Source organism: Streptomyces sp. MBT53, assembly GCF_016654115.1.
Classification (GTDB): Bacteria; Actinomycetota; Actinomycetes; order Streptomycetales; family Streptomycetaceae; genus Streptomyces.
In genome coordinates, this window is record NZ_JAEQAZ010000008.1 from 57672 (window position 1) to 115342 (window position 57671).

Sequence of the window (57671 nt, forward strand, 5' to 3'; positions counted from 1 at the left end):
TCATCCCGCTCGCCGAACGGCTCGGCGTCCAGGCGCTCAAGACCGAACTGGAAGACCTGGTCTTCGCGATCCTCCACCCCGAGGAGTACGACCACACACGCGAGTTGATCGTCGACAACGCCTCCCGCGCGGACGACCCGCTCGCCGAGGTCACCGACGAGGTGCGCACCGTCCTGCGGGACGCCGACATCCAGGCCGAAGTCCTCATCCGGCCACGGCACTTCGTCTCCGTGCACCGCGTCGCCCGCAAGCGCGGCAGGCTGCGCGGCGCCGACTTCGGCCGCCTCCTGGTGCTCGTCAACGAGGACGCGGACTGTTACGGCGTCCTCGGCGAACTGCACACCTGCCTGAAGCCCGTGGTCTCTGAGTTCAAGGACTTCATCGCCGTACCGAAGTTCAACCTCTACCAGTCGCTGCACACCGCCGTCGCCCACACGGACGGCCAGGTCGTCGAAGTCCTCATCCGCACCCACCAGATGCACAAGGTCGCCGAGGCCGGCGTCATCGCGCTCGGCAATCCCTACGCTCCTCCTTCGGAGGAGCAACAGGCCACCAGCGACGGGGAGCGCGCCGACCCCACCCGGCCCGGCTGGCTCTCCCGACTCCTCGACTGGCAGGAGGGCGCGCCCGACCCCGACACCTTCTGGTCGACCCTCCGCGAGGACCTCGCCCAGGACCGCGAGATCACCGTGTTCCGGCCCGACGGCGGCACGCTGGGCCTGCCCGACGGCGCGACCTGTGTGGACGCCGCGTACGCGCAGTACGGCGAGGACGCCCACGCCTGCATCGGCGCCCGCGTCAACGGCCGCCTGGCGACCCTCAGCACGGTTCTGCGGGACGGCGACACCGTCCAGCCCCTCATGGGTCAGGACCCCGCCTCCGAGCCCTCCAGGGAGTGGCTGGAGCACGCGCACACCCCCGCCGCCCGGATCGCCATCCAACGCTGGCTCGCGGCGCACCCGGGCAGCGGCGACGCGGAGGGAACCGAGCCGGACAGGGCGGCCCAGGACGCGCAGACCGTGCGATCCGCGCCCCCAGCGGCCGAGGACGCCCCCACCAGCAGCCCCGCCACCCCTGTCGTAGACCAGCCCGGCGCGACCGTACGGCTCGCCGGCTGCTGCACACCCGTACCGCCCGACGAGGTCACCGGATTCTCGGTGCGCGGCGGGGTCGTGACCGTCCACCGCGTGGAGTGCAGCGCGGTGGCGCACATGAAGAGCGTGGGGCGCGCGGAGGTCGGTGTGCGCTGGGGCGACACCACCGAATGCCGGGTCACGCTGGTAGCCGAATCGTTCGGCCGCCCCCATCTGCTGGCCGACCTCACCGAGGCCATGGCCCTGGAGGGCGCCGAGATCGTCTCGGCGACTGTCGAACCCCCGAGCCAGCAGCGCGTCCGCCACACCTACACCCTCCAACTCCCGGACGCCGCGCACCTCCCGGCCCTCATGCGGGCGATGCGCAATGTGCCGGGCGTCTACGACGTCAGCCGCGCACAGCACCACACAACGGCCTCCTGACACCGGCTCAGGACCACGCCCCGCGTCTCCTCGGGGCGCGCGCCTCCGGCGTGCCCGGCGCCCCGTAGGCCCCCGGAAGACCTCGTTCGAGTGGGCCGGGCGCGAGTCGTCGACGTGCGGTACGCGCGCGCTGGTAGCGGTGGTCCATGCTGCTCACCCCCCGCACCGCCACCCCTGGGGCCGGTACCAGGGCTCCCCGACGGCTGAAGGCGGCCCTGCTCGCCTCCGCCGTGTCCGTCTGCCTCGTCGCCGCGAGCGCTCCGCCCACGCCCCTGGGCGTCGGGGACCGCCTCTTCCCCGACCTCGGCAACCCGGGCTACGACGTGGCGTCGTACGACCTCTCCTTCACCTATCCCGGCACCAACACCCAGCCCCTCCGGGCCGTCACCACCATCGACGCGTGGACCACGGAGTCCCTGGACCGGATCAACCTCGACTTCGCGCACGGCACCGTGGACTCGGTCGAGGTCGACGGGCGGCCGGCCACCTTCGAGAGCGTCGGCGAGGATCTGGTCGTGACCCCGAAGGAGCCGCTCTCCGAAGGCAGTTGGACGCGGATCACCGTGCGGCACACCAGCGACCCCGTCTCCGCCAAGGGCCAGGACGGCGGCTGGGTGGGCACCAAGGACGGGCTCGCGATGGCCAACCAGGCCGATGCCGCGCACCTGGTGTTCCCGTGCAACGACCATCCCTCCGACAAGGCGATGTTCACCATCCGGGTCACCGCGCCCAACGCCTACACCGCCGTCGCCAACGGACTGCCGGCCGGCGTCGACAAGGACGGCGCGAACACCACCTGGACGTACCGCACCCAGCACCCCATGGCCACCGAACTCGCCCAGGTGTCCATCGGCCGCTCCGCCGTACTGCACCGCACCGGACCGCACGACCTCCCGATGCGCGACGTCGTACCCGCGGCGGACGCCAAGCAGCTCGAACCGTGGCTCAAGAAGACCCCCGACCAGATCGCCTGGATGGAGAGCAAGGTCGGCCGGTACCCCTTCGAGACGTACGGCCTCCTCATGGCGCAGGCGTCCACCGGCTTCGAGCTGGAGACCCAGACGATCTCTCTCTTCGAGAGAGATCTCTTCACCGAGCCCGCCTACCCCAAGTGGTACGTCGAGTCGATCATGGTGCACGAGCTGTCCCACCAGTGGTTCGGCGACAGCGTCAGCCCCCGCACCTGGTCCGACCTGTGGCTCAACGAGGGACACGCCACCTGGTACGAGGAGCTGTACGCGGAGGAGAAGGCGAACAGGCCCATGGAGACGCGGATGAAGGCCGCCTACGGCGCCTCGGACGGCTGGCGCGCCGCCGGCGGACCGCCCGCGCTCCCCAAGGCGCCCGCGCCCGGCCAGAAGATCAGCATCTTCCGCCCCAACGTCTACGACGGCGCCGCCCTCGTCCTCTACGCGCTGCGCCAGGAGATCGGCCGCCCCGCCTTCGAGCGCCTGGAGCGCACCTGGGTGAGCGTCCACCGGGACGCCACGGCCACCACCGCCGACTTCGAGGACCTCGCCTCCGCGATCTCCGGCCGCGACCTGAGCGACTTCTTCAAGGCCTGGCTCTACGGCGAGAAGACCCCGCCGATGCCGGGTCACCCGGACTGGGTGTCGCAGGCACCCGTGAAATAAGGCCGTGACGGGGCGATCCGTGCCGTGCGACCATCGTCGGGTCGGCGGCGCGGATCGCCCGGAATCTCCGGTCACCGGGAATCTCCGGGGACGCTCGCACGTTATGAACTTCGCAGGACTCCCATCGACGTAAGGACCCAATGACCTCCTCTTCTTCCCCTTCCCAGGACACTGAGCGCTCCGCGCACACCTACCCCGAAGGTCTTCGGGCCGATGCCCTGATGGAAGAGGACGTCGCCTGGAGCCACGAGATCGACGGAGACCGGGACGGCGACCAGTTCGACCGCTCCGAGCGCGCGGCCCTGCGCCGTGTCGCGGGCCTCTCCACCGAGCTCGAGGACGTCACCGAGGTCGAGTACCGACAGCTCCGCCTGGAGCGCGTCGTACTCGTCGGCGTCTGGACCACGGGAACGGCTCAGGACGCGGAGAACTCGCTCGCCGAGCTGGCCGCCCTCGCGGAGACCGCGGGCGCGCTCGTGCTCGACGGTGTCGTCCAGCGCCGCGACAAGCCCGACGCGGCCACGTACATCGGTTCCGGCAAGGCCAACGAACTGCGGGACATCGTCCTGGAGACCGGCGCCGACACCGTCATCTGCGACGGTGAGCTGAGCCCGGGCCAGCTGATCCACCTCGAAGACGTCGTCAAGGTCAAGGTCATCGACCGTACGGCCCTGATCCTCGACATCTTCGCCCAGCACGCCAAGTCCCGAGAGGGCAAGGCGCAGGTCGCGCTCGCGCAGATGCAGTACATGCTGCCGAGGCTCCGCGGCTGGGGTCAGTCGCTGTCCCGTCAGATGGGCGGCGGCTCGGGCGGCGGCCTCGCCACCCGTGGTCCCGGTGAGACCAAGATCGAGACGGACCGGCGTCGTATCCGCGAGAAGATGGCGAAGATGCGCCGGGAGATCGCGGACATGAAGACCGGCCGTGACATCAAGCGCCAGGAGCGCCGTCGCCACAAGGTGCCGTCGGTCGCGATCGCCGGCTACACCAACGCCGGCAAGTCGTCCCTGCTCAACCGCCTCACGGGCGCGGGCGTCCTGGTCGAGAACGCGCTGTTCGCGACCCTCGACCCGACCGTGCGCCGGGCCGAGACCCCGGGCGGACGGCTTTACACCCTGGTCGACACCGTCGGTTTCGTCCGGCACCTGCCGCACCACCTGGTCGAGGCCTTCCGCTCCACGATGGAGGAGGTCGGCGACGCCGATCTGATCCTGCACGTGGTCGACGGTTCGCACCCGGTCCCGGAGGAGCAGCTGGCCGCCGTACGCGAGGTGATCCGGGATGTCGGCGCCACCAAGGTGCCCGAGATCGTGATCATCAACAAGGCGGACGCGGCGGACCCGTTGACGCTCCAGCGGCTGATGCGGAACGAGAAGCGGTCCATCGCCGTCTCGGCCCGCACCGGCCAGGGCATCGACGAGCTGCTCGCGCTCATCGACGCCGAACTGCCGCGCCCCTCGGTCGAGATCGAGGCGCTCGTGCCGTACACCCACGGCAAGCTGGTCGCCCGTGCCCACTCCGAGGGCGAGGTGATCTCCGAGGAGCACACCCCGGAGGGCACCCTGCTCAAGGTGCGGGTGCACGAGGAACTCGCGGCGGAGTTCGCGCCGTACGTCCCGGCACCGCTGGCCTGACGGTCGTAGCGCAGCACGTCCTGAGGCTCGCCCCGGATCACCCGGGGCGAGCCTCGGTCGTGTCTACTGCCCTGCGAACTTCTTGCTGACCGAGTCGTACACGCCCTTGGCCACATCGCCCAGCCGAGGGCCCGCCAGCCAGCCCGAAGTCACCGGGCCGATCGAGGTGTTGGACACCAGCGCGGGCTTGCCGTCCGTGCCCGTCTCCACCCAGCCGCCGCCGGACGAACCGCCGGTCATGCTGCAGCCGATGCGGTACATCGTCGGGTCCGAGGCGCTGATCGACAGCCTCCCCGGCTTGTCCGCGCACTGGTACAGCGTCGAACCGTCATACGGCTTCGCCGCGGGGTAGCCGGTCGCCGTGATGCTCGACACCTTCGGCACGGCCGGCGCGTCGAAGTTCACCGGCAGCGCCGAACCGACCGTCTCCTCAAGGGACTTGCCCCCACTGCCCTTCTCGGGCGTCACATGGATCACGGCGTAGTCGTACGACGAACCCTGCCCGCCCGTCTCGCCGCCCTGGTCGATCCACTGCTGCGAGGTCTGCGCCCAGTCGGCCCACCAGACCCCGTACGGAGCGACCTGGGCCCGGGACGCCGTCTCCAACTGGGCTGTCGTCATACCGGAGTTGTTGTACGACGGCACGAACGCGAGGTTGCGGTACCAGCCGCCGTTCTTGCCCGCGTGCACACAGTGGCCCGCCGTCCACACCAGGTTGGACTTGCCCGGGTGCGCCGGGTCCTCCACGACCGTCGCCGAGCAGACCATCGTGCCCTCGGGGGCATCGAAGAACACCTTGCCCGCCGTCGCCGCGTTGGCGTGGTACGTAGGCGACACGGCCTTCGCGTCCACCACCGCGGGCGTCGGGTCGGTCACACCCTGGTCACCGGAGATGTCGTTGGTGTCGACACCCTTGTCCGGGTCGTTGGCGTCCCGCATCCGGCCGGAACTCCACAGCCCGTCGATGATCGGGTTGATGTAGTCGTTGGCCTCGCGCAGCCAGTCGTCCTTGTCCCAGTTCTTCCAGGCGCCGTGCTTCCACTTGTCGATGTCGATCCCGTGCTCTTTGAGCTTGTTCTTGATGTCGTCCGGGATCTTGATCTTGCCGTCGCCGGTGTCGCCGCTGGTCGCCGACGCCGTGGACTGGCCGTCCGCCTTGGTGTCACCGGAACCGCAGGCCGTCGCGGTGAGCGCGAGCGCCGAGGCGAGAGCGACGGCGGCCAGCACGGGGGTGGTTCCGCGACGCGCACCCCTGCCACGCCGGGCGGTGAAGGACGGCCGTATCGATCGCATGGTCTTGACTCCCCCTGGAGTGAACGGTTGGTGCGCCACGGCTGTGATCTCAGCCGGAACTCATGGTGAGTTCACGCTGAACTCACGACCTACGGGAACGGCATCACACACTATGCGCTCGCTGTGGGGGACTTCCGACGGAACGGCAACGGTTTCGCTACGGCAAGGATCTTGAAGCAACCCGTAACCCGTTGGTCGGTACGGGAGTTGGCTTCGGCAGGGGCGGAGGGGGCTGCTGTTCGGCGCGTGGTCCGCTGTGCCCGGGGCGACGCGAGATCTCACATCCCGAGGAACAGTCTTGAACCCCACATCCACCTCTGACAGCCACTCCCACCCGCTCACCCTGGCGGTGGCGTCGGCCGAGTCGGTTCCCCAACAGCAGCCGCGCAGCCCGGAGGCGAGCCGTCCCCGGGGCGCGGGCGGCGACCTCCTGGAGCATCCGGACCCCCGAACCGCCGCCCAGGCCGCGGCTGTCGAGAACCTGCTTCGCTGCTGGGCGCGCGAGACGAACCTCCCCGCCCCCGACGGCGACACCCTTCGCATCCCCCTCCCCGCCAGCGGCACGGCCCTGCACGCCCAGGTCCGCTACTGGTCCCCGACCGGCTGGCACCGCTTCGGCCTTCCCTACCTGTCCGACGCTCCCCATGGCGCACCACCGGCCGACGCGGTGACAGTCGCGGCGCTGTTCGCCAGGGAAACGGCCGCGCGCGACACCGATTCCGCACAGGAAGCGGCGGTGGCAGCCGAGGCGACGTCCGACACCGGTACCGATCTGGTGGCCCGCGTCGCCGACTCCCTCCGACGTACCGTCACCTTCATCACCGACCGCCGCGCACACCCGGCCGACGGCCCCGATCTCTTCCTCTCCGCCGAACAGGCGCTCCTCCTCGGACACCCGCTCCACCCGACCCCCAAGAGTCGCGAGGGTCTCTCCGAGGCCGAAGTCCGCCTGTACTCACCGGAGTTGCACGGCTCCTTCCCGTTGCACTGGCTGGCCGTCGCCCCCTCCGTACTCGCCACCGACTCGGCCTGGACGGAACGCGGCCGACCTGTCTCCGCCGCCCACCTCACGGCCCGACTCGCCGGAACCGGGCTGCCGTTGCCCGACGGACACGCGGCACTGCCCGTGCATCCCTGGCAGTGGCGCGAGATCCGACACCGTGCCGACGTCGCAGCCCTGATCGACGCCGGATTGATCCAGGATCTCGGCCCCCACGGCACCCCGTGGCACCCCACGTCCTCCGTACGAACCGTCCACCGGTCCGGCGCCCCCGCCATGCTCAAGCTGTCCCTGGGCCTCCGCATCACCAACTCCCGACGTGAGAACCTCCGCAAAGAACTCCATCGCGGCGTAGAAGTGCACCGCCTGTTGCGCAGCGGTCTGTCCCAGCAGTGGCAGGCCGTCCACCCGGGCTTCGACATCGTCCGCGACCCGGCCTGGCTGGCCGTCGACGCGCCGGCGGACGGACGCGGTGCCGACTGTGGCCAAGAGGGCACAGGGAGCGCAGGGGGTGCAGTCGGTACCCGTGCGCCCCTCGCCGGAATCGACGTGGTCATCCGGCACAACCCGTTCAGCCCGTCCGACGACGTCTCCTGCGTCGCCGGGCTCGTCTCACCTCGCCCGAACACCGCGCGAAGGGCCAACGTCGGCGGACCGCAGGCGACTTCACGAACCGGCTTCTCCGGTCACTCCGGCCGCGCAGCGTCCAGTGCGCCTCCGCTGCGGTCCCGGCTGGCCGAGGTCGTCACCGGCCTTGCCGAGCGGACCGGCCGGTCCCGTGAAGCAGTCACCGCGGAGTGGTTCCTGCGGTACCTGGAGCAGGTCGTCCGTCCCGTGCTGTGGCTGGACGGCGAGGCAGGCATCGCCCTGGAGGCACACCAGCAGAACACGCTGCTCCTGCTGGACAGTGCGGGCTGGCCTGCGGGCGGCCGCTACCGAGACAACCAGGGCTACTACTTCCGCGCGTCCCGGCGCGCGGAACTCGATGCCCGTCTGCCCGGCATCGGCGAACACAGCGACACCTTCGTCTCCGACGAGGTCACCGACGAACGCTTCGCGTACTACCTCGCGATCAACAACGTGCTCGGTCTCATCGGAGCGTTCGGCTCCCAAGGCCTCGCCGACGAACGGCTGTTGCTGTCCGCCTTCCGCCGCTTCCTCCGCGACGTCGCCTCCGGTCCCGCCCGGCTGCGCACCTCCCTGCCGGCCCGCCTGCTCGACTCACCCGTCCTGCGCTGCAAGGCCAACCTCCTCACCCGACTGCACGGCCTCGACGAACTCATCGGCCCGGTCGACACCCAGTCCGTCTACGTCACCATCGCCAACCCCCTTCACTGCTGATCGCCAGTACTTCCGCTTCATTTCTGACCGCCGCCAACTCCCTTCACCCCTGAGGAACATGACCCACCCCGTCTTCTGAGAGGAGCGTCCGCGTGCGTCCCACCGATGCGAACGTCGGCACCGCGACAGTCCCCGGTTCCACCCCAGGCACCGGTACCGGCCAGGGTTCCGGCACGGACGCCGAGGACACCCTCGACCTCCGCCTCCCCGCGGAGTTCCTCGCGCTCTGCACCGAGGCGGACGCGGCCGACCGCGACGAACTCCTCGACCGTGTCGGCGACTGGGGGCGGATCCGTACCCCCGTGGGTGTCTTCCACCTCGCCCCTGTCCTTTGCGAGCGAGACCTCCCCCTCATCAGCGGCTGGATGAACGACCCCGCGATCGCGGAATTCTGGGAACTGGCCGGCCCCCGGACGGTCACCGAGAACCACCTGCGCGCCCAACTCTCCGGCGACGGACGCAGCGTCCCTTGTCTCGGCGTGCTGGACGGCACCCCGATGAGCTACTGGGAGATCTACCGGGCGGACCTCGACCTTCTGGCCCGCCACTACCCCGCCCGACCGCACGACACCGGGATCCACCTGCTCATCGGTGACCTCGTCGACCGAGGACGAGGGGTGGGGAGCACCCTCATCCGGGCCGTCGCCGACCTCGTACTCGACAAGCGCCCCGCCTGCGCCCGCGTCGTCGCCGAACCGGACGTTCGCAACACCCCCTCCGTATCTGCTTTCCTGAGCGCCGGCTTCCGGTACTCCGCCGAGGTCGACCTGCCCGCCAAGCGGGCCGCCCTCATGCTCCGAGACCGTTCTGTGCGCGATCTGTTGTAGCGCCACGTGGCAGCGCCATCACTTTTGGTACACCGCTCGGCCCGATCCGGTTCCACCTCGGCCGAACCAATCCCCGTCGGATCCGAACCAATCCCCGTCCGATCCGGACCGGTCTCCGTCCGATCCGACCAGGTCTCCATCCGATCGCCACCCGGACGAAATCCGCCCCCGTCCGAAAGCCCCGGCGTCTTGATCCACTCCCTCCCGCAACCGTGATCGCCCGGTTGTCAGTCCAGCCCCGTAGGGTTGGTCGCGCTATGACGAAGCCCTCACTCCCCGAACTCCTGCATGCTGCCGTCACTGCCGTCGGCGGTTCGGAGCGCCCCGGCCAGGTGACCATGGCCGAAGCCGTCGCGGAGGCGATCGACGACGGCTCCCATCTGCTGGTCCAGGCCGGCACCGGTACCGGAAAGTCGCTCGGCTACCTGGTGCCCGCGCTCGCGCACGGGGAGCGTGTGGTCGTCGCGACCGCCACCCTCGCGCTCCAGCGCCAGCTGGCGGAGCGCGACCTGCCGCGCACGGTAGACGCACTGCATCCCCTGCTGCGCCGCCGTCCCCAGTTCGCGATGCTCAAGGGCAGGTCGAACTACCTGTGTCTGCACCGACTCCACGAGGGCGTGCCGCAGGACGAGGAGGAGGGCCTGTTCGACCAGTTCGAGGCGGCTGCGCCCACCAGCAAGCTGGGCCAGGATCTGCTGCGGCTGCGCGACTGGAGGGACGAGACCGAGAACGGCGACCGCGACGACCTCACGCCCGGAGTCTCCGACCGCGCCTGGGCGCAGGTCTCGGTGTCCTCGCGCGAGTGCCTGGGCGCCCAGAAGTGCGCCTACGGAGCGGAGTGTTTCGCCGAGGCGGCCCGTGAGCGCGCCAAGCTCGCCGACGTCGTCGTCACCAACCACGCGCTGCTCGCCATCGACGCGATCGAAGGCGCCCCCGTCCTCCCGCAGCACGAGGTGCTGATCGTCGACGAGGCCCATGAACTGGTCTCGCGGGTCACCGGAGTTGCCAGCGGCGAGCTCACCCCGGGCCAGGTCAACCGCGCGGTGCGCCGCGCCGCGAAGCTGGTCAACGAGAAGGCCGCCGACCAGCTCCAGACCGCCGCCGAGGGCTTCGAGCGGCTCATGGAGCTCGCCCCGCCGGGCCGCCTGGAGGAGATCCCGGAGGATCTCGGTTACGCGCTCATGGCGCTGCGGGACGCCTGCCGTACGGTGATCTCCGGAATCGGCGCCACCCGCGACAAGTCCGTGCAGGACGAGGACGCGGTCCGCAAGCAGGCCTTGGCTTCCGTGGAGTCCGTGCACGACGTGGCGGAGCGGATCAGCAACGGCTCCGAGTGGGACGTCGTCTGGTACGAACGCCACGACCGCTTCGGTGCCTCCCTGCGCGTCGCCCCCATGTCCGTGTCGGGCCTGCTGCGGGAGAAGCTCTTCGCGGACCGCTCGGTCACCCTGACGTCCGCGACACTGAAGCTCGGCGGCGACTTCAACGGCGTTGGGGCCTCCCTGGGCCTCGCTCCCGAAGGCACGGCGGGCGACGACCTCCCGCAGTGGAAGGGCGTGGACGTCGGCTCACCCTTCGACTACCCGAAGCAGGGCATCCTGTACGTCGCCAAGCACCTCTCGCGCCCCGCGCGGGACGGCGATCGCGCCGACATGCTGGACGAGTTGACCGAGTTGATCCAGGCGGCGGGCGGTCGCACCCTGGGCCTCTTCTCCTCGATGCGGGGTGCCCAACTCGCCGCGGAGGAACTGCGTTCGCGCATCCCCGAGTACCCGATCCTGCTCCAGGGCGAGGAGACGCTCGGTGAGCTGATCAAGAACTTCGCGGCCGACCCGAAGACCTGTCTCTTCGGCACGCTGTCGCTCTGGCAGGGCGTCGATGTCCCCGGCCCCAGCTGCCAGTTGGTCGTCATGGACAAGATTCCGTTCCCGCGTCCGGACGACCCGTTGATGAGCGCCCGTCAGAAGGCGGTCGAGGACGCGGGGGGCAACGGCTTCATGGCGGTGGCCGCGACACACGCGGCGCTGCTCATGGCCCAGGGCGCCGGCCGTCTCGTCCGGGCGTCGGGCGACCGTGGCGTGGTCGCCGTACTGGATCAGCGGCTGGCCACCGCCCGCTACGGCAGCTATCTCAAGGCGTCACTGCCCGACTTCTGGTACACCACGGACCGTAATCAGGCCCGGAGGTCGCTGGCGGCGATCGACGCGAAGGCGAAGCAGGCGGAGGCGGAAGCGGAGACGGAGTGACCGGCGGTTGCCCTGGTGTCTCAGGGCAACCGCCGATCGACAGCGGCTCCCGTGATCGACAGCGGCCCCCGCCGGACCCGGGACAGCACAGGACCCCGGAACCGGCGCAGGGGTCCCGGGGTCCGGTCAGGGGGTCGGGCCGATGTGGCCCGCCCGCCGCGGCCGTCACACGCGCCGCAGCACCGCCACCACCTTGCCGAGGATCGTCGCGTCGTCGCCGGGGATCGGCTCGTACGCGGAGTTGTGCGGGAGGAGCCAGACATGGCCGTCCTCGCGCTTGAAGCGCTTGACGGTGGCCTCGCCCTCAAGCATGGCGGCCACGATGTCGCCGTTCTCCGCGACCGGCTGGCGGCGCACGGTGACCCAGTCGCCGTCACAGATCGCGGCCTCGATCATCGAGTCACCGACGACCTTGAGGACGAACAGCTCACCGTCACCGACCAGTTGGCGGGGGAGGGGGAACACGTCCTCGACCGACTCCTCGGCGAGGATCGGGCCACCGGCGGCGATCCGGCCCACCAGGGGGACGTACGACGCGGCGGGCTTGCCCGCGGTGTCCGTGGGCTGCACCGACGAGGACTGGTCGGAGCCGCGGACCTCGTACGCGCGCGGGCGGTGCGGGTCGCGGCGCAGGAAGCCCTTGCGCTCCAGTGCCATCAGCTGGTGTGCGACCGAGGACGTGCTGGACAGGCCCACGGCCTGGCCGATCTCGCGCATCGACGGCGGGTAGCCCCGCCGCTGCACGGAGTCCCTGATGACCTCGATCACCCGGCGCTGCCGGTCCGTGAGCCCCGAGCTGTCCGCCCGGATGCCGGGAGGTCGGCCCGGCAGGGAGCGCTTGTGTCCCTCGGGATTCGCGGCTTCGTTCATTGCATGCACCGGCTCGAGTCGGCCCTGGGAGCGATCCTGGGCAGTGATGGTGGCACTGTCTGCGGTGGTGGTCACGTCGGCCCCTCTCGATGTTCTCCCTGCTGGACAACGGTAGTTGCTTTCGAAAGGTTGCGCCAAACACACGTTCGAGTGAAAAAACGCGGATAGCCTGCCGTGATCATGTGTCTGGGTGTATGGCCGACGTGGCACCTGGCGGACAAAGGGGCCCATTGTCGGGCTCTTCGCCGCCGGGTGGTGACCTTGCGGGTTGTCGCCCCAGTCTGCCACCCGGTGTCCCGGCAACCGGGGGCCGGTCCCGTTCTGTGCGGGAGCCCCACGTCTTCTCCGTGCCGCGCTCACGGTATCCCCGTAAGTGCCCTGGCGGTACGGGTGTGGGCCCGCGTGTTCCGGGCGACGGTATGGCCGTATGGCACATGCCAATACGGGTGCGACACGCGCGTACGGCGTGTTTGTGTGGGCCAATCACCACATCTAGTGGTTGGATTGCGGCAGCAGCCCAGAAGTTGTGGTCCCCCGGGTCTTCATCGTCTCGGCCATCGCCTATGCTTGGGGCTGCTTCGAGAGGCCCAAGGGGTCTTACGAGGCTATTGAGTCTGCTGTGAGGGAGGGTTGGAGATCATGCACTGCCCCTTCTGCAGGCACCCCGACAGCCGTGTCGTCGACAGCCGTACGACGGACGACGGCACGTCGATCCGCCGACGCCGCCAGTGCCCTGACTGCTCCCGTCGTTTCACGACCGTGGAGACGTGCTCGCTCATGGTGGTCAAGCGGTCCGGAGTCACCGAGCCTTTCAGTCGTACCAAGGTCATCAACGGTGTGCGCAAGGCATGCCAGGGACGGCCTGTCACCGAGGACGCACTCGCCCAGCTCGGCCAGCGGGTCGAAGAGGCGGTGCGGGCCACCGGAAGCGCCGAACTGACCACCCATGACGTCGGGCTGGCCATACTCGGCCCTTTGCAGGAACTCGACCTCGTCGCCTATCTGCGATTCGCCTCCGTCTACCGGGCTTTCGACTCGTTGGACGATTTCGAGGCCGCGATCGTGGAACTCAGGGAAGCGACGCCAGGCCCCGCCGCGGACGACGAAGACGCGGGATCGGGGAGCCAGGAAGACGACGGCGGGCCCGGAGGGACTGTTCAGGTCCCGGTGCCCGCCCACTCCGCCGACTGACCGACGGACCGGAACCGGGCGGAGACCCCGGATCCGGTCGGACGGCGGCGGACCAGGACTTGTCGCGGAGCCATGAGCGTGTGGGCTGCCGTGACACCAGACAAACACTCTGCCACGGGAACATCGTGGCATTTCAGGGCGTTTTTGCCTGTACAGGGAGGCGGCATGACAGAGACGGCGAGCGGTCCGGCACGAGGTTCCCGCGCGAAGGGCACCAAGGTCACCAAGGGACTGCGCATCGAGCGTATTCACACCACCCCCGGCGTGCATCCGTACGACGAGGTGGAGTGGGAGCGTCGTGACGTCGTCATGACCAACTGGCGCGACGGCTCGGTCAATTTCGAGCAGCGTGGCGTCGAGTTCCCCGCCGAATGGGCGGTGAACGCGGTCAACATCGTCACCAGCAAGTACTTCCGCGGCGCTGTGGGCACCCCGCAGCGCGAGGTGAGCCTCAAGCAGCTCATCGACCGCATCGTGAAGACGTATCGGAAGGCAGGCGAGGACCACAAGTACTTCGCCTCGCCCGCCGACGCCGAGATCTTCGAGCACGAGCTGGCGTACGCCCTCCTGCACCAGGTCTTCAGCTTCAACAGCCCCGTGTGGTTCAACGTCGGGACCCCGCAGCCCCAGCAGGTCTCGGCCTGCTTCATCCTGGCCGTCGACGACTCCATGGAGTCGATCCTCGACTGGTACAAGGAAGAGGGCATGATCTTCAAGGGCGGTTCCGGCGCCGGCCTGAACCTGTCCCGCATCCGCTCCTCCAAGGAACTGCTCTCCTCCGGCGGCAACGCCTCGGGACCGGTCTCCTTCATGCGCGGTGCCGACGCCTCCGCGGGCACCATCAAGTCCGGCGGCGCCACCCGCCGCGCGGCCAAGATGGTCATCCTGGACGTCGACCACCCCGACATCGAGGACTTCATCCAGACCAAGGTCAAGGAAGAAGAGAAGATCCGCGCCCTGCGCGACGCGGGCTTCGACATGGACCTGGGCGGCGACGACATCACGTCGGTGCAGTACCAGAACGCCAACAACTCGGTCCGCGTGAACGACACGTTCATGAAGGCCGTGGAGAACGGCGACAAGTTCGGCCTGACGTCCCGTATGACCGGCGAGGTCATCGAGGAGGTCGACGCCAAGCAGCTGTTCCGCAAGATGGCCGAGGCCGCCTGGGCCTGCGCCGACCCGGGCATCCAGTACGACGACACCATCAACCAGTGGCACACGTGCCCGGAGTCCGGCCGTATCAACGGCTCGAACCCGTGCAGCGAGTACATGCACCTGGACAACACGTCCTGCAACCTCGCCTCGCTGAACCTGATGAAGTTCCTCAAGGACGACGGCAAGGGCAACCAGTCCTTCGAGGTCGAGCGCTTCGCCAAGGTCGTCGAGCTCGTCATCACCGCGATGGACATCTCCATCTGCTTCGCGGACTTCCCGACCCAGAAGATCGGCGAGAACACGCGCGCGTTCCGCCAGCTCGGCATCGGCTACGCCAACCTCGGCGCCCTGCTGATGGCGACCGGCCACGCGTACGACTCCGACGGCGGCCGTGCCCTCGCCGGTGCCATCACCTCGCTGATGACCGGCACGTCGTACAAGCGTTCCGCCGAACTCGCCGCGGTCGTCGGCCCGTACGACGGCTACGCACGCAACGAGCAGCCGCACCTGCGCGTCATGAAGCAGCACGCCGATGCCAACGCCGTGGCCCCGTGCGCGGACGACCTGGACACGCCCATCTGGGCCGCTGCCACGGAGTCCTGGCAGGACACCCTGCGCCTCGGCGAGAAGAACGGCTTCCGTAACTCGCAGGCGTCCGTCATCGCCCCGACCGGCACCATCGGTCTCGCGATGTCCTGCGACACCACCGGACTCGAGCCCGACCTCGCCCTGGTCAAGTTCAAGAAGCTGGTCGGCGGCGGCTCGATGCAGATCGTCAACGGCACCGTCCCGCAGGCCCTGCGCCGCCTGGGCTACCAGGAGGAGCAGATCGAGGCGGTCGTCGCCCACATCGCCGAGAACGGCAACGTGATCGACGCCCCGGGCCTCAAGCCCGAGCACTACGAGGTCTTCGACTGCGCCATGGGCGAGCGTTCCATCTCCGCGATGGGCCACGTCCGCATGATGGCCGCCATCCAGCCCTGGATCTCCGGCGCGCTCTCCAAGACGGTCAACCTGCCGGAGACGGCGACCGTCGAGGACGTCGAAGAGGTCTACTTCGAGGCCTGGAAGATGGGCGTCAAGGCGCTCGCGATCTACCGCGACAACTGCAAGGTCGGCCAGCCCCTGTCCGCCAAGACCAAGGACAAGGCCGAGGTCACCGCCAAGGCCGAGGAGACCATCCGGACCGCGGTCGAGAAGGTCGTCGAGTACCGCCCCGTCCGCAAGCGTCTCCCCAAGGGCCGCCCGGGCATCACGACCTCCTTCACGGTCGGCGGCGCCGAGGGCTACATGACCGCCAACTCCTACCCGGACGACGGTCTCGGCGAGGTCTTCCTGAAGATGTCCAAGCAGGGCTCCACCCTCGCGGGCATGATGGACGCCTTCTCGATCGCCGTCTCCGTAGGCCTGCAGTACGGCGTCCCCCTGGAGACGTACGTCTCGAAGTTCACCAACATGCGCTTCGAGCCGGCCGGCATGACGGACGACCCGGACGTGCGGATGGCGCAGTCGATCGTCGACTACATCTTCCGCCGCCTGGCGCTCGACTTCCTCCCCTTCGAGACGCGTTCCGCACTCGGCATCCACTCCGCCGAGGAGCGCCAGCGTCACCTGGAGACCGGTTCGTACGAGCCGACGGAGGACGAGGTCGACGTAGAGGGCCTGGCCCAGTCGGCGCCGCGCGCCCAGGAGTTGAAGGCGGTGGCCACGCCCAAGGCGGTCGTCGAGGCAGCCAAGCCCGCCCCGCAGCAGGCCCACACCAGCGCCGAACTGGTGGAGATGCAGCTGGGCATCCAGGCGGACGCCCCACTGTGCTTCTCCTGCGGTACGAAGATGCAGCGGGCCGGTTCCTGCTACATCTGCGAGGGGTGCGGTTCGACCAGCGGTTGCAGCTGACCAAGGCAACTGCCTGAAGTGAGTCAACCGTTCAGGGCGGTGGAGCCGGATTCTCGGCTCCACCGCCTTCGGCATGGGTGACGCCTTACGCCTGACGCATCGACTTGGCGCGTTGACGGCTTGTTGGGGCCTCGGCTGCCGTGGCATGCTCCCGGCCATGATCAAGAGAATCGAGTTCGCCGTCTCCCGGTGAGCGAGACGACCGGGACAACACTGCCCGGATCACCGACGACCCTCTACGAGCACGCGCTCCGGCTTCATCGACTGGCCCCGGACAAGCCGCTTCCACGCGACGGGGAGCCCTATCCGGACGACGGGACGCACCGTGGGCGACAAGGCCCCGAGTGGCCTGAAGACCAGTACGCGGTCGGCAAGGACGCGGCGCTCGTCCTGGACGCGCATTTCGCCCGCTCCTCCGCCCGGCCCGCCGAATTGGCCGATGCCTTCCACCACGTCCACATCCCGATTCACCAGAACGAGCACATCGCCGCCGCGGCCGAACGGGTGGACAGGAAACGCGTTCGGCGAACGGGCCGTTGGCTGGTCCGCCATGGGACCGACCGATGCTCGGTCACCGTCGGGCTCGCCCTGCTCGCCGCCGTGGGAACAGCCGACGACTTCCCGCTGATTCAGACGATCGGGCTGCTCTCCAACCACTTCGGACCGCTGGCGGCACACGCCTTCGAGACTCGGCCAGGAGGCGTCGAGGCCCTTCTCTGGCTCGCCGAGCGAGTTACCGGCTGGGGGCGCGTCTACGTGGTCGAGGCGCTCTGCCGACTCGACGACCCAACTGCCCGCCCCTGGCTGCTCCGCCGGGCCTGCGACGGCGACTTCCTCAACGGATACTTCGCCTGCCGGGTCGCCACAGTCACGAGACTCCATGAAGCGCTGGCCGACCTCGGCACCGATACCGAGATGGTCGATCACATCGGTCGGCTGCTCCATCAAATGAGCTGCTGCGACGGGATGGGACTCACCCTCGCTCACTACCCTCACTCCGCAGCGGTTCTGGGAGCTCATGCCCGCCATGCCGGTTCGCCTGCCCCAACCGCTGGGCGCTACTTCACCATCGCGTTGCTCGCCCAGCACCTGACGACGGAGCCTCCCGAGGCCTCGGGGTGCACCGCTGCGCAGCGGGAGGCACTTCGGGCGGCCTACCTGGAGGTGCTCGACCGCGAAGACTGGACCCGGATCGCACGCGCAGGATTCGCCGCGGACGACCGCCGGATGCGATGGCTCGCCGACCACAGGGCGCCCGAGTTGAGGCTGCGCGCGTTCCCGGATCGAGGGCCTGGCGCCGAGGGATGAGAGGCGTCAGGAATCCGGTTTCCCAGCGGAACGATCAGCAGTTAATCTCCCTCAGCGCGCATAGCGTGCGCACAGGGGAGGGTGGGGGACATGGCCGACGATTTCGTCGAGCCCGAAAAGGGTATGCGGGCGGGGGCCCAGGCAGTCGCGGCGGTAGTGGTGGTCGGCGGCGTCGTGGGTGGTATGTGGGGACTTGGGGGAGTCCTGCCGAAGACGACACAGGACACCAAGCCGGCGATCTGCTCGGCGAGTACGGACAACAGCCTGCCGGCGAAGTACGTCTCGCCGACGGCGCTCTGCACCGCGTTGAACCGCGCGGACCTGCCGGTGCTGCTGGGGACTCCGGACGAACACGCGGAGTCCGCCTCGGGCAGCGCGGGCTGGATGACGCTGGCCGGCGGCACCAAGATCGCCAGCCCTGAGGCGGACGTCGACCTGAGGACCTATTCCGTACGGCTGTCGGCGTCCTACGACGACATTCCGGTCGCCCAGGCGGCCCGCTACGTGGACTCGACCTCGCAGGTGAAGAAGGTCCTGGGGCATCCGGCCGTCCTCTACTCGGACCGGACGGTCTCCATCAGCTTCAACCTCGGCGGCGGCGACGCCAGTACGGGCCCCGGAGGCATCGCCCGCAGCCTGCTGGTCTCCACGAGCGCCAAGGACGGCGGCGACTCCTTCGAGATATCCATCTGGCGCCAGGACGACGTGCCGCCCGACGACGAGGCGCTGTTCCGCATCGCCGAGGAGGTGCTGCCGACGGTCCCGGGCTGGACCGCCGGCTGACGAGCTGCCGAAGGGCAGGGCTCAGGACTGCTGTGCTCTGCCCATCGTCCTGGTGAAGGTCGCCGGGTCGTCGTCGAAGCCCTGGATGCCGGGATGGAAGTCCCAGCTTCCGGACTCGTCCCGGGTGAACTCCCCGACCGTCGCCGCCGTGGCACCGAGGACGTCACCGAAGTCCTCCTCGGTGAGGACGGTGTACCCCTCGCGGATCCGCAACTTCGGGTTGAGGACGTTGACGAACGTACGGTGGGCGACCCGCTGTTGGATGACGACACCGACCACCACGCGCGCGTACCGGTCGGCGAGCCGGTCGAGCTCCAGCGTCATGACCTCGTCCCAGCCGAAGCCCTTGCCGTCCTTGCTGTCCCGGTTGAGATAGATGGTGCCGTCGGGGGACCGGCTGTCGAAGTACACCGCGTACGCGGGAGTGCCGTAGAGATCACTCGCCACATACGTGGTGGCAACGATGTCCAGATCGACAGGCGGTTGCCCGGTGGGACTCGGATCCCACTGGAGCCCGACTTCCGCCTTGCGGATCCCCTTGTTGAGGCCGTTGACCACAGTTCCCCTTCCCCGTGCGCCTCGATCGCGCGCCCCAACTGCCGGGCGATCAGCGTTCGTTGTCCATCGTGCCACGCGCGCGGGGGCGTATGCGCGGACGATCTCCGCCGGAGCGTGACCGGCGCCACGCTCCAGGGCCTTACGATGGCGCGGTGCTGGTCAAGTGGATTCGCTGCACCGTGATGGACCGCCGCGGCTTCGAGCGCGGGCAGCGAAAGTGGGCGGGGCTTCTGGGGGAGCCGGGATTTCGGGGACAGGGGGGAGGCTGGAGCAGAGCGCGGCCAGGAGTGGCACACATTTTCGCGTTCTGGGAAAGCCGTGCCTTCTACGACTCCTTCATGGCCCGATCCCACGACCGGCTGGCGTCGGCCCAGGTGGGCACCTTCAAGGACGCGCAGGTCAAGCTGTTCGATCATCGCTTCGATGTGAAGACCGGCTTCGAGCCGCGCTTCACCGACGCCGACCTGGTGCGGGTGGCCCTGTGCCGGGTCCACGAGGAGCGCGCCGAGCACTTCACGCTGATGCAGGAGAAGGTGTGGAACCCGGCGATGGCCGGTTCGCCAGGCATGCTCCGCGGGATGTTCGGCGAGGCCCCGGGACACGAGTTCATGGTGCTCTCGATGTGGCACTCGCCCGCCGAACACGGCAAATACCGCACCGAGCGAGTGGAACGGCTCGCACTGAGGGCCCAGATCGAGGCGGACGTCGCGTCCCTCACGGGGGACATCGTGCAACTGGAACCGAGCTGGACAGTTTGAATTCCGGACTGACGGGACCGCCGTCACCGACGTCCCGGTGTGTGAATCGTGCGCCCCTATGTGGCCGATCGGGCAGAATTCGTGTGACCTACGCCGTATGGAGCCCGTACGAGTGCTCGATATGCCACCACTGGATCTAGGGTTTTGGCATGGCACGACCACGGCGCATCGTCCTTGTCCGGCACGGCGAGTCAACGGGCAATGTTGATGACACCGTGTACGAGCGTGAACCCGACCATGCCCTGGCGCTGACCGACCAGGGATGGCGTCAGGCCGAGGAGACCGGCAAGCGGCTGCGGGAGGTGTTCGGCCGCGAGCGCATCAGCGTGTACGTCTCCCCGTACCGCCGCACCCACGAGACCTTCCGGGCCTTCCACCTCGACCCCGACCTCGTACGCGTACGTGAGGAGCCGCGGCTCCGCGAACAGGACTGGGGGAACTGGCAGGACCGGGACGACGTACGCCTCCAGAAGGCGTACCGGGACGCCTACGGGCACTTCTTCTACCGCTTCGCCCAGGGCGAGTCCGGCGCCGACGTCTACGACCGGGTCGGCGGCTTCCTGGAGAGCCTGTACCGCAGCTTCGAGGCCCCGGACCACCCGCCCAACGTGCTGCTCGTGACGCACGGCCTGGCGATGCGACTCTTCTGCATGCGCTGGTTCCACTGGACGGTCGCCGAGTTCGAGTCGCTGTCCAATCCGGGGAACGCCGAGATGCGGATGCTCGTTCTGGGGGACGACGGCCGGTATGCGTTGGACCGGCCGTTCGACAGCTGGCGAGATCCGGAGCCGTACGGGATCAGTGGGTAGGGTGACGGACCGATGACTGCCGACTCCTCTACCCGATCTTCCGACCCTTCTAACTCTCCTGACGGACGCTTCGGCCGAGCCCTGGCCAGCCTGCGCGGACTCGCCGTGGGGGACGCACTGGGCTCCCAGTTCTTCGTGCCCGTGAACTACCCGCTCCTCAAGCGCCGCGAGCTGCCCCCGGCGCCCTGGCAGTGGACGGACGACACGGAGATGGCCTGCTCCGTGGTCGCGGTTCTCGCCGCCCACCACCGCGTCGACCAGGACGCCCTGGCCCACTCCTTCGCCGAGCACCACGACTTCGACCGCGGCTACGGCCCCGCCGTCAACCGATTGCTGCGCCTGGTCCGCGAAGGCGGCGACTGGCGTGAACTGTCCGCCGCGCTCTTCGACGGACAGGGCTCATGGGGCAACGGCGCGGCGATGCGGATCGCACCCCTGGGCGCCTGGTACGCGGACGATCCCGAGCAGGCGACCCACCAGGCCGAGATCTCGGCCTACCCGACGCACCAGCACCGTGAGGGCGTCGTCGGCGCCATGGCCGTCGCCGCGGCAGCCGCACTGGCCGCCGCCCCGGGCGGCCCGCCCAGCGCCGAGGCGCTCCTCGACGGCGTCATCGCCCTCGTCCCCAAGAGCGCGGTCGGTACGGGGCTGAGGCGCGCCCGCGACATGCTCGACTACGCCGATGCCGGCACCGTCGCCGCGGTACTGGGCTGCGGACGTCGTACGACAGCGCACGACACGGTCCCCTTCGCGCTCTGGTCGGCCGCTCGCGGCCTCGGCGACTACGCGCAGGCGTTCTGGACCACCGCGCAGGTCGGCGGGGACGTGGACACCACCTGCGCCATCGTGGGCGGCGTGATCGCCGGCGGGAAGGCCGGGACGCCACCCGCCGAGTGGGTGGAGCGGACGGAGGCGCTGCCGGGCTGGGTGCCGACGGCCGTCTGACGCCTCCGACCTCCTGCCGGGCAGCGCTACCCGCACGCGACGGAAACTCTCTGTGCCCGGCGGGAACTCTGCGTGACCGCCCGGCCGTTGTCCTGGCAGCTGCTGTGTGACACATGGGTCCACACAGGACGGACAGGACACGGGAGTTGTGGGGGTGGTCATGAGGTTTTCGCCGATGTCGATGTCGAAGATGGTGCTGTTTTCGGTGCTGTTGCCGGTCGGTCGGGCCCTGGCCGGGCCCGACCGGTCAGCCGATTCCCGGACCCGCCGTGCCCGCGAGGGCGTCGAGGTCGCTCTTGCGGACCCTGATGACCAACCAGGCGGTGATCAGGGCGAGTACGGCCATCGCGGCGGCCGGAATGAAGGCCGTCGAGATACCGTGCGCGAGCACCTCGTGCCCCCAAGGCGCGGGCAGCTGGTGCGACTTGGCGAACTCCTGCTTCTGCTCCGCCGATCCGTTGGCCAGGAACTTCGGCAGCTGCTTCTTCGCCTCGTCCCTGCTGGCCGAGCCGAACACCGTGGTCAGGATGGACAGACCGAGCGAACCGCCCACCTGCTGCATGGCGTTGAGCAACGCGGACGCGGCGCCCGCCTCGTGCGGGGCGACGCCGGACACGGCGGTGATCGTCAGCGTCACGAAGTTCAGGCCCATGCCGAAGCCGAACACCAGCATGGGGCCGAGCACTCCGTCGACGTACGAGCTGTCCGAGCTGATGAGGGTCTGCCAGGCCAGCCCGATCACCGCGAGGGCCGAGCCGACGAGCATGAACGGCCGTGGTCCGAACCGCGGCAGGAACTGCTGGGACAGCCCCGCTCCGGCCGCGATCACGACCGTCACCGGCAGGAAGGCGAGCCCGGCCTGGATCGGGCTGTACCCCAGCACGTTCTGCACGAAGAGCACGATGTAGAAGAACATTCCGAACATCGCGGCGGCCAGGCTCAGCATGATCACGTAGGTGCCCGAGCGGTTGCGGTCGGCGAACATCCTGAGCGGGGTGATCGGTTCCTTGGCCCTGGATTCGATGACCACGAAGGCCAGCAGCAGCACGGCCGCCGCGCCGAAGGACCCGATGGTCAGGCTGTCGCGCCACCCCTTGTCCGCCGCGCGGATGAAGCCGTAGACGAGGGACGCCATGCCCGCCGTCGAGGTCAGCGCGCCCGCGATGTCGAACCGGCCGGTGTGCCGTTCGGACTCGCTGATGTACAGCGGTGTGAGTACGGCGATCAGCAGGCCGATCGGCACGTTGACGAAGAGCACCCAGCGCCAGTCGAGCCACTCGGTGAGCATGCCGCCCGCGAGCAGGCCGATCGCGCCGCCGCCCGCCGAGACCGCGGCGAAGACTCCGAACGCCCTGTTGCGTTCCGGGCCCTCGGGGAACGTGGTGGTGATGAGTGCCAGCGAAGTGGGCGACGCGATCGCGCCACCCACGCCCTGGAGGACGCGTGCGGCCAGCAACTGCCAGGGTTCCTGGGCGAGTCCGCCGAGCAGCGAGGCGAAGGTGAAGAGCAGGATGCCGGTGATGAACACCCGGCGCCTGCCGAGGATGTCGCCGGCCCGGCCGCCGAGAAGCAGCAGGCCGCCGAAGGTGAGCGTGTAGGCGCTGACGACCCATGTGAGGTCGGTGGTGCTGAAGCTGAGTGCGGCTTGAATGTGCGGGAGAGCGATGTTCACAATCGTCGCGTCGAGTACCACCATGAGTTGGCAGGCCGCGATGACCGCGAGCGCGATACCGGGATGCCCCTCCCGGCGGGCCGCTCCTGGTTTTGGCTTCTGGGTCAACTGAGAGGTTGTCACTATGGGTCCCCCACAAGTGTGTTAGTGAACGCCCGCGTTCACTGCCGCGTCAACGGTAGTGAGTCCCCGACAGTGAACGCAAGCGTTCACTTAACTCGCCCCGATATGACGCGTCCCCCGTCGCTGCCGCGCGACGTGTCCCCGATCCCCGGAATTCCCCATTCCACTGCTCGCTGGAGAGACTCAGATGGTTACTTCGGGCTGGACGGCCGCCCCCGCTCAGGCGGCCTCCCTCCGCCGTCGCGGCGCCGTGCTCGAACGCGCGATCCTGGAGGCCGCACTGGAACAACTCAGTACGGTCGGATGGAACGCCCTCACGATGGAAGGCGTCGCCGCCGGCGCCCAGACGGGCAAGGCCGCGGTCTACCGCCGCTGGTCCTCGAAGGAAGACCTCGTCGCGGACGCGTTGCAGGCCGGACTGCCGCGTCTGGAAGAGCTGCCCGACCTCGGCGATGTGCGTGCGGATCTGCTGGCGCTGTGCACACGGGCGCGCGACGCGATGTTCTCGCGCCCCGGATCCGCCCTGCGCGCGGTGATTCACGAATGCGACATGGCGCAGGCGGAGCGCTTCCACGGCGTGATCGTCGAAGGCGTCGTGGAACCTACGCTCCGACTGATCCGCGACGCTGTCGACCGGGGAATCGAGCGAGGCCAGGTTCGCTCCGACGCGTCCAACAGCTATGTCTTCGACGCGATCCCGGCGATGATGATGTACAGATCGAAGGTGTGCGGCAGTGAATGGAGCGACCAGGAGATCGAGGAAATGCTCGACCAGTTGGTGCTTCCGCTGCTCCGGCCGAGCGGTGCGTGAAGCCGGACCGGGACGAGCTTGAGCGGGCGAGGGGAAGCCTGGGTGTCGCAGGGGGTCCCGGGCGGCGTACCCTGAGGTCGCCATGCCGTACGAAGCACCCACTCACACCGTCGAGCGCTCACTCCGCGCCACGACCGGAGCCAAGGTCATTGCAGGCGTCGACGAGGTGGGGCGCGGCGCGTGGGCCGGCCCCGTCACCGTCTGCGCGGCGGTCACCGGACTGCGCCGACCCCCCGAAGGCCTCACCGACTCCAAGCTCATCGCGGTCAAGCGGCGTACCCAACTCGCCGAAGAACTCCGCAAGTGGGTCACGGCGTACGCCCTGGGGCACGCCTCCCCGGAGGAGATCGACGACCTAGGCATGACGGCCGCGCTGCGGCTCGCCGCGGTGCGTGCCCTTGAGGCCTTGCCGGTTCGCCCGGACGCGGTCATTCTCGACGGGAAGCACGATTACCTCGGGGCCCCTTGGCGGGTTCGTACGGTGATCAAGGGCGACCAGTCGTGCGTGGCGGTGGCCGCCGCTTCGGTGATCGCCAAGGTTCAGCGCGACAAAATGATGGCCGAACTGGGCATCGACCATGCAGACTTCGCTTTTGCGGCCAACGCCGGGTATCCGTCACCCGTGCACAAAGCCGCACTGGAGGAGCGGGGCCCCACCCCGTACCACCGGTTGTCGTGGGCGTATCTTGATGCGCTGCCCCAGTGGCGGCACCTCAAGAAGGCCCGCAGTTGGGCGGAGGGAAACGTTCCGGAGATCGAGGGGCAGCTCGGCTTCGACTTCTGACCGTTCCGCTCGCACTGATGTGCCACCCGCCGACGCGAGCCGCGCCAACGTTTGATAAAAATCAGCTCATGCCTCTCATTCCCGAGGAGCCTCAGATTCACGAGAGTGCCCAGGGTCCCCGCGCCACTCCGGCCAGTGGCCGCGTCGCGCCGACCCCCCGTCCCGTACCAGGTCCCCGCCCCGCGGCGCCGTCGCGTCCCGGTCGCCCCGGCCCCTTGCGGCCCACGGCGCCGGTGCAACGCACGCCGCGTGACGTGGCCGCTGTGAAGCCCGGACCCTCGGGTCCGGCTGCCCCCGCCGCCTCCGACACCGCTGTGGCGACCCCGCAGATCCAGCTCGTCCCGGCCTCGGCCGAGGGTGCGCTGGACGCCGCCGAGGAAGCCGTCGACCTGCTTCTGGAGTCGGGCCGTACCCCGGGTGACGTGCTGGTGATCACCACCGGCGAACCGCACCCGTGGGCCGCCCATGAACTGTCCTTCGGTGAAGCGTCCTACTGGGCGCAGCACGACGCGCGCGACGACGTCTTCTACGCGGACGCCGCCGTCGCGGGCCGGGCGACGTCCCGACCCGTCGTCGTGGTCGCCGTCAACGGAGGCGCCGACGCCGTCGCCGCCACCGCGCTGCCCATGGCCCTCAGCCGGGCCGGCGCCCTGCTGATCGTCTGCGGCGACCCGCAGCAGATCAACTCGGTGCTGGGCGCGGGCGTCTGAGAGCCGTCTCCGGAACGTTCGGAGGGCTCTCAGAGGCCGACGGCGGCCCACTCGGACGCCGTTGCATAGGTCTGTGCACGGTGAGCGCTCTGCCGTGCCCGGAAGCCCGGGCGCGGTCGATGAAGGGTGCCTTCCGCAGGGTTCCGTCCCGTGCGTGATGAACCGGCCGGGAGTCCCTGTCCGGGGGCGGCCCGGCACCGTACGGACCCCTCAAGTCCGGGGGCGGCCCGGCGGGGTCGTACGGACTCTCCAGCGCGGGTTCCGTGCCGCCGTACGGACCCTCCAGTGCCGGCTTTGTGTCGCCGTACGGACCCTCCCTTGGCGGTCTCGTACCGCCGTACGGTCCGGGCGCGGAGGCCCGGACCGGTGTTTCAGCGGGCCGCGGCGCGGCGCAGTACCTCCGAGGCGGCGCCGCCGGTGCGAGGCAGCAGGGGCGGTACCTCGGACATGGCGAAAGGTTCCGGCGCCGAGTCCGCGCTCGGGCGTCGGCCGCCACGCCCCTCACCGAGCACCTGCCAGCCGTCACGCGTCAGCGTGATGTACGCCCCGCAGCGCAGCCCGTGCAGCGTGCAGGCGTCACGCAGCCCCCACATCCACGCCCCGTCCTCTTCCGTCCAACGCGCGTCGCCCTCACGGCAGTAGAGCAGCACGGCGGTGCGCACCGGGGTGCGGCGGCGCAGGTCGTGCGGGATGACCCGACGCAGTTGCGCGAGCAGCGCGTTGCGGAACATCCAGCCGTCGGCCGGGGCCGACCGGCGGACGAACGAGGCGCTCGCGAGCAGCCGTTCGTCCGGGTCGAGGACGGCCACGATCGCGGTCGCCGGTCTCGGGCGGTGCCGGGAGTGCAGCCCGCTGACGACCTCGCGGGGATTGCGCAGCAGGGGGATTCCGGCGGCGGCCCACTCGGAGGGTTCGAGCATACGGGCCAGAGGGTTGGCGGAAGCGGCGGACAGGTCGGCTGACGTCGACGTGGATGCCGCGGAGGACGGAGCGAATCCGAAGGTCACGGTTCTCCCTTCGGCTACGCGCCCACACTGCGGGCGAGGTCGGATTCGGGGGAGCGCACACCGCAGCAGGGCCCTACCGGATCACGGACGAACCGTGCGGGGAGCGGACTCCAATTCTTGCTGTCGAACTGGGATGCGGCAACGAGCAAATGGGGCCACAGCCCCTTATCTGATGGTCTGTGGCTTATATCCCTACCCAATGCGTCGTTCGACGACGCCTGGGACGATCGAGTACGACACTTTCGTACGCCACTGAGGTGCGGAAGGTCTAGAGGGAGCAGGTCGGCCCCGGTGCGCGGGGCGTCCGGGACAGGCGGTCAGGACGGCCGGAAGCGCCCCTTCACCGCGGCGGGGGATTGGGCCGTTGTCAGTGGCGTGAGGTTGCATGGGGGCATGAGCAACCAGGAGCTGCGTGCCGAAGCCGACGCCATCCTCGCCGAGCTGGTCGGTGATCCGAGCGGCACCGCGCGGCTGCGCGAGGACCAGTGGCAGGCGGTGGCCGCCCTCGTGGAGGAGCGCCGGCGCGCGCTGGTCGTGCAGCGCACCGGCTGGGGCAAGTCGGCGGTGTACTTCGTCGCCACCGCCCTGCTGCGCCGGCGCGGCTCCGGGCCCACAGTGATCATCTCGCCGCTGCTGGCCCTGATGCGCAACCAGGTCGAGTCGGCGGCACGGGCCGGCATCCGGGCGCACACCATCAACTCGGCCAACCCGGAGGAGTGGGACAGCATCTACGGGGAGGTCGAAAAGGGCGAGACCGACGTCCTCCTCGTGAGCCCGGAGCGACTCAACTCCGTGGATTTCCGCGACCAGGTGTTGCCCAGACTCGCGGCCACGACCGGCCTGTTGGTGGTCGACGAGGCGCACTGCATCTCCGACTGGGGACACGACTTCCGCCCGGACTACCGCCGGTTGCGGGCGATGCTGGGCGAACTGCCCACCGGCGTACCGGTGCTGGCCACCACGGCGACCGCCAACGCGCGCGTGACCGCCGATGTGGCCGAGCAGTTGGGCACCGGCGCCGGTGAGGCCCTGGTGCTGCGCGGCCCGCTGGAGCGGGAGAGCCTGCGCCTCGGGGTGGTCCAACTCCCGGACGCGGCACACCGCCTGGCCTGGCTCGCCGAGCACCTGGACGAGCTTCCGGGGTCGGGAATCATCTACACGCTCACCGTGGCCGCCGCCGAGGAGGCCACCGCCTTCCTGCGTCAACGCGGCTTCAAGGTGGCCTCGTACACCGGGAAGACGGAGAACGCCGACCGGTTGCAGGCCGAGATCGACCTCCAGGAGAACCGGGTCAAGGCACTGGTCGCCACATCGGCCCTGGGCATGGGCTACGACAAGCCGGACCTGGGCTTCGTGGTCCACCTAGGCTCGCCCTCCTCGCCGATCGCCTACTACCAGCAGGTGGGCCGTGCGGGGCGCGGTGTGGCGCACGCCGATGTGCTCCTCCTGCCGGGCAGGGAGGACGAGGCCATCTGGCGCTACTTCGCCGATACGGCCTTCCCGCCCGAGACACAGGTCCGCCAGACCCTCTCGGCCCTCGCCGACGCGGGGCGGCCGCTGTCCGTACCGGCCCTGGAGACGGCGGTGGATCTCCGGCGCAGCCGCCTGGAGACGATGCTGAAGGTTCTGGACGTCGACGGAGCGGTCAAGCGCGTGAAGGGCGGCTGGACGGCCACGGGGACCGAGTGGGTCTACGACGCCGAGCGGTACGCCTGGGTGGCCAAGCAGCGAGCGGCCGAACAGCAGGCCATGCGCGACTACGTGAGCACGTCCCAGTGCCGGATGGAGTTCCTGCGCCAACAGCTGGACGACGAAGGGGCGGTGCCCTGCGGCCGGTGCGACAACTGCGCGGGCGCCTGGATCGCCTCCTCCGTCTCGGCGGAGACGCTGACAGGGGCGACGAAGGAACTGGACCGCCCGGGCACGGAGATCGAGCCGCGCCGGATGTGGCCGACCGGGATGGCCGCGCTGGGCGTCGACCTCAAGGGACGTATCCCGGCCAAGGACCAGTGCTCCACGGGGCGTGCTCTGGGACGCCTCTCGGACATCGGCTGGGGCAACCGACTGCGCCCACTGCTGGCCGAGAACGCACCGGACGGCCCGGTCCCCGACGACGTCCTGAAGGCCGCGGTGGCGGTCCTCGCCGACTGGGCGCGTTCTCCCGGGGGTTGGGCGCCGAACGTCACCGACGCCTCCGCCCGTCCCGTGGGAGTCGTGGCCGTACCGTCCCTGGCTCGTCCGCAACTCGTGGGGTCCCTCGCCCAGGGCATCGCGACCATCGGCCGCCTCCCTCTCCTGGGCACCCTGACGCACACCGGCCCGGACGGCGCCCACGCGGCCCGCCGCAGCAACTCCGCCCAACGCCTCAGGGCCCTGTCCGACGCCTTCGGCGTCTCCGAGGAACTGGCCGGCGCCCTGGCCGCCCATCCCGGCCCCGTCCTGCTCGTGGACGACTACACCGACTCGGGCTGGACCCTGGCGGTCGCCGCCCGCCTGCTCCGCCGCGCAGGGAGCGACCAGGTCCTTCCGCTGGTCCTCGCTGCGGCGGGCTGAGATTCCGTACCGGAAACCGTGCTACCGGGCGGCTGAGCGTGCGACGGCGGTTCGCATGTCCCGGCCGCCCGGGCCGAGTTGACCGCACTGAACCCCATGTGACGTGCCCCTGACCGGACTTATCCACAGGCTCAAGCGGAATGGCGAGATTCGCGAGATCGTCAACGCATGACGAATCACAGCGAAACGACCGGATCCGCCGAAAACGGCGACATCGAGCCCACCGCGTACGACCGCCACGGCGCCGACCACCAGGTCACCCTGCGCACCCCGGCCGAACTCGCCGACGCCCTGCCCTATCTCCTCGGGTACCGCCCCGAGGACAGCATCGTCCTCGTCGCCCTGCACGATCGCGGCGGCCGGGGCCGCTTCGGCGGCCGAGCCAGGCTCGGCATTCCCGCCGGCGCGGACGACTGGGCGTCTGTGGCACGGCAGTTGGCCCACGGCCTGGTGACCGGCAGCGAGCGCAGGGGCACCCGGCCCGAGCAGATGATCGCCTACGTCTGCCAGGAACCGGCGCCCGGCGAGACGGGGCGCCAGGTCATGGAGCGGCTACGTCCGCTGGTGCAGAACCTGCGCACCGAGTGCGGTCGGCTCGACGTGACGGTCATCGAGGCGCTCTGCATCTCGGACGGCCGCTTCTGGTCCTACTGCTGCCCGATCGAGGGGTGTTGCCCGGTCGACGGTTCCCCGATGGGTCTGCCCGGCACCTCCGTACTGGCCGCCGCGGCGACCTACGCGGGACTCCAAGTGCGCGGCACACTGCGCGAGTTGCGCAGCAGGCTGCTGCCGTGGGAGACGGCCGCCGCGCTGGAGCAGGAAGCCGCCCTGGACGCCGCCGGTTCGGCCCTGGTACCCCGCATCCTCGACGACGCCTACCGCGCGGACGTCGCGCACGAGACGCTGGACCTCGCCCGGTTGATCCTCGACCGGTTCGCCGCGGCACCGCCCGCGTCCGGCGCACTCCACTCGGACCTGCGTGACGACGAACTGCTCGCCCACGACGAAGCGGCCACACTGATCCTCGGCCTTCAGGACCGTGCGACCCGCGACCGCGCGGCCGAATGGATGGAAGGCGACGAGGCGGTTCCGGCCCTGCGCCTCTGGCGCGCACTGGCCCGCCGCTGCGTCGGACCCTACGGCGAACACGCCGCGGCTCCACTCACACTCGCGGGCTGGGTCGCCTGGTCGACCGGCGACGACCTGGAGGCCCGGGAGGCCCTGGCCATGGCCCTGGGCGCCGACTCCGACTACCTGTTCGCCCGGCTCCTGCACCAGGCCTGCAACGAGGGTCTGGACCCGGAGTCCATCCGCCGCTGCCTGCGCGCGGAACGGAAGGACCGTGCGGGGGTGGAGGCCGGTGGGTCCGGCGACGCGGAGGTCGCCGACGGTTCCGTACCGCAGGGTGTGAACGATTCCGACGATGCCCCGGCGCCGGTGGCAGCGCCCGCGGCTTCCCGTCGTCGGCGCCGTACGCGTACCGCCGACGGAGTCGAGGGCCGTGCGCGTTCCGCGGAACCGGACGGCTCCCGTCCTCGCACACCGGCGCAGGGCACCGCACGTCCTGGCGGCACACGTCCCCGCACCTCCGGGAGGAGCGGTTCGCGGCGCCATGACACCTGCTCGGAGCGACCCCTGCCGGGGAGCAGTGGCATTGAGGGGGACGGATGATCAAGGGCTGGGGGAGTGGCGGTCGGTCACGCCGGACAGGTGGTCGGTGCGGTGTCTTCGGTCTGTTCGGGGTCGTGGTCCGGCGGGTCGTCGAGTTCGGGGCGATGACCCCACACGCGGCGAGTGTCGGCGGCGGCCGAGGCCGTGAAATCGGCGCCGCGCGGCTGTCTCCTGCGCTCCGCCGCCATTCGGTCGGCTTCCCGGGCCGCGGGCGTGACCAGGAGGAGCCCGGCTCCGTTCACCTGAGTGGCGGAACGCCTGATCGGGTCGTGTCGCCGAACAGCCCTTGTCCTCTCGGGACTCTCCATCCGGCGCCGAACACGTCCGAGGCGCACAGAGCGCAGAAGAAGCCGCCCATGCATCAGCCGACGCCGCCCTCCGACGCCGACGACAGCCCTGACTCCGGTGCTCCCGGACCACTTGCGGACCAGGACCGGCGCCTCGCTTCCCGCACCGGCCAAGGCGGACGCTTGTCGCAGCCGTCGCAGCCGTCGCAGCCGTCGCAGCCGTCGCAGCCGTCGCAGCCGTCGCAGCCGTCGCAGCCGTCGCAGCGGCTGGTGGAGGGCTCGGAGGCCGGCCACATCCGACGTCCACCACCACCCCCCTCCCGGTCACCGTCCCCGCTCCGGTCTTCGTCCCTCTCCCCGCCGCAGAGCCCCGTGCCGCGCACGCCTTGCCCGACGCCCCGGCGTTCCGTCGAACTGCCGCCCACCCACGACACGCTGATCTGCGTCGCCCTCCCGGGGCTCGCCGTCTCCACCGAGCAGGGTCAGCTGAACGGCCGGGGACTGGAGGGGTTCTACCGCGCGGGCCGGCGGGTGCTCTCCCGCTGTCAGGTGCGGGTGGCCGGACGTGAACCGCTGGCGGTGCAGGCCAGGATGACGGCGGCCGACCGCGCGCGCTTCGTGGGGACCGTGCGGGTGGCCCCCGACTGCGGCCCGGACCCCGACCTCGTGGTCGAGCGGACTCGGCATGCCGACGGTACGGAGCGCATCACCCTGCGCAGCGTGTCCTGGCGCCCGCTGCGCCTGCCGGTCGAGGTGGCGCTCGGCACCGACCTGGCGGACCTGGGCGCGATCGCCGCGGGCAGCACGGGACCCGAACTGCCCGCCAGCGTGCACGACTCCGGGCTGCGCTGGTCCGGTGCGACCGGGAACTCGACGGTCACCGCCGACCCGCCACCCGCCGACGCGCTGGCCTCCGCGGGACTACTGCGCTGGGAGTTCGAACTGCCACCGGGCGGTACGGCGAGCGTGGAACTGCGAGTACGCCCGGACGGCGCGGGGCCGGTCCGGGCCGTGGGCCACGGGGCGACCAGCCCACTGGCCTTCGCACGGGCGGCCGGTGACGACCCCCGAGCCCAGGCCCTTCTGCGAACCAGCGTCGAGGATCTCCAGGCACTGCTGCTGCGCGACCCCGCACATCCCGCCGACACGCACCTCGCGGCCGGGGCGCCCTGGCGATGCGGTCTGGCCCCGGCGGAGTCGCTCACGGCGGCCCGTATGACGCTGCCCCTCGGTACACGGCTCGCCGCGGGCACGCTACGGACCCTGGCCCGGACCCAACTCCCGCGCCCCGGAGCACAGTTCGGAATGATCCCGGGACCGCGCCGCGATGCCGGCGCCCATCTGCCGCCGGGCTGCACGGGGACGGAGGCGACCCTTCTCTTCCCTGTGCTGCTCGCGGAGGCCCGCCGCTGGGGGCTCCCGGAGCAGGAGACACAGGAGCTACTGCCGGCCGCCGAGCGCTGTCTGACCTGGCTGCGGACCACCGTGGGCGACGGGACCTATCTGCGTGACCCGCACCCCGGCGGCCCCGTCCGCTGCGAGACACAGGCCCACGCCCACCGGGCAGCACTGCTCGGAGCCGATCTGCTGGACGCGTTCGGAAGACCCGGCGGCGCCGAACTCCGGCAATGGGCGCAGGAGTTGCGCACCGCCTTCCGCGCGGACTTCTGGATCGGGGACCTGGGCGGCGGGCGCCCGGCGGCGGCCCGGCTTCCGGACGGACGCCTCGTGCCGCACCTCGGCGCGACCGCGGCCCATCTCCTCGACACCGGACTGCTGGGCGGCGGCGAGTACGCACCCGGCCTGCTCGACAAGGCACGGGCCGAACAACTCGCCCGGCTGCTCGGAAGCCCGGTGATGGACTCGGGCTGGGGACTGCGCGGCCTGGGCGCGAAGGAACCGGGATTCAGCCCGTTCGGCCACCGGAGCGGCGCAGTGCGGGTGCAGGAGACGGCGATCGCCGTCGCGGGCCTGGCCGCCGGCGGCTACGAGAAGGAAGCCACCTCCCTGTTGCGGGGAGTGCTCGCGGCGGCCGAGGCGTTCGGACACCGGCTCCCCGAGATGTACGCGGGGGAGCAGCGGGCGGAGGGGAGCGCTCCCGTTCCTCACCCGGCGGCCTGCCGTCCGGCGGCCACGGCAGCCGCCGCCGGAGTACTGCTGCTGACCACCCTCGCCGGCATCCGCCCCGACGCCCCCGCCCGGACGGTCACCCTCCGCCCGGTCCGCAGCGCGCCCCTGGGCGAGCTCGGCCTCACGGGACTGCGGATCGCCGGCGCCCCCTTCTCCGTACGGGTCGGTCGACTCGGTGTCGCCATGGTCGAGGAGGCCGCCGAAGGACTGCAATTGGGAGCGTGACCTCGCACGAGTCCCTGTCGGCCGACGGCCGGAAACGGAGGATCGACCACGTATCGCACCGAAGTGGATCAGTCACGGCGGTACCGACGAAGGGAGTGTTTATCGTCAGGCAGACGACTATGATCGCCGCATGTCCTACGACCCGTCAGCGTATCCGCCCTTCGCCGTCACCGTGGACCTGGTCGTGCTGACCGTGCGCCGCCATGCTCTGTGCGGGCTGGCGGTACGCAGGGGCGAGCCGCCGTTTCAGGGGCGCTGGGCGCTACCCGGCGGTTTCGTGCGGGCCGACGAGGATCTGGCCCAGGCCGCCGCCCGGGAACTGGCCGAGGAGACGGGACTGCGCGCCCACGACCCGGCGGTCCCCGTCCAGGACAACGGAGCGCACCTGGAGCAGCTCGCGACCTACGGCGACCCCAAGCGCGACCCGCGGATGCGCGTCGTCAGCGTCGCCCACCTCGCACTCGCCCCCGACCTGCCGGCACCCCGCGCGGGCGGCGACGCCAGCAACGCGCGCTGGGCGCCCGTCGAGGAGTTGCTGCAACAGGGCGGCTTCGGGCGTGACGGCGACCCGGTGGCGCCGCTCGCCTTCGATCACGCGCAGATCCTTTCCGACGGGGTGGAGCGCGCCCGCTCGAAGATCGAGTACTCGTCCCTGGCCACGGCGTTCTGCCCCACCGAATTCACCGTCGGTGAACTGCGCCGCGTCTACGAGGCGGTGTGGGGGGTGGCGCTCGACCCGCGCAACTTCCACCGCAAGGTGACCGGCACGCCCGGCTTCCTCGTCCCGACCGGCGGTACGACGACCCGTCAGGGAGGGCGTCCGGCGCAGCTGTTCCGGGCCGGCGGGGCCACGCTGCTCAACCCGCCGATGCTGCGCCCCGAGGTGTGACGCCGTAGCACCTCGACCGGGGCGGTCAAGCGTTGCGGTGCGAGCCGTTCGCTGCCCGAAAAAACGGACATAGCGCGCTATCTTGCTGTGGGTGATCCAGGCCCTCGGACTGACCAGCAACGCCCGCAAGGAGCATCCCCCCGCCGTCGACGACGTCTCCTTCGAGGCCCGTGCGGGCAGTGTCACCGCACTCCTCGGAGCACCGGGCGCGGGGAAGACGACCGCGCTCAGGCTCATGCTAGAGCTGCAACAGGGGCGTGGAATCAGCTACTTCAGGGGCCGCCCCCTGCATCGCATCGCCCACCCGTCACGCGAGGTCGGCGTGCTCCTGGGCGACGTGCCGGGACATCCCGCCCGCTCGGTCCGCGGCCATCTGCGGATGCTGTGCGCCGCGGCGGGTGTTCCGGCCCGGCGGGCCGACGAGGTCCTCGAAGTGGTCGGCCTCGTCAGCCTGCGCGACGAACGCCTCGGCAGCCTCGCCCGCGGCATGGACCGCCGCCTGGGCCTCGCCTGCGCCCTGCTGTCCGACCCGCACACGCTGGTGCTGGACGAACCCGCGGACGCGCTCTCCGCCCGCGAGAGCCGCTGGCTGTACGGCATGCTGCGCGCGCACGCCGCCCAGGGCGGCACGGTCCTGTTCAGCACGGCCGAACCCAAGGAGGCCGCCCGCAGCGCCGACCGGGTCGTCACCCTCGAACAGGGCAGACTCGTCGCCGACCAGGAGGCGGGAGAGTTCGCCCGCACCCGGCTGCGCCCCCGCGTCGCAGTCCGCACCCCGCACGCCGCCCGCCTCGCCGCCCTCCTCGCCAAAGAGGCCCGCGCCGCACACCGCTCGGTCGAAGTCGTACGGGAGGACGGCAACCGCCTTGCCGTGTACGGCAGTACGTGCGCCGACATCGGTGAGACGGCGTTCCGGCACGACATCCTCGTACACCAACTCGCCGACGAGATCGGCGACATGGGGCCCGGAGCCGGAACGTCCCTCCAGGGCGAGCCGGAAACCGGCGGTGAGCCGCGCGTGCCGGCCCCCTCGGCGGAGCGCTCGGAGATCGTCGAAGAACCGGAACCCGCCGCACAAACCCACCCGCCGTACGAGGCTCAGGCAACTGCCGTCAGTCCCCTGCGGGACGCCGCCGTTGACCCTGAGGCGCAGCCGGCCACCACAAGCTCCCCTGCGACACGCAGCCCGCGCGCGCCGAGTCCCGCCCCCTCCCGACTGGTCCCTCTCATCGACCCCGAAGAGGCGGCCGGCACCCTTCCCCGCGCGCGTGCCCCGCGTCCTTCGCGAGCCGCCACCCTCGACACCCTGTCCCCGCTCCCGCCCCCCATCTCCGTCCGCTCCGCGCCCAGTCCGCTGCGTCCGCTCCGCTACGAGCTGCGCCGGGCCACCGGTATCGGCACCGGGTTCCTGACCGGGGCCGCCGTACTCGTCGTGTCCGCCCTCACCGCACTGCTGTTGGCCCGTATCGGGCACACCCCGCAGTCGCGCCTGCTGGCCGCCTGGCCGCGGGAACTGCCGTTGCCGCCCGCGGCGCTCGGCGCGGGACTGCTCGGGGCGTTCGCCTTCGGCGACGAGTTCCGGCACCCTGCCCTGGCGGCGGACCGCGGCACCGTGCCCCGGCGGATGGGGCTGCTCCTCGCGAAGCTCCTCGTCTCCGCGGCCACCGCGCTGCTGCTGGGCTTCCTCACGGTGGGCTGCGACGCCGAAGTGCTCTATCTCGTATACGGACGGGAGCTCGCACAGGTTCCCGCCGACTGGCTTTCGACGAGCGCGAGTTGGGTCGGCCTCGTCGTCGGGTGCGCCTGGGCCGGAGTGCTGGCCGCGGGCATCTTCCGGTCCACCACGGCCGGGCTCGCCGCGGTGGTCGCCGTACCGATTCTCGTCGTACCCCTTGTGCACAAGGGGTTGGAGGGGCCCGCCGTGCGGGCCGCGGCAGGCTTTCCCCTGCGGTTGCGGAAGGTGTTCCTGCTGCAGTGGCCCTTCGGAGGTGAGCGGTATCTGTCCGCGGCGGCGCGAGTGATCGTCCAACCCGTGGGCGGGGCACTGACGTTGTCGCTGACCGCGCTGCTCTGCGCGTATCTGCTCACGACCCTGCGTAGCAGGGTCCGATGACGACCGCGCGCACCCTTCGGGTCCCGCTCTGCGCACAACTCCCCGGAGAAAGCCCATTTCTTTCCGATAAGGCGTCAATTGCGACGGGGTGAGCGATCACCCTTTCGTGTGCTTTTCACCAAAGACCTCAAGGGAGTTGGAGCCAGCGCCGACAAAGGATCCGTGAGTACCCTTGCGCACACCATGATGACCGCCGCCCGCTCCGCAGACTCCGGTCTCGCCGGCCCGGGCGAACTCGACCGCTACCCCTACGCCGAGGCGCCCGTCACCGAGCGCCTCGGAGCCCCTTCCTGGGACGGTTCCGACCCCGAGCTGGGCCGCGTGGGCCGTCGTGCCGCGGGCAGCCGCGGACGCGGACTGCACGGCCAACTCGTCCAGCAGCTGGGCCAGATGATCGTTTCCGGCGACCTGGGCGCCGACCGCCCGCTGGTGCCCGAGGAGATCGGCCAGCGTTTCGAGGTCTCCCGCACCGTCGTCCGTGAGTCGCTGCGCGTCCTGGAGGCCAAGGGCCTGGTCAGCGCCCGCCCGAACGTCGGCACGCGCGTGCGTCCCGTCAGCGACTGGAACCTCCTCGACCCGGACATCATCGAGTGGCGCGCCTTCGGCCCGCAGCGCGACAACCAGCGCCGCGAGCTGAGCGAGCTGCGCTGGACGATCGAGCCGCTCGCCGCGCGCCTCGCCGCCGGGCACGGCCGCGAGGACGTCCAGCAGCGCCTCTCCGACATGGTCGAGATCATGGGTCACGCCATGGCGCAGGGCGACGCCCTGACCTTCTCCCGCGCGGACGCCGAGTTCCACTCGCTGCTCATCCAGGTCGCGGGCAACCGCATGCTGGAGCACCTTTCCGGGATCGTCTCCTCGGCCCTCCAGGTCTCCGGCGGACCGGTCACGGGCTGTGACCGCCCGACCGACGCGTCCCTGGCGCACCACGCCCGGATCGTCGACGCCCTCGCGGCCGGCGACGGTGCGGCGGCCGAGGCGGCAATGCGGCAGCTGCTCATCGTGCACCCCGAGGTGGAGCGCGTGGTGCCCGCCCCGCGCGAGCACTGACGCGCGCGTGCTGGTCGGCGCGGTCGAGGTGTACCGCGCTCCCGTGGCGCCGCCCGACCCGGTCGCCGTCTCCCGCCGGACCCCGCAGGATCCTCCAGGGAACCGGCGGGGTCCGGCGGTGCGACGGGGGCCGTATCCCCTTGAGAAGTGCCTCTCCCGGCCCTGGGTGACCTCCTCTGCCCGTGTCTGACCGTTTTTGAACGCTTACGGGGTGTGACTCGGGCCACGCAGATTGGGCGTAACGCTCGCGGGAACTGCGCGATGACCTAAGAGGTGACAGCCGCGGAAGGGAATACGGACGCCGTTCAAGGCGCTGTGATTCTTCCCGGCCCCAGCCCGCGCCGTCGGCCCATCCCCAAGTCGGCGGTCGTCGGCTCCTGTCCGTACCGGACGGGGCCGGAAGCCGTTTTCCATCGTTCCGAGAGGTTGTTCGTGTCGGCCAGCACATCCCGTACGCTCCCGCCGGAGATCGCCGAGTCCGTCTCTGTCATGGCGCTCATCGAGCGGGGAAAGGCTGAGGGGCAGATCGCCGGCGATGACGTGCGTCGGGCCTTCGAAGCTGACCAGATTCCGGCCACTCAGTGGAAGAACGTACTGCGCAGCCTCAACCAGATCCTCGAGGAAGAGGGTGTGACGCTGATGGTCAGTGCCGCGGAGCCCAAGCGCACCCGAAAGAGCGTCGCAGCGAAGAGTCCGGCCAAGCGCACCGCCACCAAGACGGTCGCCGCGAAGACGGTGACCGCCAAGAAGGCCACCGCCACCGCGACTCCGGCGGCGCCCCTCGCCGACGCTCCCGCCGAGGACGACGCCCAGAGGGCCGCTGCCAAGAAGGCGGCGCCAGCCAAGAAGGCGGTCGCCAAGAAGGTCGCCGCCAAGAAGACGACTGCCGCGGCGGCCAAGAAGACCAGCGCCAAGAAGGACGACGCCGAGCTCGTCGACGACGAGGCCGCCGAGGAGACCCCCGGCAAGACCGGGGACGAGCCCGAGGGCGCCGAGAGCGCCGGCTTCGTACTCTCCGACGAGGACGAGGACGACGCGCCCGCGCAGCAGGTCGCCGCTGCCGGTGCCACCGCCGACCCCGTCAAGGACTACCTCAAGCAGATCGGCAAGGTCCCCCTCCTCAACGCCGAGCAGGAGGTCGAGCTCGCCAAGCGCATCGAGGCCGGCCTGTTCGCCGAGGACAAGCTGGCCAACGCGGACAAGCTCGCCCCCAAGCTCAAGCGCGAGCTGGAGATCATCGCCGAGGACGGCCGCCGCGCCAAGAACCACCTCCTGGAGGCCAACCTCCGCCTGGTGGTCTCCCTGGCCAAGCGCTACACCGGCCGCGGCATGCTCTTCCTGGACCTCATCCAGGAGGGCAACCTCGGTCTCATCCGCGCGGTCGAGAAGTTCGACTACACCAAGGGCTACAAGTTCTCCACGTACGCCACCTGGTGGATCCGTCAGGCGATCACCCGCGCGATGGCCGACCAGGCCCGCACCATCCGTATCCCGGTGCACATGGTCGAGGTCATCAACAAGCTCGCGCGCGTGCAGCGTCAGATGCTCCAGGACCTGGGCCGCGAGCCCACCCCGGAGGAGCTGGCCAAGGAACTCGACATGACTCCGGAGAAGGTCATCGAGGTCCAGAAGTACGGCCGCGAGCCCATCTCCCTGCACACCCCCCTGGGCGAGGACGGCGACAGCGAGTTCGGTGACCTCATCGAGGACTCCGAGGCCGTCGTCCCGGCCGATGCGGTCAGCTTCACGCTCCTCCAGGAGCAGCTGCACTCCGTCCTGGACACCCTGTCCGAGCGCGAGGCCGGTGTGGTCTCGATGCGCTTCGGTCTCACCGACGGTCAGCCGAAGACCCTCGACGAGATCGGCAAGGTGTACGGGGTCACCCGTGAGCGCATCCGCCAGATCGAGTCCAAGACCATGTCGAAGCTGCGCCACCCGTCGCGTTCGCAGGTGCTGCGCGACTACCTCGACTAGGTCGTAGTCGTACGACACGGAAGGCCCGGTCTCCCCTCGGGGAGCCGGGCCTTCGTGCTGGGCCGCGGGTGCGCCGCGCGGCACGCTGGATCACTCTGGGTCTCCGATGACCATCCCAGAGTGAGGAACGTGCATGCGTCGTCCCTTTGCCCGGGCGCTGACCCGGCCGCTGGTCCTGGCGGCTGCCGCGTCCGCCATACCGCTGGTCTCCGCGGCCCCTGTGGCCGCCGACAGCATCGTCGTCGGCGGGTTCCCGGTCGATGTCTCCGAGAGCCCGTGGACGGTGGCGCTGTCCAGTCGTGACCGGTTCGGGGGTACCCGGGCGGGACAGTTCTGCGGAGGCGTCGCCGTGAGCCGGACCACCGTGCTGACCGCGGCCCACTGCATGGGCGACGACGTCCTCGGTACGCCACCGAACCGCGCGGGCGACCTCAAGGTCCTCGCGGGCCGCACGGACCTGCTCTCGGGCAGCGGCCAGGCGATCGCCGTACGAGATGTGTGGGTCAACCCGGCCTACGACACCGCAAGCAACGCGGGCGACTTCGCCGTGCTCACCCTCGTCGCACCGCTGCCCCAGGGCTCGGTCATCGGGATGGCGGCGGCGGGTGACAGCGCCTACCAGCCGGGCACGGCCGCCACGGTCTACGGCTGGGGCGATCTCAGCGGCAGTGGCGACTACGCGGGCAGCCTGCACGCCGCGCGTGTGCACGTGCTGCCCGACGCCCGCTGCCAGGAGGCCTACCCGGGCAGCGGGGACGGCACCTACCTCCCCGAGGCCATGCTGTGCGCCGGAGAGCCTCAGGGGGGCCGTGACGCCTGTCAGGGGGACAGTGGAGGGCCGCTGGTCGCGCAGGGCCGGCTGATCGGGCTGGTGTCGTGGGGCAGCGGGTGCGGGCGGGCCGGGAGCCCCGGCGTCTACACCCGGGTGTCCGACGTCCTGCGGACGCTGGGCCGCCACCGCGGCGCACCGGGGCCGCACAAGGGCGTCTGACGGCCGCTGAGGGCCATCCGCGGATACGAGGACGGGCGGCCCCGCTCCTGTGGTTCAGGAGCGGGGCCGCCCGTCGCCGGCCTGTGCCGGTGCTGGCTCGTCGTGGACGCGAAGTGTCAGCGCTCTTCTTCAGGAGTGCTTGCTGCGGGAGCGGCGGTCAGTCGCTCCGACTCGTCCTGTATCTCAGCGGCGATCTTCTTGAGTTCCGGCTCGAACTTGCGGCCGTGGTGGGCGCAGAAGAGCAGTTCTCCGCCGCTGAGCAGGACGACGCGCAGGTATGCCTGGGCGCCGCAGCGGTCGCAGCGATCGGCGGCCGTCAGCGGGCTCGCGGGGGTCAGAACAGTAGTCACGTCGCCTCTTCTCTAGCTCGACGAGCTGTCGTACCAGGGTCAACATCCAACCAGCCCGAAAACGTTCCCGCTCTGGGCTTTTCCTCGAAAAAATCTTCCGGGGCTGCTGTCTGCTGCCGGTTGGCGGCGAATGTGCCGTATTGCGTGTCTATGTGTCTGTACGGGTTCGCGCTGTGGGTCAGGGGTCGGTCCTCCCGGCTGGGTTGCCGGTTGTTCATGAGGACGTGCCCGGAGCCTAAATGGTTCATGCCCCGAAGGGAACGTGATATGTACTTCACTCCATCGAGGGATCGAACAGGTATACGACCCTGGACTAGTGTGAGGAGGAGACGAGGGTGGCGTTACAACGGCTCTACCAGGCCTCGGTACCCTCTGAGCGGCAACCGAAGCCGAGCCCTTACCCAAAAGGGCCTCATCTGAAATTCAGCGAGGAGCGAACCGCGTGACCGCCGAAACGTCCGTGCCGTCGACAGCGCTGCTGGCAGGAGCAGACCGGGACGGTTCCAACTACACCGCGCGGCACCTGCTCGTCCTTGAGGGGCTAGAGGCCGTACGCAAGCGCCCGGGCATGTACATCGGGTCGACCGACAGCCGTGGCCTGATGCACTGCCTGTGGGAGATCATCGACAACTCCGTGGACGAGGCCCTGGGGGGCTACTGCGACCACATCGAGGTGATCCTGCACGACGACGCCTCGGTGGAGGTCCGGGACAACGGCCGGGGCATCCCGGTCGACGTCGAGCCCAAGACCGGCCTCTCCGGTGTCGAGGTCGTCATGACCAAGCTGCACGCCGGCGGCAAGTTCGGCGGCGGCTCGTATGCCGCCTCCGGTGGTCTGCACGGCGTGGGCGCCTCCGTGGTGAACGCCCTGTCCGCGCGGCTCGACGTCGAGGTGGACCGCAATGGCAGCGTCCACGCCATCAGCTTCCGGCGCGGTGTGCCCGGCGCCTTCGCCACCGCCGGTCCCGACGCCGCGTTCGAGCCCGGTGGCATGCGCAAGACCAAGCGGATCCCCAAGACCCGCACCGGCACGCGCGTGCGCTACTGGGCCGACCGCCAGATCTTCCTCAAGGACGCCAAGCTCTCCCTGGAGCACCTGCACCAGCGGGCCCGCCAGACCGCGTTCCTGGTGCCAGGGCTGACCATCGTCGTCCGCGACGAGTACGGCCTCGGCGACGGGGGCAGCAAGGGCGAGGAGTCCTTCCGCTTCGACGGCGGCATCAGCGAGTTCTGCGAGTACCTGGCGAGCGACAAGCCGGTCTGCGACGTCCTGCGCCTGTCGGGCCAGGGCACCTTCAAGGAGACGGTGCCCGTCCTGGACGACCACGGCCAGATGACGCCCACCGAGGTCACCCGCGAACTCGGCGTCGACATCGCGCTGCGCTGGGGGACCGGCTACGACACGACCCTCAAGTCGTTCGTCAACATCATCGCGACCCCCAAGGGCGGCACCCACGTCGCCGGCTTCGAGCAGGCCATCGTGAAGACGATGAACGAGGTGGCGCGCGCCAAGAAGCTGCTGCGCGTCGCCGAGGACGACGTCGTCAAGGACGACGCCCTGGAGGGCCTCACCGCGGTCGTCACCGTCCGGCTCGCCGAACCCCAGTTCGAGGGGCAGACCAAGGAGGTGCTCGGTACGTCCGCGGCCCGCCGCATCGTCACCAACGTGGTCACCAAGGAGTTCAAGGACTTCCTGACCTCGACGAAGCGCGACGCGGCGGCCCAGGCCCGCGTGGTCATGGAGAAGGCCGTCGCTGCGGCCCGTACGCGTATCGCGGCCCGTCAGCACAAGGACGCGCAGCGCCGCAAGACGGCCCTGGAGACCTCCTCGCTGCCGGCCAAGCTCGCCGACTGCCGCAGCGACGACGTCGAGCGCAGCGAGCTGTTCATCGTCGAGGGAGACTCCGCGCTCGGTACCGCCAAGCTCGCCCGGAACTCCGAGTTCCAGGCGCTGCTGCCGATCCGCGGCAAGATCCTCAACGTCCAGAAGTCGTCGGTCACCGACATGCTGAAGAACGTCGAGTGCGGCGCCATCATCCAGGTCATAGGAGCGGGATCGGGCCGCACCTTCGACCTCGACGCGGCCCGCTACGGCAAGATCATCATGATGACCGACGCCGATGTGGACGGCTCCCACATCCGCTGTCTGCTCCTGACCCTGTTCCAGCGCTATATGCGTCCCATGGTCGAGGCCGGCCGGGTGTTCGCCGCGGTGCCGCCGTTGCACCGCGTCGAGCTCGTCCAGCCCAAGAAGGGCCAGGACAAGTACGTCTACACGTACTCGGACCGCGAGCTGCGCGAAAGGCTCCTGGAGTTCCAGAGCAAGGGCGTCCGGTACAAGGACTCCATCCAGCGCTACAAGGGTCTCGGCGAGATGGACGCCGACCAGCTGGCCGAGACGACGATGGACCCCCGCCACCGCACCCTGCGCCGGATCAACCTCTCCGACCTGGACGCGGCCGAGCAGGTCTTCGATCTGCTGATGGGCAACGACGTGGCACCGCGCAAGGAGTTCATCTCCAGCTCGGCCGCGACGCTGGACCGGTCGCGGATCGACGCGTGATCTTCGACGGGTGACCGTCGACGTGCGACCGACGGCGCCGGGCATCGGCTCCGGTCCCGCTCCGCGCCCGTCCCGGGCCCGGAACCGAGGCACCGGCCGATGCCCGGCGCCGTCGGTCCGCTCCACCCGTGGGTGGAGATATGCGCGGTCGGCGGATCCACCCACGATCCACCCTGGCGCCGATCTGCCGACCGGCGGATTTCCGTAGCTTCGAAGACGTCGGCAGCGCTCGCCGCCGACATCCCTTCCGCTCACGGAGGCTCCGATGTCCGGGCTCGTCAACGCGTTGGTGATCGTGGCCGTCGCCGCCCTGGTGATCGTGCGACAGTTCAGCGCTCGCCAGATCGGCACCGACCGGCGCTGGTGGCTCCTCCCCGCCATCCTCGCCGTCGTCGCCCTCCGCGAGCCCGACGTACTCGACGCACACCACCACACCGGGTCGGCCCTTCTGCTCGGCGTCGAACTGCTCGTCGCGCTGGCCACCGGAGCCGGCTGGGCCTGGACCACACGCCTGTGGATCGAGACGGACGGTTCCGTGTGGAGCAAGAGCACCAAGGCGAGCGGGGGCGTCTGGATCGTCGGCATAGCCCTGCGCGTCGGCCTCATCGCCCTGGGCGCGCTGATCGGCGTGCACCCGAACACCTCCGCCGCCCTGATGCTCGGTCTCGCGGCAACGCTGCTGGTCCGCGCCGGCGTCATGACCTGGCGGGCCCAGTCCTTCACCGGGACGGCCGGATCCGTCCCGGCGTACGGTTCGAGCATGGCGCAGCCCGCCCGGAAGGAGCGCGCGTGACGGAGAACGCGTGGACGCGCTGGCCCTCACGGGAGGCGCTGAGCCGAGCGGGGGTCTCACGCCCCCGGCGCCTGCTCGCCTGGGGCGTCCGGCTGCTGGTGATCGGCGTGCTCTTGTGGGGCGCCTACACCGGCCACCACCTCCACGGCTGGGCCCTCGCGGGCGGCATCGTCGGAATCCTCGTGACCGCGGCCCTCGCCTGGGGCTTCTGGCGTACCACCCTCGCCCACAGACTCTGGCCGTCGCTGGCACTCATCGCCGCGCTCCTCGGAATCGCCATAGCGGGACAGGCGGCCGACTTCACGGTCCCGGCCCTCGTCGTCTGGTGCGGCTGCGCGGTCAGCTCACTGGAGCGGCTGCCCATCGCGGTCGCCCTGCCCGTGACATCGGTCTCCCTCGCGACCTTCGCCGCGGTCAACAACGACGTATGGCTGACCACCGCGGTCACGACGGCCGGACTGGCCCTCGCCGGCTACACGCTCCGCCTCGACGCCGAGGCCCGGGGCAACGCCCAGCGGCTGCTCACCCAGGAACGCCTGGCCCGCGCGGCCGAGGCGGAGTCCGCCGCGCTGGCGGAGCGGGCCCGTATAGCCCGGGAGATCCACGACGTGCTGGCCCACAGCCTGTCCGCCCAGCTCGTGCACCTGGAGGCGGCCCGGCTGCTGATCGAGCGGGGCGCCGACCGGGAGACGATTCTCGAACGGGTCGTGGCGGCACGGGGAATGGCCCGCGACGGCCTCGCCGAGACCCGGCAGGCCCTGTCCGCGCTGCGCGGCGAGATGACCCCGCTGGAGGACTTCCTGACCGAGATCGTCGCTACGACCGCCGGTGCGGAGGTCACCGTTACGGGTGACCGGCGGCAGCTCTCGGCCGAGGCCTCGCAGGCCGTGCGCAGGGTCGCCCAGGAGGCCCTGACGAACGTCCGCAAGCATGCCCCGGGCGCCAAGGTGCGGCTTCGGCTGGAGTACGGCGAGCACGAAGTGCGGCTGGAGGTACGGGACTCGGGCGGTTCGCCCGGTGAACTGACCGGTGCGGGAGGTGGGTACGGTCTGCTGGGCATGCGGGAACGCGCCGAGTTGCTGGGCGGTTCACTGCGGGCCGAGCCGGAGGAGGAGGGATTCGTGGTGACGCTGAAGGTGCCCGCATGACGGAGGAGGCCGTGAAGAGGCCCGCGCGGGTCGTGGTCGCGGACGACCAGACCGTCGTACGGGAAGGCATCGTCATGCTGCTGGGACTGCTGCCCGGGATCGAGGTCGTCGGCGCCGCTGCCGACGGGGACGAGGCCGTGGAACTCGTTGCCGAACTCGCCCCGGACGTGGTCCTGATGGACCTGCGCATGCCCCGCTGCGACGGTGTCGAGGCGACCCGGCGGATCCGTGGGGAGCATCCCGGAACGCAGGTCGTGGTGCTCACGACCTTCGCGGACGACGCGTCACTTTTCCCGGCGCTGCGCGCGGGGGCACGCGGCTACCTCACCAAGGACGCGGGCGGCGACGAGATCGTACGGGCCGTGGAGAGCGTGCTCTCGGGGGACGCGGGCCTGTCGCCGAGCATCCAACGGCGGCTGCTGGAAAGGCTGTCTGACCCCGAGCCGCAGCCGTCACCGGGTCCCACCGAGCCGCCGGACGGGCTCACCGCGCGGGAGATCGAGGTGCTGGTGCTGATTGCCGAGGGCCTGAACAACCAGGAGATCGCCCGCAAGTTGCATGTCTCGACGGCGACCGTGAAGACCCACATCAACAACCTGTTCGCCAAGACGGGACTCAAGGACCGTGCACAGGCGGTGCGTTACGCCTACGGGAAGGGACTGGTGCGGCCACCAGCGGGTTGAGTCACCTGATGGGGTGAAGACCCCGGAGAAGAAGAGTCGGGGATCTTCCCGTTCTGTCCATCCTTGGGCATGCAGTCAAGCAACGGTCGTCCCCGCGGTGGCGCGAGTGGTCACGAGAGTCCGGCCGAGAACCACGAAGGTCATGACCTGACCCCCGCCGAGGCATCCGGAAAGGTGAGGTACCACGACCCGTGGTACGACGCACTCGCGTCCGGCTGGGGCGAGTTGGACGGTACGGGGGCGCCCGCCCCCGAGGTTCCGGCCGCACGCAGGGATGGCGAGGGACCGGTGCTGCGGGCCGGGGACGTGTACCTCGACGTGCAGCGCAGCGCGGCCTTCCAGGAGGTGCGCAGCCGGTATCTGAGGTTCGTGGTGCCGGGCATGATCGTCTTCCTCACCTGGTACGTGGCGTACGTGGTGGCCGCGACGACCGCGCCCGGACTGATGGCCCGGCCCGTGGCGGGCGCGGTGAACGTGGGGATGGTCGCGGGGCTCGGGCAGTTCGTCACCACGTTCCTGCTGACCTGGGCGTACGCCCGCCACGCGCGGCTGCGCAGGGACCGGGCCGCGCTCGAACTGCGGTGGGACACCCAGGAACTGACGCGTGGTGTACGAGGCGGTGTTTTGTGACCGGCAATCATCAGACGCTGGCGTTGCTGCTGTTCAGCGGGTTCGTCGCCGTCACCCTGGGGATCACGACCTGGGTGAGTCGCAACCGGCACGGTTCGGCTGAGGAGTTCTACGCGGGCGGGCGGCTCTTCTCCCCGATGGAGAATGGTTTTGCCATCGCGGGCGACTACATGTCGGCCGCCTCCTTCCTCGGCGTCACCGGGCTCATCGCGCTGTACGGCTACGACGGCATGCTCTACGTGGTGGGCTTCTTCGTCGCCTGGCTCGTGGTGCTGTTCCTGGTCGCCGAACTGGTGCGCAACTGCGGGCGGTTCACGCTCGCCGACGTGATCGCCGCGCGGATGAACGAGCGGCCGGTGCGGATCGCGACGGGAACTTCCTCGGTCACGGTGTCCGTTCTGTATCTGGTGGCACAGATGGTGGGCGCGGGCAGCCTGGTGTCGCTGCTGCTGGGCGGGACCAGTCCGGCCGCGCGGGCGTGGACCGTCATCGGCGTCGGTGCGCTCATGGTGATCTATGTGTCGTTGGGAGGGATGCGGGCCACCACCTGGATCCAGATCGTCAAGGCGGTCCTGCTGCTGTGCAGCACCGTCGCGCTGACGGTGCTGGTGCTGCTGCGCTTCCATGGAAACGTCGACCAGTTGCTGCTCAGCGCGGCCGACCGCAGCGGTCACGGCCTGGCGTTTCTGGCGCCGGGGCTCAAGTACGGCGGGGACTGGACCGCGCGGTTCGACTTCATCAGCCTGGGCCTGGCGCTCGTGCTGGGGACGGCCGGACTGCCGCACATCCTGTCCCGCTTCTACACCGTGCCGACCGCGCGGGCCGCGCGTCGTTCGGTGATCTGGTCGATCGGGCTCGTCGGCGGCTTCTACCTGATGATGATCGTGCTCGGCTTCGCCGCGGCCGCCGTCGTCGGACCGGAGGCCCTCAAGAAGTCGAACGCGGCGGGCAACACCGCCGTCCCGCTGCTGGCACTCGACCTGGGCGGCGGCGCCAACTCCACGGGCGGCACAGTCCTGTTCGCGATCGTCGCCGCCGTGGCCTTCGCCACGATCCTCGCGGTGGTCGCCGGCATCACGCTGGCCTCCTCCGCATCCGTGGCCCACGACCTCTACGCGTCGCTGCGACGCCGGCGTGCCAAGCCGTACAGCGAGGTGGCGGTGGCGCGCACGGCGGCCGTCGGCATCGGTGTGATCGCGATCGCGCTGGGCCTGCTCGCCAGGGATCTCAACGTCGCCTTCCTGGTGGGCCTCGCCTTCGCCGTCGCCGCCTCCGCGAACCTCCCGGTGCTGCTCTACTCCCTGTTCTGGCGCGGCTTCACCACACGGGGCGCCGTCTGGGCCGTATACGGGGGACTGATTCCCGCGCTGGCCCTCGTACTGCTCTCACCCGTCGTGTCGGGCAGCCCCGAATCGCTGTTCCCGGGCGTCGACTTCCAGTTCTTCCCGCTCCAGAACCCCGGCCTCGTCTCGATCCCGCTGGGCTTCCTGTCCGGCTGGCTCGGCACGGTCACCTCGGCGGAGGTCCCGGACGAGGCCAAGCACGCGGAGACCGAGGTACGGGCGCTGACGGGGGCGGGGGCGGTGTGACCGGGGCGCCCACCGCCGTCGTACGGACGCCGCTGCCGACCCCACGCGGTTACGGCGCCACCCAGGCGTAGCGGTGTTCCGGGCGGCCCGTGTCGCCGTACTTGAGGGAGAGGCGGAGGCGGCCGGCCTGTTCCAGGTGGCGGAGGTAGCGCTGCGCCGTGGAGCGGCTCAGGCCGGTCTCGGCGGCGACCTCGTGGGCCGAGAGCGGGTGGCCGGCGCGGTGCAGGACGCCGCAGATCAGGTCGGTGGTCGGTTCCGAGTGGCCGCTCGGCAGGCCGGGGGAGGCCGGTGCGGTGGTCGTCCGCAGGGCGCCGAAGATGCGGTCGACCTGCTCCTGGCCGGCGATGCCGCGCCCGCCGACGCGGTCGACGGTGCGGCACAGGGCGGCGTACGAGTCCAGGCGGGTGCGCAGCGCGGCGAAGGTGAACGGCTTGACCAGGTAGTGCAGGGCGCCCAGGCGCATCGCCCGCTGCACGGTCGTCACATCGCTGGCCGCCGTGATCATGATGACGTCGGTCGTGTGGCCCTGTTGCCGCATGCGGTGGACGAGTTCGAGACCCGTCTGGTCGGGCAGGTAATGGTCGAGAAGTACGAGGTCGATGGCTCCGCGTTCCACGGTGGCCAGCGCCTGCGCAGCGCTGTGTGCGCGGGCGGCGACCCGGAAACCGGGAACCTTTCCCACGTACCTCGCGTTTATCTCGGCGACACGGAAGTCGTCGTCCACGACCATGACGTCAATCATTGGGCCTCTTTCCTCAAGGCCAGGCGAGCGTTAAGCCCGTGTTTCGGCTCCGCAGTTGTAGCGCGAGCAAAACGAGCACAACAGGCTCTTGCGAGCAAAAGAACGGCTTGCGCCCAGAAGACTCCTGTTGTGGTCCGGGCCACATCTACGGTCCCGGCCATGAGCGCAGACACCAGCCCCGCCATCGAGCTGCGGGGCGCGAGCAAGACCTTCAGGACCCCGTCGGGGGGTCTGCACACGGCCGTACGGGGGCTTGATCTCACCGTAGGGCGTGGCGAGTTCGTGGCGGTCGTGGGCCCCACGGGCTGCGGCAAGTCGACCACGCTGACCCTCGTCAGCGGACTGGAAGAGCCCTCCGAGGGCGATGTGCGGGTGGCCGGGGAACCCGTCTCCGGCGTCGGCGACAAGGTCGGTTTCGTCTTCCAGCAGGACGCCACCTTCCCCTGGCGCACGGTCCTGTCCAACGTCATGGCGGGCCCGCGCTTCCGCGGCGTACCGAAGGCGGAGGCCAGGGCGAAGGCGCGCGAGTGGCTGGCCCGGGTCGGGCTCTCCGCCTTCGAGGACCGCTATCCGCACCAGCTCTCCGGCGGTATGCGCAAGCGGGTCGCGCTCGCCGCGACCTTCGTCAACGACCCCGAGATCCTTCTCATGGACGAGCCGTTCTCGGCGCTCGACGTGCAGACCAGGGCGCTGATGTCGGACGAGCTCCTGGAGCTGTGGGAGGGCACCGGAGCCTCGGTCGTCTTCGTCACCCACGACCTGGAGGAGTCCATCGCGCTGGCCGACAAGGTCGTCGTGATGACCGCCGGGCCGGCCACTGTGAAGCAGGTCTTCGACATCGACCTGCCGCGCCCCCGCAAGGTCGAATCCGTGCGCCTGGAGCCGCGGTTCATCGAGATCTACCGCGAGATCTGGGAGTCCCTGGGCGAAGAGGTCCGCATCACACGCGAGAGAGGTGCGGCCAATGTCGCCTGACGTCATGCCCGAGGACCGGATCGCAGCGACCGCGGCCGAGCCCGGCGGCAAGAGCGACCGCGCCCATTCACGCGCGCGTGCCGCCCGTAAACGCAAGCTCGGTGTCGGGGTGGCGAGAGTGCTGCTCCTGGTCGCCGTTCTCGGTCTGTGGGAGGCGCTCTCCCGGGCCAAGGTCATCGATCCGTTCAACTTCTCGATGCCGTCGAAGATCTGGGACCAGATATGGACCTGGGTGGCCCACGGGACCGCTCAGGGCTCCCTCGGCGAGCAGATCTGGTACACGCTCTACGAGGCGCTGCTCGGCTGGGTCATCGGGGTGATCGCCGGTGTTCTCCTCGGTATCGCGCTCGGGCGGATCACCTTGCTCGCCGAGGTTCTTGGTCCATACATCAAGGTGCTCAACTCGATCCCCAGGATCGTCCTGGCGCCCATCTTCCTGATCTGGTTCGGCCTCGGCCCCTCCTCCAAGGTCGCCTCCGCCGTCGTGCTCGTCTTCTTCCCGGTGTTCTTCAACGCCTTCCAGGGCGCACGCGAGGTGGATCGCAATCTGGTGGCAAACGCCCGGATCCTCGGTGCCAGCGACCGCAGGGTGACCCTTCAGGTCGTCATCCCCTCGGCCACGTCCTGGATCTTCACCAGCCTGCACGTCAGCTTCGGCTTCGCGCTGATCGGCGCCATCGTCGGCGAGTACATCGGCGCCATCAAAGGCATCGGCCTCCTCGTGCAGCAGTCGCAGAACACCTTCAACGCGGCCGGTGTGTACGCCGCGATGGTCATCCTCGCTGTCGTCGCCCTCGCCGCGGAGGGGCTGCTGACCTTCGCCGAGCGGCGCATCTTCCGCTGGAAGCCGACCGACTCCGACAGCTGAACCGGCCCGCCGGGCCCCGACGCACCGGCCCTGGGTCCCCACGCCTTCTTCCCCGCACCGCCTTTCCGCAAGGACGTGAACCGCATGCGCAACACCGCCAGATACACCTCGCTGGCCGCCGCCGGCCTGCTCGCCCTCACCTCGCTCACCGCCTGTGCCAACGACGCGGCCAGCAGCACCGCCGCCGGCAGCAAGGGCGACGGCAAGGGCGAACAGGTCAAGATCATGGTCGGTGGCCTGGACAAGGTCATCTACCTGCCCGCGATGCTCTCCCAGCGGCTCGGCTACTTCGACGCCGAGGGCCTCGATGTGGAGATGCTGAGCGAACCCGCGGGCGTCCAGGCCGAGACCGCGCTGGTCGCCGGGCAGGTCCAGGGGACCGTCGGCTTCTACGACCACACCCTGGACCTGCAGACGAAGGGCAAGTCCGTCGAGTCCGTCGTGCAGTTCTCGCACGCGCCGGGTGAGGTGGAGATCGTTTCCACCAAGGCGGCGGGCGACGTCACCTCACCGAAGGACTTCAAGGGGAAGAAGCTCGGTGTCACCAGCCTCGGCTCCTCGACCGACTTCCTCACCAAGTACCTCGCGGTCAAGAACGGGGTGAACGTCAGCGAGTTCACCCCGGTCGCGGTGGGAGCCGGACCGACGTTCATCGCGGCGCTCCAGAAGGGCGCGATCGACGGCGGCATGACCACCGACCCGACCGTCGCCACCGTCCTGAGCAAGAAGGCGGGCAAGATCCTCGTCGACATGCGCACCCCCGAGGGCTCGCAGAAGGCGCTCGGCGGGCCGTACCCGTCGTCAAGTCTGTACATGCAGACGGACTGGGTGAATGCACACAAGGCCACCGTCCAGAAGTTGGTCAATGCATTCGTCAAGACGCTCAAGTGGATGTCCACACACAGCGCCTCCGAGATCGCCGCCAAGATGCCCGCCGACTACTCGCAGGGCGACAAGGCCCTCTACACGGAGGCCATCAAGAGCACGTTGCCGATGTTCACCGACGACGGCGTAATGCCCGAGAACGGCCCCGAGACCGTCGAGAAGGTGCTCAAGGCGTTCAACCCGAACATCAAGAACGCCGACGTCGACCTCGGCAAGACCTACACGACGGAGTTCGTCGAGGCCGCCAAGTGACAGCACGGGACTGTCGTACGACCGCAGCATGAGCGCGTTCAGGCGCGGGTCGCCCACACATACCGGTGTTCGGGGCGACCCGCGTCGCCGTATTTGAGCGTCAGTCTGGCCCGTCCGGTGCGCTCCAGGAGCTTCAGATAGCGCTGGGCGGTCTGCCGGCTCACCCCGGTGCGGTCGGCGATCTCCTGGGCGGACAGGGGGCCTTCGGCGTTCATCAGGGACTGGCGCACGAGTTCCGCGGTGGTGGGGGAGTGTCCTTTGGGCAGTCCGGGCTCCGACGGCGTGGACAGGGCGCCGAAGATGCGGTCCACCTCGGCCTGTTCGGCCTCGCCGCCGCCGTCGAGGGTGCGGCGCAGTTCGGCGTACGCCTCCAGTTTGGCCCGCAGGCCCGCGAAGGCGAACGGCTTCACCAGGTACTGCAACGCCCCCTGCCGCATCGCGGCCTGCACGGTCGTCACGTCGCGGGCCGCCGTCACCATGATCACGTCTGTCTGGTGGCCGCGCCGGCGCATCTCCTGGACCACAGCGAGCCCCGTGTCGTCGGGCAGATAGTGGTCCATGAGGACCAGGTCGAGGCGGGGCAGCGTCTCCAACTGGCGGAGCGCGTCGGCCGCGTTGTGGGCCTCGCCGGCCACGTGGAAGCCCGGCACCTTCTCGACGTAGGCGGCGTTGACCCGGGCCACCCGGGTGTCGTCGTCGACGACCAGGACCTCGATCATCGTGACTCCTCGTCGGCCGGGGCGAGTACCAGTTCCGGCTCCTGCTCGGTCAGTGCCTCGGGGAGCACGACCGTGAACTGCGCGCCCCCGCCGTCCGCCTCGCCCACGGTGGCGCTGCCGCCCTGTCGTTCGGCGAATCGGCGCACCAGGGAGAGCCCCAGTCCCCGCTTGCCGTGCGCCGGTGGCTTCTTGGTGGACCACCCCTCGGTGAAGACCAACTCCCGCTGGTCCGCGGAGATCCCGGGGCCGGTGTCGCGCACCCTGAGCACGATCGCGCGGCCCTCGGCGCGCAACTCGACCTCCACGCGCGCGTGTGCGGTGCCGGCGACCGCGTCCAGCGCGTTGTCCACCAGGTTTCCCACGACCGTGACCAGACTCCTGGGATCGATCACCAGGTCCGGCAGCCGGGTGCGGTCCGCGACCCACAACGCGACCCCGCGTTCGGCCGCGACGGTCGCTTTGCCGACCAGCAGGGCGGCCAGCAGCGGGTCCTGGATCTTCTCCGTCACCTGCTCGGAGGTGACCCGATGATCGCCGACCACCTCGCCGACGAACTCCGCGGCGTCGTCGTACATCTCCAGTTCCAGCAGGCCGAGCAGGGTGTGCATCCGGTTGGCGTGCTCGTGGTCCTGGGCACGCAGGGCGTCGATGAGACCGTGCGTCGAGTCCAACTCCCGGCCGAGCTGCTCCAGTTCGGTGCGATCGCGCAGGGTGGCCACGGCACCGTCGTCGTCGGTGGGCATGCGGTTGACGATCAGGACCCGCTGGCCGCACACGGTGAGCAGGTCGGTGCCGGTCACCCGGCCGGCCAGTACGTCGGTCGTACGGCCCTCGCCGAGCGCCTCGTCGGGAGACCGGCCGACGGCCTCGTCGCCGATGCCCAGCAGTCTGCGAGCCTCGTCGTTCAGCAGGCGGATACGGCCGCCGCGGTCGAGCGCCACGACTCCCTCGCGAATACCGTGCAGCATCGCCTCGCGCTCCGAGAGAAGCGCCGAGATATCGGAGAAGGCCAGGTCACGGGTCTGCCGTTGAACCCTTCGGGAGATCAGCCAGGCGGCCAGCGCGCCGACCGCGAGGGCACCGCCGGCGTAGGCGAACAACCCGGGGATCGCACTGAGGAGCCGGGCGCGCACGCTGTCGTAGGCGATACCCACCGAGACGGCCCCGATGATCCGGTGGTCGGCGTCGTACAGGGGCACCTTGCCGCGCGCCGAGCGGCCCAGGGTGCCTTTGTCGATCTCCATGACCTCCTTGCCCGCCAGGGCGTCGCTCGGGTCGGTGGAGACACGGCGGCCGATCTCCCCGGGCGTGGGATGCGACCAGCGCACCCACTGCCGGTTCATCACCACGATGTACTCGGCCCCGGTGGCGTGCCGGATCCGTTCGGCCTCCTTCTGCACCGGGCCGTTCCTGGTCGGCGGGGTGTTCTGGACGCCTGCGGCGATCTGCGGGTCCTGCGCCGTGGTCTGGGCGATGGCCAGAGCGCGGCGCATCGCCTCGTGGTCCAGCTGTTTGCTCAGCGGTTCCAGGAAGAGTCCGGTCGCGAGCACCGCGACTCCCGCGGCGATCGCGACCTGCATCAGCAGAACCTGCGAGAACGCCCGCCGGGGCAGCCCGAGACGTCGGCGGCGCGCGGGAGGAGTGGAACTCATGCCCACGACGGTACGTGGGCGGACGGCGGTCGCCCCCAGGGGTGTGGCATGGATCTCGTGGCGAATCCGAGTGTGCGGCTGCATCAGACAGGTGGGATTGCCACGGGAAATGGGTGCGATTTCCTCAGTCATTTCGTTCTCCGGGGCGATGGGCCCGTACGGAGGGACGCCTCCGTACGGGCCCATCCGGGTGAGAACGACGAAATTCACTGCACGTCAGCCGCGAGGAATTTCTATCCCTTGGCGAGGATCTTGCCCTTGGGGTTCACCATGATGTAAGTGCCCTTGATCGTTTTGCCGCTGTTGTTCGCGACCCACATCTCGGTGTAGTAGACCGACTTGTAGGACTTGGCTGCCACCGCCGCCTCGAACGAGCCGTTGCTCTGCTTCTTTCCCCAGGTGTGGGAGTCGGCCCCGGCGTTGTTCTTGTACGTGATCTCCACATGGGGGTGGCAGCGCGGATCGCTGCCACCGCCGGCGCTGTAGTAGGCGATACCGGAAAGGAACACGTGCTTGCCGTGGTATCCAGTAAAGTTCGTCGTGTCGGCCTGGATCCAGTTGTAGGTGCATTGGTTGTGGCTACCGCCGGCCACCCGCCCGGAGGTCTGCGGGTAGTGCGGACCTTCCGCGAACGCCGCGGTGGCACCGCCGAGCACGACGGCCGCACCGAGGGCCGTGGCCGTGAATCCCCGCTTCTTCCAATTCATGTTCTTTTCCCCCTGGTCAGTTGTGAATGGTCGCGCACACTTTGGTGTTGTTCGGCCATCGTGTGTTCTGGGTGAGCTTCGGGTGGAAGGCGCGGGAGCCACAAGGGCTGAAGGTCGGCCGGCCGTTCAGACGGTCCCTGAGTGTGGGGGAGTCGGCAAAGGTGTCTGCATAGTTGACGTGCAACCCCTTCCCATGGACGTCGAGCGACACTTTGTCGTCCTTTTGTGCGCCTCCGCGCCGGCCTGCCCGGCAGATATCACGGCTGCGATTACGGCCGAGGCGGAGCGAAAGTGAAGTTCCCTTGTGCGAACGACGTTCAACCTAGCCATCGGTGATCGGGTGTTCAATCGACTTGAGCTAGATCTGAGCCCGATGGTCAATTGCCCAGGGAAGTGCCCGGGAGGGGACCGCGTCAGTTCGACAGCGCCGTCGCCAGCTCGCGCACCGCCACCACGTCCATCCGCGCCGGCGCACCGAGAACCGACGCCCCGCAGCTCTCCGGCCGGGGCGGCAGCGACGCGCCCTGGGCGACGATCACACGCCAGTGGCGTCCGTCGGTGTGCGCGACCGTCACCTCCCAGCGGGGTGCGCCACCGTCCGTCCGTACGACGCTCAGCGCGTCCGTCGCGTACTCGCGCGTCGCCGTCCGCACGGCCAGCTCCGCCGCCTGTCCGGGCCGCTCCCAGGCCGAACCGCCCCGGCAGCCCTCGACGACCACACGGCCCTCCTGGACGCCCTGGAGGATCTCCTTGACGGTGTGGGCCCCGACGCGCCCGTACGCGTAGCCGTACGGCAGGACGAGAACCGTGGGTGAGAAGCGATGGCCGCCCAGATGGGTGACCTCCCAGGCGCCGTCGACCCCGGAGGCGGCCAGTTCGGCGGCGAGCGGACGGCCCAGGAGCGCGCAGCAGCGGTCGCGCTTGCCGTTGGTGCAGACGAGCGCGAGCGGATCACCGGTGTGGGCCCGCCCGCCGAGCGCCGAGCCGAACGAGTGCGGGTCGCCCGCGCCGAGGGCCGCGAAGTCGAGGCCGAGCAGGTCCCGCGGGTCGGTGGTCGTGGCGCTGTGCAGCCACGCGTTTCCGGGAACGGTGTGGGCCGCGTACACCTGGCGTACCCGTGACGGCGCCGGGTCGGCGTGCCGCCCGGGGCGCCGGATGAGCGCGATCCGTACGCCCGTGTCCGTCGCCGCCGTTTCCAGGGCACGCCCCAGCGCGGGGTCCAGGTGGCTCGAAGTGAGCGCTTTGGCACCCCAAGGACCGGGCTGTTCCAGCAGCAGCCACGTCGTCGCCGTGGCCGCGGTTCCGGAAATGGGCTCGTCGAGGTCCCGAGAGACGGTCGCGCACGTACTCACAGAGGTGAGCCTAACCTGACTTGCCCCGGGGCGACTTCCGGTCGCACTCGTGTCCTACTCCGGTAGTGGTCGAGGCGGTTTCGGGCCGACGTAGTGACCGCTGGGGCGCATCCTCAGCGGGCGCTCGCCGTACTCCTCCAGGGCGTGCGCGATCCACCCCGCGGTCCGGGCGACCGCGAAGATCGTCTCGCCCGCCGTGGAGGGCATGCCCGAGGAGACGGTGAGAACGGCGAGCGCCAGGTCGACATTGGCGTGCAGCGGGGTGTGGCGGGCGGTGGTGGCGACGATGTCACGGGCCGCGGCGAGGGCGGGCCCCGCGCCGGGAACGTCCTTCAGGAGGGCGAACAGGGCACGCGCGCGTGGGTCTTCGCCCGGGTAGAGCCGGTGGCCGAGTCCGGGGATACGGCGGCCGGCCCGCAGTTCGTCGGCGACCACCGGGGCGGCGCTGCCCTGGTCGAGGACGTCGAGCAGCATCCGGTGCGCCAGACCGCTGGCCGCGCCGTGCAGGGGGCCTTCGAGGACGCCCAGGCCGGAGGAGACGGCCGCGTAGGCGTGCGCGCGGGCCGAGGCGGCGACCCGCACCGCGAGGGTGGACGCGGCCAGGTCGTGGTCGACGAGCAGGCCAAGTGCCGTGTCCAGAGCGCGCAGTGACGCCTCGTCGGCAGGCTGGCCGCTCAGCCGCGCCCACAGGCGGTGGGCGAGCGGACCCTCGTCGCGATGGGTGCGCCGCACAGGCGGCAGAGCGGCGACGAGGGTGGGGATGAGGGTGCGTGCCGTGCCGAGTACGGCGTCCTCGGACAGGTCGAAGCGCAGCGGGTCCGCGGTCGCCGCCGCGATGGCCGCGACCCGCAACCGGTCGGTGGGGCCCGCGTGTTCGGGCAGCGCGTCGACCGCGCGGCGGGCGACGGCGACCGCCGCCTTGGGCGCGGTGAACGTGATCCCGGGACGCAACTGCCCGGTCCACAGCCACTCGGCGATCTCTTCGTAGGAGTGGCGCGCGGTCAG

The 57671-nt window shown here is 70.1% G+C and carries 46 protein-coding genes (2 of these 46 cut by a window edge); 33 read left to right on the plus strand and 13 right to left on the minus strand.

The window, feature by feature from the left end; translation table 11 throughout:
* The 3 genes from JHN45_RS04970 to hflX form a co-directional block, all read left to right on the plus strand.
* Positions 1-1517: the 3' portion of a bifunctional (p)ppGpp synthetase/guanosine-3',5'-bis(diphosphate) 3'-pyrophosphohydrolase gene (locus JHN45_RS04970; protein ID WP_200709689.1), read on the plus strand. The gene continues 628 nt to the left of window position 1, outside the view; 1517 of the gene's 2145 nt are visible here — the last part of the coding sequence; its start codon lies off the left edge, out of view; it ends in the stop codon at positions 1515-1517.
* A 146-nt stretch (positions 1518-1663) separates the two neighbouring features.
* Positions 1664-3151 (plus strand): M1 family metallopeptidase, encoded by a 1488-nt coding sequence (locus tag JHN45_RS04975; protein WP_201048155.1) that lies wholly within the window; start codon positions 1664-1666, stop codon positions 3149-3151.
* 140 nt (positions 3152-3291) lie between these two features.
* Positions 3292-4785, plus strand: a complete 1494-nt coding sequence (hflX, locus tag JHN45_RS04980) for a GTPase HflX (protein ID WP_200709691.1) — start codon at positions 3292-3294, stop codon at positions 4783-4785.
* A 63-nt stretch (positions 4786-4848) separates the two neighbouring features.
* Here the strand turns inward: hflX and JHN45_RS04985 are convergent, their stop codons facing one another.
* Complete coding sequence (locus JHN45_RS04985) at positions 4849-6078, minus strand: serine protease (RefSeq protein ID WP_201048156.1); 1230 nt, start codon at positions 6076-6078, stop codon at positions 4849-4851.
* Between the two features lie 298 nt (positions 6079-6376).
* Between JHN45_RS04985 and JHN45_RS04990 the strand changes: the two genes are divergently transcribed.
* The 3 genes from JHN45_RS04990 (at position 6377) to JHN45_RS05000 (ending at position 11492) form a co-directional block, all read left to right on the plus strand.
* The gene (locus JHN45_RS04990) at positions 6377-8419 is read left to right on the plus strand and encodes an IucA/IucC family siderophore biosynthesis protein (protein ID WP_201048157.1); all 2043 of its coding nucleotides are present in this window, start codon (positions 6377-6379) and stop codon (positions 8417-8419) included.
* A gap of 92 nt (positions 8420-8511) precedes the next feature.
* Positions 8512-9246: a GNAT family N-acetyltransferase gene (locus tag JHN45_RS04995; protein WP_200709694.1), complete on the plus strand. Its 735-nt coding sequence runs from the start codon at positions 8512-8514 to the stop codon at positions 9244-9246.
* A 257-nt stretch (positions 9247-9503) separates the two neighbouring features.
* Complete coding sequence (locus tag JHN45_RS05000) at positions 9504-11492, plus strand: ATP-dependent DNA helicase (protein WP_201048158.1); 1989 nt, start codon at positions 9504-9506, stop codon at positions 11490-11492.
* A 165-nt stretch (positions 11493-11657) separates the two neighbouring features.
* On the opposite strand, the gene lexA is transcribed toward JHN45_RS05000, so the two are convergent.
* Complete coding sequence (lexA, locus tag JHN45_RS05005; protein WP_026151025.1) at positions 11658-12437, minus strand: transcriptional repressor LexA; 780 nt, start codon at positions 12435-12437, stop codon at positions 11658-11660.
* Positions 12438-13001: 564 nt separating this feature from the next.
* On the opposite strand from lexA, the gene nrdR reads away from it, so the two are divergent.
* From nrdR to JHN45_RS05025, 4 genes are all read left to right on the plus strand, one after another.
* Positions 13002-13553, plus strand: coding sequence for a transcriptional regulator NrdR (gene nrdR, locus JHN45_RS05010; RefSeq protein WP_019072899.1), 552 nt, complete (start codon positions 13002-13004; stop codon positions 13551-13553).
* A 165-nt stretch (positions 13554-13718) separates the two neighbouring features.
* Positions 13719-16607, plus strand: a complete 2889-nt coding sequence (locus tag JHN45_RS05015) for a vitamin B12-dependent ribonucleotide reductase (RefSeq protein WP_201048159.1) — start codon at positions 13719-13721, stop codon at positions 16605-16607.
* 189 nt (positions 16608-16796) lie between these two features.
* Positions 16797-17915, plus strand: a complete 1119-nt coding sequence (locus tag JHN45_RS05020; RefSeq protein ID WP_201048160.1) for a hypothetical protein — start codon at positions 16797-16799, stop codon at positions 17913-17915.
* A 90-nt stretch (positions 17916-18005) separates the two neighbouring features.
* Positions 18006-18698, plus strand: coding sequence for a DUF6215 domain-containing protein (locus JHN45_RS05025; protein ID WP_201048161.1), 693 nt, complete (start codon positions 18006-18008; stop codon positions 18696-18698).
* Positions 18699-18719: 21 nt separating this feature from the next.
* Here the strand turns inward: JHN45_RS05025 and JHN45_RS05030 are convergent, their stop codons facing one another.
* Entirely contained in the window at positions 18720-19256 is a 537-nt protein-coding gene (locus JHN45_RS05030; protein ID WP_200709699.1) for a TerD family protein, read from the minus strand.
* 152 nt (positions 19257-19408) lie between these two features.
* On the opposite strand from JHN45_RS05030, the gene JHN45_RS05035 reads away from it, so the two are divergent.
* The 3 genes from JHN45_RS05035 to JHN45_RS05045 all read left to right on the plus strand — a co-directional run bounded on the left by JHN45_RS05035 (position 19409) and on the right by JHN45_RS05045 (position 21768).
* Positions 19409-20014, plus strand: a complete 606-nt coding sequence (locus tag JHN45_RS05035) for a YdbC family protein (RefSeq protein ID WP_201048162.1) — start codon at positions 19409-19411, stop codon at positions 20012-20014.
* 149 nt (positions 20015-20163) lie between these two features.
* Complete coding sequence (locus JHN45_RS05040) at positions 20164-20823, plus strand: histidine phosphatase family protein (protein ID WP_026179190.1); 660 nt, start codon at positions 20164-20166, stop codon at positions 20821-20823.
* Positions 20824-20835: 12 nt separating this feature from the next.
* Entirely contained in the window at positions 20836-21768 is a 933-nt protein-coding gene (locus tag JHN45_RS05045; RefSeq protein WP_201048163.1) for an ADP-ribosylglycohydrolase family protein, read from the plus strand.
* A 247-nt stretch (positions 21769-22015) separates the two neighbouring features.
* Here the strand turns inward: JHN45_RS05045 and JHN45_RS05050 are convergent, their stop codons facing one another.
* Complete coding sequence (locus tag JHN45_RS05050) at positions 22016-23563, minus strand: MFS transporter (protein WP_201048164.1); 1548 nt, start codon at positions 23561-23563, stop codon at positions 22016-22018.
* A 187-nt stretch (positions 23564-23750) separates the two neighbouring features.
* Between JHN45_RS05050 and JHN45_RS05055 the strand changes: the two genes are divergently transcribed.
* From JHN45_RS05055 to JHN45_RS05065, 3 genes are all read left to right on the plus strand, one after another.
* Entirely contained in the window at positions 23751-24374 is a 624-nt protein-coding gene (locus JHN45_RS05055) for a TetR/AcrR family transcriptional regulator (RefSeq protein WP_200716450.1), read from the plus strand.
* 82 nt (positions 24375-24456) lie between these two features.
* A complete protein-coding gene (locus JHN45_RS05060; RefSeq protein WP_200716449.1) occupies positions 24457-25158 on the plus strand; it encodes a ribonuclease HII in 702 nt (233 codons plus the stop codon).
* 68 nt (positions 25159-25226) lie between these two features.
* Positions 25227-25868: a hypothetical protein gene (locus JHN45_RS05065; protein WP_201048165.1), complete on the plus strand. Its 642-nt coding sequence runs from the start codon at positions 25227-25229 to the stop codon at positions 25866-25868.
* Positions 25869-26239: 371 nt separating this feature from the next.
* Here the strand turns inward: JHN45_RS05065 and JHN45_RS05070 are convergent, their stop codons facing one another.
* Entirely contained in the window at positions 26240-26875 is a 636-nt protein-coding gene (locus tag JHN45_RS05070; protein WP_200716447.1) for a hypothetical protein, read from the minus strand.
* A gap of 393 nt (positions 26876-27268) precedes the next feature.
* On the opposite strand from JHN45_RS05070, the gene JHN45_RS05075 reads away from it, so the two are divergent.
* Entirely contained in the window at positions 27269-29428 is a 2160-nt protein-coding gene (locus JHN45_RS05075) for a RecQ family ATP-dependent DNA helicase (protein WP_201048166.1), read from the plus strand.
* Positions 29429-29596: 168 nt separating this feature from the next.
* Positions 29597-31099, plus strand: coding sequence for a DUF4192 domain-containing protein (locus tag JHN45_RS05080; protein ID WP_201048167.1), 1503 nt, complete (start codon positions 29597-29599; stop codon positions 31097-31099).
* Positions 31100-31125: 26 nt separating this feature from the next.
* Here JHN45_RS05080 and JHN45_RS05085 read toward each other — a convergent pair whose 3' ends face one another.
* Positions 31126-31341 carry a hypothetical protein gene (locus tag JHN45_RS05085; RefSeq protein ID WP_201048168.1) on the minus strand — a complete coding sequence of 72 codons (216 nt, stop codon included), beginning with the start codon at positions 31339-31341 and terminating at the stop codon, positions 31126-31128.
* 417 nt (positions 31342-31758) lie between these two features.
* Here JHN45_RS05085 and JHN45_RS05090 point away from each other — a divergent pair, with 417 nt between their 5' ends.
* From JHN45_RS05090 to JHN45_RS05115, 6 genes are all read left to right on the plus strand, one after another.
* On the plus strand, positions 31759-33741 hold the full coding sequence (locus JHN45_RS05090; protein ID WP_307783035.1) for a glycogen debranching N-terminal domain-containing protein: 1983 nt from the start codon (positions 31759-31761) through the stop codon (positions 33739-33741).
* A 130-nt stretch (positions 33742-33871) separates the two neighbouring features.
* Complete coding sequence (locus JHN45_RS05095) at positions 33872-34630, plus strand: NUDIX domain-containing protein (RefSeq protein ID WP_200716443.1); 759 nt, start codon at positions 33872-33874, stop codon at positions 34628-34630.
* 91 nt (positions 34631-34721) lie between these two features.
* Positions 34722-36743: an ATP-binding cassette domain-containing protein gene (locus JHN45_RS05100; protein ID WP_201048169.1), complete on the plus strand. Its 2022-nt coding sequence runs from the start codon at positions 34722-34724 to the stop codon at positions 36741-36743.
* A gap of 162 nt (positions 36744-36905) precedes the next feature.
* Positions 36906-37793: a FadR/GntR family transcriptional regulator gene (locus JHN45_RS05105; RefSeq protein ID WP_200709967.1), complete on the plus strand. Its 888-nt coding sequence runs from the start codon at positions 36906-36908 to the stop codon at positions 37791-37793.
* A 432-nt stretch (positions 37794-38225) separates the two neighbouring features.
* On the plus strand, positions 38226-39767 hold the full coding sequence (locus JHN45_RS05110; RefSeq protein WP_200709968.1) for an RNA polymerase sigma factor: 1542 nt from the start codon (positions 38226-38228) through the stop codon (positions 39765-39767).
* Positions 39768-39900: 133 nt separating this feature from the next.
* Positions 39901-40758: a trypsin-like serine protease gene (locus tag JHN45_RS05115; RefSeq protein WP_201048170.1), complete on the plus strand. Its 858-nt coding sequence runs from the start codon at positions 39901-39903 to the stop codon at positions 40756-40758.
* A gap of 116 nt (positions 40759-40874) precedes the next feature.
* On the opposite strand, the gene JHN45_RS05120 is transcribed toward JHN45_RS05115, so the two are convergent.
* Positions 40875-41108: a hypothetical protein gene (locus JHN45_RS05120; protein ID WP_019072919.1), complete on the minus strand. Its 234-nt coding sequence runs from the start codon at positions 41106-41108 to the stop codon at positions 40875-40877.
* A gap of 442 nt (positions 41109-41550) precedes the next feature.
* Between JHN45_RS05120 and JHN45_RS05125 the strand changes: the two genes are divergently transcribed.
* From JHN45_RS05125 to JHN45_RS05150, 6 genes are all read left to right on the plus strand, one after another.
* On the plus strand, positions 41551-43671 hold the full coding sequence (locus JHN45_RS05125; protein WP_200709970.1) for a type IIA DNA topoisomerase subunit B: 2121 nt from the start codon (positions 41551-41553) through the stop codon (positions 43669-43671).
* Between the two features lie 265 nt (positions 43672-43936).
* Positions 43937-44464 carry a DUF1453 domain-containing protein gene (locus JHN45_RS05130; RefSeq protein WP_201048171.1) on the plus strand — a complete coding sequence of 176 codons (528 nt, stop codon included), beginning with the start codon at positions 43937-43939 and terminating at the stop codon, positions 44462-44464.
* The gene (locus JHN45_RS05135) at positions 44461-45612 is read left to right on the plus strand and encodes a sensor histidine kinase (RefSeq protein WP_201048172.1); all 1152 of its coding nucleotides are present in this window, start codon (positions 44461-44463) and stop codon (positions 45610-45612) included. Before JHN45_RS05130 ends, JHN45_RS05135 begins: the two co-directional genes overlap by 4 nt.
* The gene (locus JHN45_RS05140) at positions 45609-46295 is read left to right on the plus strand and encodes a response regulator transcription factor (protein ID WP_200709973.1); all 687 of its coding nucleotides are present in this window, start codon (positions 45609-45611) and stop codon (positions 46293-46295) included. Before JHN45_RS05135 ends, JHN45_RS05140 begins: the two co-directional genes overlap by 4 nt.
* Before the next feature lie 69 nt (positions 46296-46364).
* The gene (locus JHN45_RS05145; protein ID WP_200709974.1) at positions 46365-46925 is read left to right on the plus strand and encodes a DUF485 domain-containing protein; all 561 of its coding nucleotides are present in this window, start codon (positions 46365-46367) and stop codon (positions 46923-46925) included.
* Positions 46922-48514: a cation acetate symporter gene (locus JHN45_RS05150; protein WP_200709975.1), complete on the plus strand. Its 1593-nt coding sequence runs from the start codon at positions 46922-46924 to the stop codon at positions 48512-48514. The genes JHN45_RS05145 and JHN45_RS05150 overlap by 4 nt, the downstream gene beginning before the upstream one ends.
* Positions 48515-48563: 49 nt before the next feature.
* On the opposite strand, the gene JHN45_RS05155 is transcribed toward JHN45_RS05150, so the two are convergent.
* Positions 48564-49256, minus strand: coding sequence for a response regulator (locus JHN45_RS05155; protein WP_201048173.1), 693 nt, complete (start codon positions 49254-49256; stop codon positions 48564-48566).
* A gap of 159 nt (positions 49257-49415) precedes the next feature.
* On the opposite strand from JHN45_RS05155, the gene JHN45_RS05160 reads away from it, so the two are divergent.
* The 3 genes from JHN45_RS05160 to JHN45_RS05170 all read left to right on the plus strand — a co-directional run bounded on the left by JHN45_RS05160 (position 49416) and on the right by JHN45_RS05170 (position 52236).
* The gene (locus tag JHN45_RS05160; RefSeq protein ID WP_201048174.1) at positions 49416-50231 is read left to right on the plus strand and encodes an ABC transporter ATP-binding protein; all 816 of its coding nucleotides are present in this window, start codon (positions 49416-49418) and stop codon (positions 50229-50231) included.
* Positions 50221-51099 (plus strand): ABC transporter permease, encoded by an 879-nt coding sequence (locus tag JHN45_RS05165; RefSeq protein ID WP_200709978.1) that lies wholly within the window; start codon positions 50221-50223, stop codon positions 51097-51099. The genes JHN45_RS05160 and JHN45_RS05165 overlap by 11 nt, the downstream gene beginning before the upstream one ends.
* 84 nt (positions 51100-51183) lie before the next feature.
* On the plus strand, positions 51184-52236 hold the full coding sequence (locus tag JHN45_RS05170) for an ABC transporter substrate-binding protein (protein ID WP_201048175.1): 1053 nt from the start codon (positions 51184-51186) through the stop codon (positions 52234-52236).
* A 38-nt stretch (positions 52237-52274) separates the two neighbouring features.
* Here JHN45_RS05170 and JHN45_RS05175 read toward each other — a convergent pair whose 3' ends face one another.
* The 5 genes from JHN45_RS05175 to JHN45_RS05195 form a co-directional block, all read right to left on the minus strand.
* The gene (locus JHN45_RS05175) at positions 52275-52955 is read right to left on the minus strand and encodes a response regulator (RefSeq protein WP_200709980.1); all 681 of its coding nucleotides are present in this window, start codon (positions 52953-52955) and stop codon (positions 52275-52277) included.
* Complete coding sequence (locus JHN45_RS05180; protein WP_201048176.1) at positions 52952-54607, minus strand: sensor histidine kinase; 1656 nt, start codon at positions 54605-54607, stop codon at positions 52952-52954. Before JHN45_RS05180 ends, JHN45_RS05175 begins: the two co-directional genes overlap by 4 nt.
* 233 nt (positions 54608-54840) lie before the next feature.
* Positions 54841-55314 carry a hypothetical protein gene (locus JHN45_RS05185; protein ID WP_201048177.1) on the minus strand — a complete coding sequence of 158 codons (474 nt, stop codon included), beginning with the start codon at positions 55312-55314 and terminating at the stop codon, positions 54841-54843.
* A gap of 413 nt (positions 55315-55727) precedes the next feature.
* Positions 55728-56666, minus strand: coding sequence for a sucrase ferredoxin (locus JHN45_RS05190; RefSeq protein ID WP_201048178.1), 939 nt, complete (start codon positions 56664-56666; stop codon positions 55728-55730).
* 54 nt (positions 56667-56720) lie between these two features.
* On the minus strand, positions 56721-57671 hold the 3' portion of the coding sequence (locus tag JHN45_RS05195; protein WP_201048179.1) for a citrate synthase. The gene runs 306 nt beyond the window's last position; 951 of the gene's 1257 nt are visible here — the last part of the coding sequence; its start codon lies off the right edge, out of view — the gene reads right to left on this strand; the stop codon is at positions 56721-56723.

Coding starts and splice junctions, on each gene's coding strand:
- JHN45_RS05075 (WP_201048166.1), top strand. CDS start 27,269: ATGAGCAACCAGGAGCTGCGTGCCGAAGCCGACGCCATCCTCGCCGAG.
- JHN45_RS05015 (WP_201048159.1), top strand. CDS start 13,719: ATGACAGAGACGGCGAGCGGTCCGGCACGAGGTTCCCGCGCGAAGGGC.
- JHN45_RS05095 (WP_200716443.1), top strand. CDS start 33,872: ATGTCCTACGACCCGTCAGCGTATCCGCCCTTCGCCGTCACCGTGGAC.
- JHN45_RS05160 (WP_201048174.1), top strand. CDS start 49,416: ATGAGCGCAGACACCAGCCCCGCCATCGAGCTGCGGGGCGCGAGCAAG.
- JHN45_RS05175 (WP_200709980.1), bottom strand. CDS start 52,955: ATGATCGAGGTCCTGGTCGTCGACGACGACACCCGGGTGGCCCGGGTC.
- JHN45_RS05155 (WP_201048173.1), bottom strand. CDS start 49,256: ATGATTGACGTCATGGTCGTGGACGACGACTTCCGTGTCGCCGAGATA.
- JHN45_RS05115 (WP_201048170.1), top strand. CDS start 39,901: ATGCGTCGTCCCTTTGCCCGGGCGCTGACCCGGCCGCTGGTCCTGGCG.
- JHN45_RS05080 (WP_201048167.1), top strand. CDS start 29,597: ATGACGAATCACAGCGAAACGACCGGATCCGCCGAAAACGGCGACATC.
- JHN45_RS05145 (WP_200709974.1), top strand. CDS start 46,365: ATGCAGTCAAGCAACGGTCGTCCCCGCGGTGGCGCGAGTGGTCACGAG.
- JHN45_RS05170 (WP_201048175.1), top strand. CDS start 51,184: ATGCGCAACACCGCCAGATACACCTCGCTGGCCGCCGCCGGCCTGCTC.
- JHN45_RS05040 (WP_026179190.1), top strand. CDS start 20,164: ATGGCACGACCACGGCGCATCGTCCTTGTCCGGCACGGCGAGTCAACG.
- JHN45_RS05180 (WP_201048176.1), bottom strand. CDS start 54,607: ATGAGTTCCACTCCTCCCGCGCGCCGCCGACGTCTCGGGCTGCCCCGG.
- JHN45_RS05130 (WP_201048171.1), top strand. CDS start 43,937: ATGTCCGGGCTCGTCAACGCGTTGGTGATCGTGGCCGTCGCCGCCCTG.
- JHN45_RS05000 (WP_201048158.1), top strand. CDS start 9,504: ATGACGAAGCCCTCACTCCCCGAACTCCTGCATGCTGCCGTCACTGCC.
- JHN45_RS05060 (WP_200716449.1), top strand. CDS start 24,457: ATGCCGTACGAAGCACCCACTCACACCGTCGAGCGCTCACTCCGCGCC.
- JHN45_RS05140 (WP_200709973.1), top strand. CDS start 45,609: ATGACGGAGGAGGCCGTGAAGAGGCCCGCGCGGGTCGTGGTCGCGGAC.
- JHN45_RS04985 (WP_201048156.1), bottom strand. CDS start 6,078: ATGCGATCGATACGGCCGTCCTTCACCGCCCGGCGTGGCAGGGGTGCG.
- JHN45_RS05065 (WP_201048165.1), top strand. CDS start 25,227: ATGCCTCTCATTCCCGAGGAGCCTCAGATTCACGAGAGTGCCCAGGGT.
- JHN45_RS05165 (WP_200709978.1), top strand. CDS start 50,221: ATGTCGCCTGACGTCATGCCCGAGGACCGGATCGCAGCGACCGCGGCC.
- JHN45_RS05025 (WP_201048161.1), top strand. CDS start 18,006: ATGGCCGACGATTTCGTCGAGCCCGAAAAGGGTATGCGGGCGGGGGCC.
- JHN45_RS04975 (WP_201048155.1), top strand. CDS start 1,664: ATGCTGCTCACCCCCCGCACCGCCACCCCTGGGGCCGGTACCAGGGCT.
- hflX (WP_200709691.1), top strand. CDS start 3,292: ATGACCTCCTCTTCTTCCCCTTCCCAGGACACTGAGCGCTCCGCGCAC.
- JHN45_RS05055 (WP_200716450.1), top strand. CDS start 23,751: ATGGTTACTTCGGGCTGGACGGCCGCCCCCGCTCAGGCGGCCTCCCTC.
- JHN45_RS05185 (WP_201048177.1), bottom strand. CDS start 55,314: ATGAATTGGAAGAAGCGGGGATTCACGGCCACGGCCCTCGGTGCGGCC.
- nrdR (WP_019072899.1), top strand. CDS start 13,002: ATGCACTGCCCCTTCTGCAGGCACCCCGACAGCCGTGTCGTCGACAGC.
- JHN45_RS05045 (WP_201048163.1), top strand. CDS start 20,836: ATGACTGCCGACTCCTCTACCCGATCTTCCGACCCTTCTAACTCTCCT.